Here is a 55,400-nt window from a genome sequence, read left to right on the forward strand (position 1 = left end):
GTAAGGGTCGTTGAGGAACATCGCATGACAACACCAAGCGATCTTCGGCGTATCCCTCCGCCCCGGCCAATTCGGCCGATGCGCCAGACATACCAACGCGCGGCAAACCCGACCCTGCAGGTCATCCCTTTGGTCTTTGTGATCTATTCGTTCCTGCTGTTGCCAATTGAGGTGAAGGTCGTTGTCGCGGGCCTCAATCTTTACGCCTACCGGATTGCGATCATTGCGGCGATTCCTTTGCTTATCTATTTGGCCCCGCGCAGATCGGGCTCCCTTAACAGGGTCGATCTTTTGGTGGCTATTGGCTGTATTTGGATGATGATCTCTTTCGTCCGGCTTTATGGGCCAACGGAAGGGTTGGTGCGTTCGCTTGCCATCGTGCTCGATACATTTGGAGGGTATTTGATCGCCCGTGGCTCTGTCTCCAGCCTTAATGATCTGCGCCGCGTGTTAATTTTGATTATTCCAGGACTCCTTTTCGCAGCAAGCATGTTTGCCCTCGAGAGTTTGTCCGGCCAACTTATCGTCCGTCCATTCTTCAGCTCGATTTTCGGTAGTGCGGTGAGCTATGAAGCAGGTTCTGCGCAAGGGAACCTCAACCTTCTCTATGAGACCCGAATTGGCCTCCTGCGCGCTTACAGCGTGTTTTCCTTCCCCATTCTTGGCGGTGTTGTGCTGGCAAGTTTGCTTCCTCTCTATCTAATGAGCGGGATCCGTTCGCGTGCAATGTATGCTGGAATTGTGGCGTCAGCTGCCGCGTTTTTCTCCCTGTCATCTGCAACCTTTATTGCATTGGCATTGGGTATCGGAATGGTCCTGTTTGACCGCTTTCTCCCGTTACTTCGTCCTCTGCGCTGGCCTTTTGTTGCGGCCGGTTTAGCCTTTTATGGCATGCTCGCTGAGATCGCTCTTCAAGGCGGTATTGTCGGGGTGGTGGGCCGCTTCACACTCAATCCTGCGACTGCCTACATCCGCCGTATGCAGTGGAAGTATGGCGGAGAGACGGTCATGGACAATCCTCTATTCGGGATCGGCTTTGCCATTCATGATAAGCCAGCTTGGTTGACAGATGCTATCGATGCCCACTTCTTGTTGCTTGCTTTGCGTTTCGGCCTGATCACACCGGTACTCTTCGCGATTGCGGTTGCGATTGTCATGTTCACCTTGGGGCGAAGCGCTGCCTTTTTGCCTCGAGCCGATCGCAATTTTGTTATCAGCTTGAACATGATGATGGCTATTTTGGTGTTCATTTCGATGACGGTGACCTTCTTCTCTGAAGCGAATGTGTACTTCATGATCACGCTTGGAGTGACGACGTCTTGTATGATTGCGGTTACTCAATCCAGAAGGGCGCCGGCTTCGATGCGGCGGCCCATGCCTGTCGAAGCAACCCCGGGCCCACAACAAACAGCGCAAGGTTCATCACCGGCTCAAAACCGGCGATAGGCGAAGAGTTCAGCCACTTACCATGCTCGCTCGAAACAGCCTTTTCTCAATGGCAGGAAGCATCTTTCCTGTCCTTGTGACGATCTTAACCCTGCCGTTCTTGCTCGGTATTATTGGGGCAGAGCGCTATGGGGCATTGGCCCTATGCTGGCTCATTCTGATTTACTCCGCGCATATCCTTGACGGCGTGGGAACCGCTATCACCCACGCTGTAGCCCGCGCCGCGTCTGACCATCAGGCGTCTCGCGACACCATGGTGACGGGTCTCGCTACTGCAGTGGTAGTTAGCCCAGCGACAGCAATCGTCGCTAGCATCATTGCGTTCGTCTTTTTTGGGCAGTTTTTTGAGGTCAGCGAAACTGTTCGCGCTGAACTGATTGCATCAATCTGGCTTATTGGGGCGGCAAGCTTTGTGAGCGGCGTCTCGCGATCCGTCTACGGCGCATTGATTGGCAAAGAGCGCTTCCCCAGCGCATCGCTTGCTTTGATGGTAAGTAATGGCGGGCTACCTCTACTGGCTTTGCTGTTTGCCCATGCCTTCGGGCCAAGCATGGTTGTGCTCCTTTGGGCCAGCTTGACAGCTTACTGCCTTGGGCTCGCTTTGTTGCTCTTGGATTTGTGGCGGTCACAATTGCGCGGGCAAGAAGCCAAGCTGAGCTGGATGCGCTCCAAGTCCCTTTTGCAATTTGGCTTTTGGATCATCGCTACAGCAATCGTAGCCCCCCTACTCCTGACGATGGATCGTATGGTTATCGGCGCTCAGTTGGGCGCAGTCGCAGTGGCGGCGTACACCATACCATTTCAGGTTATCAGCCGTTTGCAGTTGATTCCGCAATCACTAGTGAAGGTCCTGTTCCCGAGACTTTCTGTCGCTCAAGGGGATAGAGCAAGACGAATGGCGTTCTTTTATTCGATTGTAATGTCAGCCTGTTTTGCACCAATGATCGTTGGTCTGATCTTTTTGATGGAGCCCCTGCTACAGCTTTGGTTAGGCAGCAATCTTGACCCTCGTTCCATACGCGTTGGGACTTGGCTTCTTTGCGCCTTCTACGTGACCGCTATTGGGCAAACGATGGCAGTATTCTTGCAATCGCAAGAGCGCGGTGACCTTGTCGCAAAGTTCCAGTTTGCGACTGTTCTCCCGTATCTCGCTCTGCTTCTCTATTGCGCCAACACTTATGGCCTGATGGGAGTAGTTGGTGCATTCCTGTTCAGACGTAGCATTGAAGCATGCTTCCTGGTGCACAAATCCGGCTTCGGGAACCGCAATTTCTGGATCACGCAGGTCCCGGCTGTGTTCGGCCTCGTGGCTGCGATGGCATTGACAGGCCTTGTTCCTGGACTCTTGATAAAGGCTTTGACGGGAACCTCGATTGCCTGTGTTGTTTTGGCCGGAGCAATCTTGATTGCTCCCAAAGATCTCAAGGCCATGGTCCTTGAGCAAGTCCGCAAGCGATTGCGGTTCAAGGACCATGGCACTTAGGATTAAGGTCTAATCGCTACGCTGGTTAGGAACCTGGCCGGAAGAGCAAAAGCGCGCTGACGGTGCGACCGCCTACATTGTTGGTAACGCTTACGGTTCCGACGTCGGCCATTGTTGAGCCAAGCTGAATTCCATCACCATAAGACAGAAGGTTTTCAACCTGGGTGGCACCAGTCATGGTCGCGCTGCTGGTGGCTGTATGCGAGCCAAGTCCTGCTAGCGCGAGGGTCCCATCTTCGATTGCAAAGCCAGATACATTTGCAGAGCGTATCGAAGTGACAGTGGCTGCATTTGGAGCGTTCGCGATTGATCCAGCGACCAGACCGATTTTTGTGGGAGTGTTTGAACCGGTGGCTGTTGCTGTGAGATCATAAGGACCATCGCCGGGTAAAGCAGCTTCTTCGACGATAAAACCGGCGAACGCTTCGAGCGAAGCAGCCGGGTCGTCATTCTGGGTGCCTAGGAAGAACACCCGCGCCATGGGCACCGTTCCACCTGTACCCGTGATCGAGCAGTTGATGTCGTTCACAGATACGCCTGTGCCTGCCCCGACCATCGCAAACACCTGTCGATCTGCGCCAGTGGCAATGAGGCCTGTGGCTGATGCGACATCTGTGCTCGAGCCGCCTTGGACGCTGTCGATCAACTCAAGGTCAGTGCTTGGAGGAGGCGCTTCAGCGATGGGTCCAACCGTGGCGCTCACTGCGAAGTTTACACCTCCCGGACCCGTTGCCTCAACGGCATAGGCGATCAGTGTTCCTTCATCGGTTTCAACCAATGTGTAAGTGTCCTCGAAGGTCCCCGGGATCGCTAACCCGTCGCGAAGCCATACCCTGTCGTTGACCACTCCATCTTCAACAACTCCATCATCACCAAGCAAAGTCTGGCCAACTTGCGGTGTTCCAGAGATTGAGGGTGCAACGCTCCATGTTGGCAGAGGATCGCCCGGATCAGGCGTAGCAAAGGCTGAAATCGCGCCTTTACTTGAGGTTTCGGGAAATTCTACAGCGCGAAGGTCATTGAAAAGTGTCGGCGCCGCACCATTGGTTAGAAGCGCGCCTGTAGGTGAAAAATCACCATTAAGTGCGTCCGCAAAGAGCGTCGTGCTATCACCGCCGCTCGAGGTGCCGTTCAAGCCTGCCGGCAGACCCACATTCTGGATCACGTGGTTATCATTCACCATCAACGTCGCTGGAATGGGATCACCGTTTCGAACTGTCATCCGTCTCACGACATTGTTTGCGATGAGCGAGTAAACATCGCCGCCCTGACCGTCTGCAGGTATCAATGTGCGCTGGGTTGCCATGGTGTTGTGGGCAAACACGCCGTGGCTCACCATACCCCCCAGATCAGACTGTAGCCCTTCATCGGGGGTCCCAAGATTGTTGTAAAGAGCGTTGCCGATAACAACGCTATCGATCACACCCGGGCGATCTTGCACAAAAATATTCTGAGCATCGATTTGCCATAGGCGATTGAAAGCAAATACCATATTCTCACGAAAATCAGGCAGGATTGGCAGCTGATAAATATCAGAGTGAATGTCAAAGTGTGTTGGAAGCGTTGTGGGAACGGCAATGTCTTCTTCTGCCGCACCATTGGTAGTATCTGGCGGCGATAGAGAAATTCCCACGCGCGAGTCGTCAATTAGGCTCGCGGACCAATTTGGCTGCGAATTGACCCAATCGACCGCGCTTTCGATCCGATAATTGGTATCGTCTTGAAAGCCTTGTTCACTCCCATCAAACTCAAAGCTTGCCACATCGCTAATATCGACGCGAAGCACCAGACTGCGCGGTGAATTTCTTATCGATACGGTAGGAGTACCAGCCCCTGAGTAGGCAATGCTCATTGCATCAACGTTGGTATAGTAGAATGCGCTTGAGTGATCGTGAACTTCATTGGCAACGAAGCACACCGCGTCTTGCGCCAGATCAGCCCAAGTCGCCGAAGTTCTGCAACCTCTTACCAATGGCGCTTTATCAAAGACATCATTCACATCAGTAACTACGCAATCGGTGAACCACGCGCCATTTCTGAAAAGGCCCGGAATGATATTGCGCGGAGACAGACGCCACAGGTCCTCACGCCCGCGTCGTTGCACAATATTGATCCCGTCAAGCCAATGCTCTCCATCTTCGAGCTCGGTATAGAACTCGAGGGTTTCAACGAAGTCTATAGTGATCTGAGAGCCCTTGAAGTGAAGGCTGTCCATTCCTGGACGCATGCGAGTGAAATCGCCTTCAACCGCTGGGGGAAGCTGAAGGAATGTGACGGGGGAGCTGGCTTCGATCCGACACCAGCCGGTTGGCGAATGGCGGTTTGCATTACCAAGCTCATATTCGCCCGTCTCCAGGACGCGAACTCGTGGGTGTTGGGCATTTTGAGCCCGCAAGTGTGTGAACGCTTCTTCCATTGAGAGGAAGTCCGCGCCGCCACTCGCGGCAACAGAGACATCATAGTCGAAGTCAATCGATGCCATGACGAATGGATATGGCCCGGTAATGCGAGATTGCATTGTTGGATCGCTGGGGACGGCCTCGACATAAACGTCCGCAACCCCCTCTTTTCCTGATGGTCTGCTCAAAGTAGCCCACCATCCGAGCGTCTCATATGTGGACCCGTCAGGACGTTCGAATGTGCGAAAAGTGGGTTCATCCACACGGATCACATTGCCTTCGCAATGAAAATCAACATGGGACATGCCAAGGTTGGTGATTAGCGACCCGCCGTCATTGGCTGCTGCAAACACTCCTATGACATTGGCAATCCTCACCGTTTGCCGCGGTGGAGTGAGAAGCCGGCACACGGGTTTCGCAGTCGTGCGGGTTGGATCGGTGGGAAGGCTGGCAAACCCGCTTGAAGGTGTGCCATCCCATGTTTCGCTGGGCCTCAAGCTTTGATTAAGCGGCTGCCCAGAACCGAACTGAGCAAATCGCGAAAATTCATTGCCAAAGCCGGTTCCAAAACCGAACCCGACCATCAGATCAAACCCACCATATCCGCTGCAGTGGTGCCTGTTTCACGCACGGCGGCCGGGCGGATGTCCAGAATCGATCCGCTGGGGACGTTCCGGAAAATGACCTCACTGTTCGTGCGGGCGCTGGAAACAACAAGGTCGCCGCCTGTTCCGACGTAGATTGCCTTGGGGATGAATCCCAGGTCTGTGCTGTCGCTAGGAGCGATATCAAACCAATCACGTGAGGGGGAAGTGACGCTGTCAGTGGTTGAAAATGGGTCTTGAGGCATAGATGTTCTCCTTAGAATCGAAATAGAACATAAGTAGAACATGCTATGTAGGAAAGTTCTTGTTTTCAGACTCAATTTTCAGCCCCATAATTTGCGCGGGTCGATTGTTTGCTCGTGACTGACGATCCTTAATTCCGTAAGCAGCGCTGCAACACGTCTTTTACGAACAGGCCAACCTTCCAATTATGTTAGTTTCACCCGAGAACGCTGAAGTCACGGTTATTATGGTTAGCTGGAACACGCGTGAGCTAACACTCAAAGCGATAGAGACGCTACTCGAGAATGCAGGTGATGTTCGGATGCATGTTGTCTTGTGGGACAACGCGTCCGCCGATGGTTCTGCAGAGGCGGTCGCTGAGAGATTTCCGGACATTGAGTTGATCGCTCATGACGACAATATTGGTTTTGCCGAAGCCAACAACAAAGTGGCCGCGTCAGCGAAAAGCGATTGGTTGCTTTTACTCAATCCGGATACAGAGACTCATCCGAACGCGGTCGAAAATTTGCTAAAGTTTGGGAAAGCGAACCCCCAGGCGGGCATTGTGGGAGGGCGCACCGTTTATCCTGACGGCTCGCTAAATCCTGCATCATGCTGGAAAAAGTCCTCGCCTTGGAGCGTGTTCTGTAGCGCCTTTGGATTTAGCCGTTTGTTTCCCAATTCACCATTTTGGAACCCAGAAGCCATCGGTGGATGGAAGCGGGACAGCGTGCGCGAGGTCGATATCGTGGTTGGCTGTTTCTTCCTTCTGAAGCGTTCCTTGTGGAACGAGTTAAATGGTTTCGATTCCAAATATTTCATGTACGGCGAGGAGGCAGACATGTGCCTGCGTGCAGCAAAGCTCGGCTTTCGGCCGATGATCACGCCCGATGCGCAGATCATGCATTTGGTCGGCGCCTCGACAACTTTGCGTAGCCAGAAACAGATAAAACTCATGCGGGCGAAAGTGAGTTTGATCAAAGACCACTGGCCTTCAAGCTCGGTTCCAATCGGGCAAGCCTTGATGTGGTTTTGGATTGCCAACCGCAGGTTCGCATCGGTGATGCAAGCGCTCCTTTCAGGTGATCGAGATGCGTCGGGTGAATGGGCGAAGATTTGGGAAGCCCGCAAAGAATGGCTGAAAGGCTATTGAGCGAGTGTCTGAACTGGCAATGCGCTTTGCAGGGCAGCTTGGTAGTTATTTGCTATAGCATTGCGCGTAAAAAATTTTGCCGCTCCTGACTTTTGCCAGTCCGCCAGCTCGCTCTTCATTTCACTTTCTTGTTCCACAGCTTGAACCATTGCGTCGGCGATTGAGGCAGGGTCGTTTGCCTCGACACCGATTGCAAAAGGCAGATCATCGAAATAACCATCAATAGCTGTGCCCTTGGGGTAGATTATCGGAAGCCCAGCAAAGAGGGCCTCGATAAAGACCAAGCCAAACGACTCAGCGCGCGATGGAACAACCAAGGCGCACGCTTGATTCATGCGTTCCTGCATCGCGCTGCGTTGAACGGGTCCGGCAAACCGGATCTGCTTGGCTTTCGCTGTGAGTTCTTTGCAATGAGCGAGCTCAGCGTCGCTCCCGCCACCCAAAATCGTTATCGGGTGAGCCTTGCTCCGGTCCCCAAGCAAAGAAGCGGCCTGCGCCAATCCGGCGAGGTTCTTCACGCTATGGTTCTTGAGATGAAAAACGGAGATTAGATCGCCGCCCGTCATTCTTGGTTCTTTGATTGTGTCGAGCTCTGTTGGGCATGGGATCAGGTGAATTCCGTCCGATCGTTTGCCGAGCGAGTTTTCGATGGCACCACGCGCGATGGGTGTGAACGTGCAGACCATATTCGCATCGCGATATATCCGCCCAAACACGCTCTTTAAATCCGGGCGTGCCTTTAAGATGCGCCGATCGGTGTTTCCCTGGATCGTTATTGCATAAGGGACCCCGACTAGTCTCGCGGCTTTCGCCACAGCTATGCCTTCGATGGTGAGCTTGTGACCCACTATCAAATGCGCAGGATCGGCACTCGCAGCGATTTGGTTTGCTAAGTGTTCGCCCAGGCGCTCAAGCATGGTCTTGTGAAAAAAGCCGCGGCCCGGAGCCAAGTACTCCAGAGCCTTGCCGAGCCCAAACTGCTGCTCATTGCGAACTATTTCATTTTTGTTGAATAGACTCACTGCGACTTCGCGAAGGCGAGGAGACACGCGATTTAGAGACACAACACGGTGATCGAATGCCTCCGCCGTTAGCTCCAAGAAGCTCTTGATGACGGGCGTTTTAAAAGGCGCGATGGGATCAGGAAAGTCGCCGCTGACGTGGAGTATTCGGCTGGTCATGATGCACTCTTTATGTGCGAACGCAGTCGCAACGAGCCGGGGACACCAACTCCGTTATTCTACTCTTTGGCATCACCGTACTGATAATAGCTGTATTGATAGCTATAATCCTGACCTGCTTCCAAGGCGCGATACTTCGTCAGGATCACACCCAACATTTTAGCTCCACTCGCCTGCAGGCGCCGCTTGGCGGTCTTGGCCTTGCCAAACTGAATCCGGTTGGCTTCCATCACAAAGATAGTGCCGTCAACGACACGCGACAACATTGGCGCGTCTGCGAGGCCCATCACTGGGCTAGAGTCGAAGATGATCAACGAATAGTCGTTGCGGTGCTTGGCGATAAGCTCGCCGACATAGGATTCCGCCAAAAGCTCCGTCGGACTCGCCGGAATTTCAGCAATCGCAAGGATATCGAGGTTCTCATGAACCCCTTTGATCACCGCATTCTCAAGCTCAGTGTGCCCAAGCAATACCTCAACCAGCCCTACCTTAGGCTTCTCGATATCAAGAAGTTTCGCGATTGTTGGACGGCGCAAATCTGCATCGATAAGCAGGGTCTTGCGCCCCATGCGAGCGAACAGTTCAGCAAGGATAACTGCGGTCGTTGATTTACCCTCAGAGGCTTCCGTACTGGTAAACTGCAACACATTACGGTCGCGCGACAATGAAAAGTCGATACTAGATCGGATCGATGCATAAGATTCCATCAACGTGCTGAAATCGTTTCCAAAGACCTCAATGTCGCGTTCGTCCACATAAGGGGTTTGGCCAAACAGCGGCAGTCCCAGCTTGTCTTCAACTTCCTCAAGTGATCGTATGCGGTCGTCAAATGTCTCACGCAGAAGAGCTAGTCCGCCCGCCAGCGCTATACCTGCCACAAGAGCCATTGTGAGATTGACAGACAGGCTTGGTGCGTACGGGCTTGATGGCACAACGGCATTGTCCAGTTTGTTGAACGCGCCGGCGTCCACATTGGCCGCACTGCTTACTTGGTTGTAACGGGTGAGCAGAGACTCAAGCTGCCCGCGCAGTGCCTCAGCCTCGCGTTCGAGCACGCTTAGCTGAACTTGATCATCCTGCTCACTCAGCGTTGCACCAGTCAGGTTGTTAAGCTCCGCTTGAAGAGCTTGCTCTTGGTTGCGAGCAACAATGAAATCGTTGCGGACAGAGGCCTTAATCGCATTGCCGCGTTCATCGATTTGCCGGTCGAGAACGGCAATTTGCTGAAGCAGATTTTGGATTTGCGGGAACTCATCATTGTACCGCTGACGCAGTTCAATGAGTTCGCTTTCTTTTGAAATCTTATCGGCCACCAGGCCCTGCAGGACCGAGTTGGTCTGGACAGCTGGAAGCTGGTCAGCAGGGGCGTTTTGTATGGCGCGCCATTTTTGCTCAGCGGCTATCCGATCAGCACGCGCGGCAGAAAAGCGCGCATTAGCGGAGGTGAGGTTCGTGCTGGTCAAAGTGGTAGGCGCAGCGCCTTCACCTTCGCCCGGTTGAACAATGATCTGTGCGCCGCGAGCATAGTTGTTTACCGCCGTCTCGGCCTCTTCCAAGCGGCTGCGGATCTGTGTGACCTGTTCTAGAAGATACTCTTGCGCGTATTCATTGGTCTCGATCGAGCTGCGCGTATCGGATTCTGCGAATGCATCGGCATATCCATTGGCAAGCTCAGCAGCCAGAACGGGGTCAGACGAACGATAGCTGATCGTGATAATCCAATTGTCGTCAGGGATCGCGGCTGACACTTGGCTCTGGAGCCGACCTGCCGCAGCATCGGTCTTTGTCTGGAGCCACTGTTCGTCGCTCATGTTCGGTGGGCGCGTCGCGTCAAAGTCCGCACCCAGTAACGCCGAACGCTCACCAAGGTTGAGGTTCTGCGCAACGGTGGTTGCTAGATTGCGTGACCGTATGACGGCAAGCTGTGTTTGCAGGAAATCAAACACTTGGTTGCTTGCAATGCCAGCCTCGACGTCCTGACCCTCTACGATGTATTGCCCATAGGGCTCGACCCGAACAGTAGAGCGAGCCTCATACATCGGCGTTGAAAGAAGCGTAACGATAAGCCCAGCGATTAGCGATGCGACAATCACGCCAGCCAGAAGCCAGCGCTGACGATACAGCATGCCGCGGATGGCGGACAGATCGAGAAGAGGGCGCGGAGCCTCGACAGGACCAAGTTGGCCGTCGGGCATGTAGGCATCGACCCAACCTTGGCGCGGGTCTTGGCCCGGGGCCTGCATTAGCGAACGATCGTTCATGACGGTTTAGTTGCTGCTCTGCACCGCAACCGTGGCGAATACGCCCAGAGCGGGAAGGGTTTTCAAAACGTCTTGGTAGAAGACAGACAATCCGTCTGTGCCCATTACCACGCGGTCGCCCGGAGCAAGGACTGGATCCAGCATAGTGCCCTGACGCATTTGGCTATAATCAAACAGCGCGATCATCACACCATCAGTGCTTTCGCGGAAAACGGCAACTTGTTGGGTGTTCGCAGTCCGGGTCGGCCCACCCCCCATCGCAATTGCCGAAGAAAGCCGCGATCCTGGCTGAAACGCATAAACGCCGGGGTCTTCAACTGACCCTTCGACGGTCACAAGGTGTGACGCATAGTTTGCGATATTTACGCTGACCATTGGAGTACGAAGGCCGGCGGCAAGCAGGCGCTTTGCAATGTCTTGTTCAAGCTCACGTGTGGTTAGGCCGGCAGCTGGAATAGTGCCGAGCAGGGGCAAGGAAACCGAGCCATCTACACCAAGCATGACCTCTGCAAGCGAGAGATCGGGCTCTCTGAAAACATTGATCGAAATCTGGTCTGAAGGACGCAGAGCATAAGTTGCCGGTCGCGCTTGTGAATAAAGACCTTGGCCAAGGTCTGCACGGGGTTGTGCTACTGCGGGACCAATAACTGGTGCCGGTGTCGACGCGCATGCCGACAGGCCAAATGCGCTCATTGCGATCACTGCACCCAATTGCTTCGAGATTTTCATACGCTAACCTTTTACCCCAATTCGGACCCTCTCTTAGAGGTGGCATGACTGCAGCGCAACAGATTTGCAGGTACGGTAAGATTGGTTCGATTGTGCTAGTCCTATTTCGGGACGCACTCGGGTAAGGTTGGTGGTTTGCGCGCTTGTCGCTGGCTGGTTGTCAGCCCTTGCGCACTCGGGCGCCGAGCCTTCGATGATTGCGGTGATACCAAACAAAGTTGCATTGCATCCGCTCATGCCGTCCCGCTAAAGTCTAATAAGACAAAAAGCGGAATGTAAATTGTTGCAAGATCAACCTTCATTACTCAGCCTGATGGCTTGCGCGCTTTATGGGCTAATCGTTCTTACCAGCGGCTGGGCAGGGCGCACTGCGATTGGTCAAAGACAGCAGCCATGGCATCATCGAGCCTGGATATTGATGGCGGTCTTCTTTGGCATCCTGATTGTCTCAAGGCTCCTCGGCTTTGAAGAGGTGCTAAGAGCTGGTCTTCGTGATGCTCTTCAAGCGCGAGACTTGAATGAAGGCCGGCGGTCAATTCAGGGGCCAATCATCGCGGTCACGATTATAGCATTCACCTCTGCTGCAATGCTGGCAGCATACTGGGTCTCAAAGCGCGTTGCTGGCAGGCGCAATATTGCACTTGCTGTTGCGATTGGAGCTTGCGGTGCGATGATAGCAACCATCGCCATGCGGACAGTATCGCTACACGCTTTGGATCAGCTCTTAAACGGTCCGCTCAAGCTCAATTGGGTTGGCGATATTGGTTCCAGCCTCACAGTGCTTGTCGCCTCCATCATCTACATCCGCATTGTTAGCGGGAATAAGCCGAAGCACCGATAGGCCGTCCGGCCTAAATCTCGCCGCTCTCGATGAAGCCCGCAATCGCACTCCGAAGCTTGATTGCTGTGGGGGATGTTTGCGTCTTAGTCTCTGAAGCTGCCAACCCTTCGGCGATACGGTCGCGCAGCTCAGTCTCATCCATCGCGATCAGCACACCAGACCGACCTGCCAAATTTTGGACTGTTGCAACTTGGTGATCATTACGATGTTCGCCTTTGTCAAATCGACGCGGCATTAAAATGATAGGCTTTTGAAATCGCTGGGCTGTTAGAACGGTACCAATCCCAGCATGAGCTACAATCAAGCTGCTGCGTTCTACCAAGCTTTCAAATTCTGCAGGTGCGATACTGGTCCGCGCCGTCATATTCTTTGGCTCGTATTCACTCCTGCCAGTTTGCGCGATGACCTCCATGCCAAGACCAGGTGCAAGGCCATCCATTGCCTCAATCAATCGGTCAAAACCAAGTTGCATCCCCACGGTGACGAGTATCATAACACAGCCCCTCGGTATTTGACTGTGTCATTATTGGCGAGGTGCTCCCACTGGGTTAGGCATTCGTGCGCAGTGCGCCTCGAGAGTTTCCCGCACATCGATAGCTCTTCGCCGTTTGCAACGCTGTCAATCCAGAGTGTCTTTGCACCGATCAGCCGACCAGCAAGAAGACAAAAATACCCAGGTGCAGCCCCAGTTGAGATAACAGTATGAGGGCGATGTTTCAGAATGATCTTCACAGCCGCCAACGCACAACGCAGCGCCTTAAACGGTGTGTTCTGATTGCAATCTGGCAGTGTGTCTGCATTTTGAATGCCGCGTTGCTGAGCAATTTTGGCGTCGGTCGTTACAAAGCGCACGTCATAGTTTTCTAGCGTCTCGCGAAGCAGCATCATTTGCTCCCAATGTCCTCCGCCAGAGGCAACCGCTAGCACCTTGCGGCTGGAATTTGTCATGTCTGATTTGCCATTCGTATAGGGTGATATCTTGAGCGTTCTAATCGTCATATGCGCGCTTCACAACGCTGAAGATTCCCCCCGAATCATAGCAACAAGGACCAACCCGACGAGTGTAGGAAGGCTTGCTCTTACACCCACTTCGCTTCACACAGCATCCCAAGCACGAACGCATGAGGGAGAGAAGAGAACATGACCGCCTTAAAAGGGCCGCTGACCGGGCTCAAAGTAATGGAATTTGCAGGAATTGGCCCGGGTCCGCACGTGGGAATGCTGCTGGCTGATCTTGGCGCAGAAGTGGTGCGGATTGACCGCCCCGGCGGCGCTACAATGAACCCGGTTGTGGAACGCGCGCGTCACCGCGTGATGGTTGATCTCAAGAGCGAGGAGGGCCTTGCCTTCTGCCGCAATGCAGCGAGCAAAGCCGATGTATTGATCGAAGGCCTGCGCCCCGGTGTGATGGAGCGGCTGGGCCTTGGACCAGATGAGCTGTTTGAGGCAAACCCGCGCCTTGTTTATGCCCGCATGACCGGGTGGGGGCAGGAAGGGCCTTTGGCTAAAGCGGCTGGACACGACATCAACTACATCGCGATCACGGGCGCATTGGATGCAGTGGGCAAGAAAGGGGATGTGCCAATCCCGCCGCAAAACCTAATCGGTGATTTTGGCGGCGGTTCAATGTACTGCGCCTTTGGCATTATGGCTGCGCTGTATGAGCGGGGACAGTCGGACAAAGGCCAAGTGGTCGACGCGGCGATTGTTGATGGCGTCACCAGCCTGATGAGCTTCTTTTTTGGCCAACAGCACGGTATGATCCGCACAAATGAACGCGGCACCGGAATGCTGGGCGGAGGCGCGCATTTCTATCAGTGCTATGAATGTGCAGATGGCAAGGAAATCTCGCTTGGGTCGATTGAGCCGCAATTCTACGCTGAATTGGTCGAACGGATCGGCGCGGCCGACTTGGCGCAAGGGCAGATGAACCCTGCCAATTGGGTGGATTATGCTGAGAAGCTTACCGCGCTATTCAAAACCAAAACGCAGGCCGAATGGAACGAAATCCTTGAGGGCACAGACGTTTGTTATGGTCCGGTCGTCGGCCTCGATGATGCGCCCAACCATCCGCATATGAAAGAGCGCGGCGTCTATGTGGAGCACGAGGGCAAAACGCATCCTGCGCCCGCTCCCCGTTTCAGCCGTACGCCGGGCGAAGTTCGCTCAAGCGATGATAATGGCGAGGCAGTGGTCAAAAGCTGGCTATCAGAAGGGTAAACCATGGCAGGCAAATTCTTCGATCAGTGGGAAGTGGGCGAGCGTCTTTCCCACGATATTCGCCGAACGGTGACGGAGACGGACAACCTTCTGTTCTCTACCATGACCCACAACCCGCAGCCGCTCCACCTTGACGTTGAGGCGGCAAAGGAAAGCGGGTTTGGCCAGATCCTCGTGAACTCGACTTTCACCTTTTCGCTGCTTGTTGGCCTATCGGTAGGAGACACCACTTTGGGCACTTTGGTCGCGAACTTGGGCTTTGACAAAGTGGTCACGCCCAAGCCCGTGTTCATCGGCGACACTTTGCGGGCGGAAAGCGAAGTCAAAGAGCTTCGCCCCAGCAAATCGCGGCCAGAGGCAGGGGTAGTGACCTTTACCCACGAGCTAATCAACCAGCGCGATGAAGTGGTGTGCCGGTGCGAACGCTCCGCCTTGATCAAGCGAAGCGATGGTTAAGCGGTTTCGTCTTTAGCTTGAGACGCATCGCCGCCTAGTGCCTGCCACAGGACAATCCGCGCTCTTTGAGCCGCACCCAAAGCTGCCGCTGCGCGCTCCCCGCTGCTGTCTGCGGCTCGCCGCGCTTCAAGCACTTCAAGGAAACTCGAAAGCCCTGCACGATACCGGTCATCGGCAAGGTTAGCCGCGCGCTCCAATTCGTCGCGTTCTTGCGCGGCGAGGGCGGCTTGCTCGTCGGCGGCCGCCACAAGGCCATAGGCAGCCTCGGCATCGCCTAAGGCTTGGAACACAGCACCGCGATAGGCTTGAAATGCGGCTTTCTTATTGGCCGCAGCGCCGTCGATTTCAGCCTCAATCCGGCCAAAATCAAGGAGGGGAGCCGCCACACCAGCGGTAAGAGTGCGTATCAGCGAATCATCGTCAAAGAAGTTGCTGGGGCTAAAAGACAAAAGACCAAGTACACCGGAGAGGGTCAGCTTGGGAAAGCGTGAACGTGCGGTTGCCGCAAGCTCTGCATCGCTCGCGGCCAATTCGGAAGCCGCGGCCCGCACGTCGGGTCTGTTGGCGAGAAGTTCGGAAGGGACGCTCGCAGGTGCACCGCTAAGGTCAGGCGCAGCGGCGGCTTTGGCGAGCGCTGCCATGACATCAGCGCCACTGAGGCTAGTTAATGTCACCAATCGACCAATCAGCCGGGCGCGCTCGGTCTTGAGCGCTGCCAAACGCGAGCGCGATGCACTGGCCTGCGATTGGGCGCGCACGCGGTCGAAACCCGGCGCAATGCCAGCGTCTTCGCGCGTTTTGGCAAGCGCAGCTAGGCGGGTTGCCGCCTCAACATCGCTTTCAATCGCTTTGGTGCGGGCATCTAGCGCGCGCCAATCTACGACGCTTGCAGCGATCTCGGAGAGGAGGGCGAGGCGCACGGCTGAAGCGGATGCAGTTGCGGCGTCGATCCTGGCGAGGGAGGCGCGTTCTTGCGCTCGTAGCTGGCCGAAGAGGTCTGCGTCCCAGCGCGCCGTTATGTTCGCGCCGTAAGAGACTTGGGTGGTATCAATCGCCTGCGCAAAAGGATTGTCCGCGCCGAATTGGTTTGGGTTGATGCGGTTTTCTGTGACGTTGGCATCAATGCCAAAGTTAGGAAGGCGCTCTGCTCCAGCACGTCTTGCTCCTGCGCGAGCCGCTTCGACCCGAGCCATCGCTTCAAGAAGAGTGGGCGCGCGGTCCAATGCGGCCTTGGAAAGGGTGACAAAGGCTGCATCTTGATTGGGCATAAGTGCATCAAGCGAGGCGCTGCTCGAGGCGTCAGCTGCGAAAGCGTAGTTTTGTGGAAGGACCGGAGTGGGAGTTGCTATCTCGGGCGGCGGGCCAGCAACGCAGGCGGTCAGGCTAGCTGCAAGGCCGATTACAAGTAGTGGGGTGCGAAAGGCGAGCATCTGTCTACTCCCCCCATTCTCATTGGTGCTGGCAGCTGGGATAAAGGCGTCGATTTGTTGTCCCACACGGAATGCTTCGCCGCCCTTGTCTTGGGGCAATGCGTAGATGACTTGAAGGACGCGAACATCGACCCGTTCAGCCGCGCTGTTGGTAAGCGAGCGTTTTGGAACTACTTGCGGTTCAACGCGCACAAATTGCGCCTCGACCCGAAGGTCGGCGGCACCGCGAGGTGAGACGATGGCAGAGGCTCCAAGCTTCACGCGGGCGGCTTCGTTTTCATCGATATCGACGCGGATGTGCAGCGGGTTTGTTTCACCCATCTGCATGAATGGCGCGCTGTTCCCGCCGCCTTGGGTCGCGACAAATTCGCCGGGGCGCACGTTTACTGCGAGTATTTCGCCAGAAATGGGTGCACGGATTGTCAGGCGTTCGATCTCGGTGCGCACGCTCGCGGCGCGGGCTTGGGCTGCGTTCAAACGGGCGCGGGCGACGGACAGGCGACTTTTAGCAGCTTTCGCTTCACCTTCTGCACGGATGACTTCCGAGCGGCTCACCGCAGCAGGATCTGATAATTCTCCATAAAGCGCCAATTGATCGCTTGCGGTCTTCTGCGCGGTTTGCGCCTCGGCAATGGCCGCGCGTGCCTCTTGGATTGAGGCGTTGGCCTCAGACAATTGCGCGCGTGCTGAGCGGGCATCGACCAGAAACAGCGGCTGGCCTTTCTCCACCCGGTCCCCTGGAGCCACGCGCACATCGGTCACGAGGCCCGAAAGCGCTGAGCCGATATCGATGACCTCGCTCGCAGGCTCGACAATGCCGGACCCTGCCACCCGTGCCCCATCGGCGAGCGCACCGGTCGCCTTGGGCGGTTCTTTATTGGGCGCAGCGATCGAGCGGTCGGGCAAGCCAAAGGCGATGTAAACAATCGCGCAGGCGATCCCGATAACCGCCAGAACCGGCAGAATTTGCCGCGAGAAGCTGATGTTTGAAGGGAGAAGGGCCATGATGTGTCTCTTGTGGAGTGGGAGAGGGTTGGAGGGGGGCTTAATGTCCGTCCGGCATATCGGTCCCGTCGTGCGTAACGAGACCGTCTTCCAGAACGAGGATACGGTCAGCCATGTCGAAAATGCGGTTGTCGTGGGTGACGATGATGCAGGCGCGATCTTCGGCAACGGCGACTTCGCGCAGCAAATCCATCACGCGCCGCCCTGAGCTTGCATCAAGTGCTGCGGTTGGCTCATCGCACACCACAAGGCGCGGTTCATGCACTAGAGCGCGCGCAATCGCGACGCGTTGCTGTTGACCGCCGGAAAGCTGATTGGGCAGTTTCTCAGCCTGATTGCCAATATTGAGCTTTTCAAGAAGCCCCTTGGCTTTTTCTCGCGCTTCTTCGCGAGGTACTCCTTTGGCAATCAAAGGGACCGCTGCGTTCGCCGCTGCATCGATGGAGGGGATGAGGTTGTATTGCTGGAAAATAAAGCCGATGTTCTCAAGACGAAAGTTGACCAATTCGGTGTCAGACAGCTTGTAAATATCGGTGCCGAAGACTTTCACCTCGCCATCGGTTGGCCACAAAATACCGCACATGATTGAGATGAGCGTCGTCTTGCCCGAACCGCTTTCGCCGACAACAAAGGTCATCTCGCCTGAGCGGATTTCTGTATCGATGCCGTGCAGCACCCGGATAGTGGACTGACCCGCCTGAAAGTCGCGCACAATGCCGCGTGCACAAATCGCAGCTTCGGGGCTGCATCCGCCGATTGCAGTGGTATCCATGATTTTAGAGTTCATCTGGTTCATATCGCTCACCGGAACACCGCCGCTGGTTCGGTTTTCATAACGCTACGAAGGGAAATCCAGCCTGTAAGTGAGAGGATGATGACAACCGCAAACAAGCTCACAAATGGGATTTGCCAAGGGATGTAGAAGCCTTTGAAGGTCGGCACTCCGGAAAATCCGTAGATAAAGCACACCGTCCCGATCACGCCCAAGGCGTAGCCAATAGAGCCCACCATGGTCGCTTGGCTCACCACCATTCCGGCGATCTTGCGATTGGTAACGCCGATGGCTTTGAGCGCGCCAAATTGCTTGATGTTGTCGCGGATAAAGAGGCTGAAAGTGAGGCCTACAATTGCGACCCCGACGATAAAGCCAAGGGCGACCGTGATCCCGAAGTTCAGCGGAATGCCGGTGTTCTCAATGATGAAATCGACACCTGCCTGCGCAAATTCTTCGCGCGTCTCTGCCTTGAGGCCGGTCTGGTCTTCAATCGCTTGAGCAACAGCCTCGGCGGTTTGCCCGTCCGCCACGCCAACCAGCACAAAGGTGAGGCGGTTCCGGCTTCCGGGCACATAATTGAGGGCCTGAGAATATTTGGTGTAAAGCGTTACCTGGCTAGTAAAACTCGGGATAGCATCGGCCACGCCGCGAATGATCGCGCGCTGATCGTTGAGTTCAAGGCGCTGTCCGATAGGATCCTCGCCGCTTTCAAAAAGATTGGTGATGCCCACATCGTCGATGAGAACCGTATCGGGCTGCAAGAGGATCGACTTATCCGCCACAAGTAAGCGTTCGGGTAGGCCGATCAGGGTCGCATCATCAACGCCCACTATCTGAACCCCTTCCAGATCACCTGTGCTCGAGCGAACAGAGGCTGGCGCGCGAAGGTGAGGGACGGCCCATTCCACCCCTTCAACCGAACGCACTTCATCAAGCGCGGTCGAGGGCATTGCATAGTTAACCTCTGTGGTGCGGCTGACCGGGTCCATCACCCAGACTTCGGCCTCGGGGGCGCTGTAAACGCCGCTCGCCCCTCGCTCGATCAGGTTCACGAAAATCGTGAGCTGTTGGGTGATGAGCAGGGTCGAAAAGGCGATGCCGAACAAAAGACCGTAGAACTTTTGCGGATCACCTGTGAGCATTCGGATCGCAATCCAGAGCATTTCGTAAATACCACTTTCGTCGAGGTGCAAGCCAGAGGAGACTTGCTAAAGGAGAGGGAATCGACAATAATGAACGACACCGTTTACCTAAAGGCGTAACTGAACGGCAGCGTTCAGTTTGTCAACCAAGCTCTTTCGATTGGGTTCCAGAAAAATTGAATATTCCAATTTCCAAGACTGAAAAACGCCAGAATACCAACAGGCGGGCTGGCAGACCTTTAGACGAAACCAAACGCGCAGCGATCATCGCAGCGGCGTCGGATCGGTTTATGCAAGATGGCTTTGCCGCGACCTCAATTGAGCAAGTCGCCGCCGACGCTGGCGTATCCAAAGTCACGATCTACAACCACTTTGGCGACAAGCGCGGTCTCTTTACCGCTTCGGTTGAACGCGAATGCGAAAAGATGCGCGGGTACTTTTCACTTGATGAGATGCCAAGTGGTACGATCGAAGAGCGATTGACCACGATTGCTGAGGCCATGTTTGCCTTTCTCTCTCGCCCGGAAATGATCCAGTTTGAGCGGCGTATCGCTGCAGAAACCGAGCATGAACCGGCCGTGGGTATGGCATTTCTTGAGACGGGACCATGGCGCATGAAAGCAGGTTTTAGTGCTTGGCTTGCGCATGCGTGCGCTCAAGGCGAGCTGGAAATCGCCGACCCGGATTTGGCGGCCGAACAGTTTGTCTCAATGGCCAAAGGGATGGGCGATTTAGAGCGCCGTTTCGGGTCAACGCCGAGCGATAAAGAGAACGAAGAACGCATTGCCGGCGCAGTCTCAGTCTTTCTGGCCGCATACCAATCGCAATAATCGAAATTCTGCATCTCAGTGTGCGGAATTACCGTAAGCTCTGCATGACTACGCATTAGCTTGCGATTCATGCTGCCAATCCTACATTAAGTGCTCAGATAAGGAATCGATGAGAATGAACGACCAAAACGATCCGAATGAGCAACCTCCAGAAGGTCAAAACCCTTGGGTCAAACAGCTTATGATCTGGGGCGGCATTTTTCTGGCGCTTTTGCTTGTCGTCTCCATGTTCAATGGCGGCGGTCAGCCTGCTGGAACCGCGATGCCCTATTCTGAGTTCCGCGACCAAGTCGCGACAGGAGGGGTGAAAGAGGTGCAGATCGGCGATGATCTGATCACGGGTACTCTTGCTAATGGCGAACCATTCAGCACCGTCCCTTTGAAGAGCGATTTGCAGATCGCGAGCCTGTTGGAGGAAAATGAGGTTGAGTTCACCGTTCAGGCGAGCGAGCAGCAAAGCCTGCTTCTGATCATTCTTATCCAAGCTTTGCCGTTTATCCTTATCCTCGGGATCGCGTTCTTCGCTCTTCGCCAAGTGCAAAAAGGCGGCGGCGGCGGCGCGATGGGTTTTGGTAAGTCCAAAGCGAAAATGCTGACCGAACGCCAAGGCAAAGTCACTTTCGATGATGTAGCTGGCATTGATGAGGCGCGCGAAGAGCTCGAAGAGATCGTCGAATTCCTCAAAGACCCGACACGCTTCTCCAAGCTTGGCGGTCAAATTCCTAAAGGCGCATTGCTTGTAGGCTCGCCGGGTACGGGTAAAACGCTTCTGGCCCGCGCGATTGCAGGCGAAGCGGGTGTACCGTTCTTCACTATTTCAGGCTCTGACTTCGTTGAGATGTTCGTGGGTGTCGGCGCAAGCCGTGTCCGCGACATGTTTGAACAAGCCAAGAAAAGCGCGCCTTGTATCGTCTTTATCGATGAAATCGACGCGGTTGGCCGCTCACGTGGTCACGGCCTTGGCAATTCAAACGATGAGCGCGAGCAGACACTGAACCAGCTTCTGGTTGAGATGGACGGCTTTGAGGCGAATGAAGGCATCATCATCATCGCGGCGACCAACCGTCCTGACGTGCTTGACCCAGCACTGCTTCGCCCGGGCCGCTTTGACCGTCAGGTTGTCGTGCCGATCCCCGATATCGACGGGCGTGAAAAAATCCTTGGCGTGCACATGAAGAAAGTGCCGCTGGCACCAGATGTGAACCCGCGCACTATCGCGCGTGGTACACCGGGCTTCTCGGGCGCGGACCTTGCAAACCTCGTGAACGAGGCGGCACTTTTGGCAGCGCGCCGGAACAAGCGTCTAGTTGCAATGCAAGAGTTTGAGGACGCCAAAGACAAGGTTATGATGGGCGCGGAACGCCGCTCAATGGTCATGACCGAGGATGAGAAGAAGATGACCGCTTATCATGAGGCAGGCCACGCGCTTGTTTCGCTTAATGAGCCGGCATCTGACCCAATCCATAAGGCGACAATCATTCCTCGTGGCCGTGCGCTTGGCATGGTGATGCGCCTGCCAGAGCGGGACAGCTATTCCTATCATCGCGATAAAATGCACGCGAACTTGGCCGTGGCCATGGGCGGCCGCGTTGCTGAAGACATTATTTTTGGTCACGACAAAGTGTCCTCTGGTGCCTCTGGCGATATCCAATATGCGACCGATCTTGCCCGTAATATGGTCACCAAATGGGGCATGAGCGAAAAGCTTGGTCCGCTGCAATATGAGCAAAGCCAGGAAGGCTATCTTGGTATGGGCCAAACCGCGCGCACGATGGGCGGAGCGGAGACCAACAAGCTCATCGATGCAGAGATCAAGGATCTGGTCGAAGGCGGGCTCAAGCGTGCTGAGGACATCCTTAAAGAGCAGGAAGACAAGCTCCATCTGCTTGCTCAAGCACTGCTTGAGTATGAGACGCTGACCGGTGATGAGATTGATGCCCTCATGAAAGACGGCAAGATTGATCGTCCCGATGAGCCCAAAGGTCCATCGATCGTAAAGCCTACTCAAGGCTCTGCAATACCCAAGGCCGGTAAACGCTTTGGTGGTTCAGGCGATGAGGCACCGCAGGGCGCTTAAAGACCCTCATTGTGAGAAAATTCAAACGGGTGTCAGAGTATATCTGGCACCCGTTTTTGTTTCAGAACGCCCCAAGCAGGAGCAACGCTTGCAAGAAGAGCGCGACGACGATCCAGATAAAGATGCTCATCACAAAGAGACGCCAAAGCGCAGAAAACCGGCTTAGCTCATAGGTGTGACGCAGCTGCTTATACATGTGCAGCGGTGGGATGATCAGCAGTGGAAAGACAATGAACTGGGGTGCCGCTCCTGCCGCTCCGAGAAGTGAGGCTGCAATAAACAACAGCGACATGAAGCTGAGCGAATAGGTGACGAAAATCGCGTGGTCATACGCCTTGAACCGGCGTTTCCAGACAAGAAGCAGCCACATAAACGGGACCGAAAGCGGGATTAAGAGCCAGCTGAATTTATAGCCGTTGGCTTGAAGCTTATACAGCATAAGGCTCGGGTTTTCGCGCCACTTTTTAACAAGGCCATCATCAATCGCTGAGATACCTGTGAGGTTCATGTCAGGATTGGCCTCAAAATCGATGATGTTTGCTCGGTCCAAGCCTCTCAGCGCTTCTTGCGCTGCCCTTCGATCCGATAAGGCTTCTGCATATTCAGTGGACCCTTCAGAGGTCTCGTCAAGGCGGGCTTGCGCATCATCAAGATCAGCCTGAGCCGTTTCGCGCACTGAGCTTATCGTAGTGCCAACGCTGTCTCCTTTCAGATCAGCCGGTGCGCTGAGGCCGACCATCTGAAACACGGCAAACATCGCAAAGATGCTGAAAAGGAACATCGCCATCGGGCTGACGAATTTGGCGCGCTCCCCATCGATATATCGCCGCGTGAGTTTGCCTGGTTTGAAGATCAGAAGCGGCAAGGTCTTCCAAAATTTGCCATCAAGGTGAAGGACACCGTGAATAAGGTCATGCCCAATAGCTGTAAGGGTGCGGTGCACAGTGCGTTTCTGACCACATTGGGGACAGAAGCTGGTGGTGACGCTGGCCCTGCAATTTGCGCATTCGACGGCAGGATAGGTCGCGGCATTGCTCGCACCTTCACCCTCAGCCGGTTCGACTGCTCGGCCCGCCAAAGTGCCTTCCATAACCCCGCCAAGACCCTCGGCAATATCGCTCATATGCTGCAAGCCCCTATCAGTGCTGCACTGCACTATAGAGGGCGGGCCTGATTTTCCAATGGAAGAACTTGGGCCTTGGTCTGGGCCTTAGCCCTTAGCCAATTTCCGCTCGATCGCGGTCCAAAGCTGAGCAAAGGCGCGTGCGGCTGGAGAACGCGGAGCAAAAGCGCCGACTGGTTTTCTCTCCACCGCGCATTGTTCAATTGCACTTGCCAGCGGAACAACCGGCCATTTCGGATTGGCCTGTCGCGCTTCTTTATGAAGAGAGCGGCGCATATCAATCATCGACATAACGGGCAGGATTGGCGGGTGCTTTTTGCCGGAGCCTTTCACCTCCTCAACGACCTGTTCAAGAGCGCGCGCAGACAAGGGCGATGGTGGCAGCGGTACGATAACCAGATCGGCTGCGCGCATCACTTGCCCGCTAACCTCGTTTAGAACGGGTGGGCAATCAAAGATCACCCGTTCATAATCTTTGCGCATTGCATGGACGATTTTGGCAAGACGCCTCTTTTTACCAATCCGATCGAATTGGCGATCGAGCGTCCTGATGCTTTCATCGGCGGGAAGTAGATGAAGATTGGCATAGTCCGTTTTGCGGATAAGCTTGGTCGGTGCGCGGTCGAGGTTAAAAACGCTTTCAGCTGCGCGTTTCTTCTTAGGGTCAACGTCAAGCAAGAACCCTGAACCGTTAGAAGCATCCAAGTCCCACAGCAGGGTTTCCCGGCGCGAAATACTCGCCGCACACCAAGCAAGGTTTACAGCAAAGGTCGTCTTACCGACCCCGCCTTTGACACTGTAAACCGCTATTGAGGCCATGGATTTTGCGCCTGCACCATATGTTACATTTGAATGACAGAACCTAGGTAGGTTCCCTTGGTGTAAAGGCAAGCATACAGGAGCATTGTCAGACCCGTGTCATGTGTCTTGGGCGCGTGTGTCTCTTGATGACACAAAAAAGGCCGCTGTGATGGCGGCCTTTTGAGTTTCGATCGATTGCGCGCGATTTAACCGTCGTAATCCGCACCAATCGAGGTCGAACGGGTCGGCGCTGATGCGGTGATACGCAGAGCTTCTGCAGATTGGCTCAGTGAACCGATTTCATCCGCGTCGTCCTCATCATCCGGAAGGATTTTTTGAAGGCCGGTCACAAGAGCTTCGCCCAGCTCTTTTGGTTTGATTGTTTGTTCAGCGATTTCGCGAAGAGCCACGACAGGGTTCTTATCCCTGTCACGATCAAGGGTGAGTTCGCTACCACCAGAGATTTCGCGGGCGCGCTGTGCGGCAAGCAGGACAAGGTCAAAACGGTTTGGAACCTTATCGACGCAATCTTCAACGGTAACGCGTGCCATCTATGGGCCCTTTATCTAAATCTGTGGGATAAGAGCGCGGCAAATAGTGTTGCAGGAGGCGAGAGTCAAGAATTTGCAACTTATGTGACCTTCACGCATTGGCCTTTCGTGACCAGCAAAAATGCCCCTGATCCTTCGTTGACCGGCCCAAGCGATTATATCGACAGCGCAAGCTTTCGCATTGATGCAGCAGGCCATGCTTTTACTTTTTATCCGTCGGGGTCAGATCGGCTGGCGGCGTTGATCGATCATATCGAATGCGCAAAGGCCAGCCTTCATCTTTTTTATTACGAGTTTCAGGATGATAGCGCAGGTAGCAAAGTGCTTGATGCCTTGGTTGAGGCTGCCGAGCGGGGTGTTGAGGTTTCGCTTATCATTGATGCTTTTGGCAGCGATGCGTCGATTGAGTTCTTCTTACCGCTAGAAAGAGCAGGTGGGCGATTTGCAGTCTTTGCAGCTGGTTGGAACCGCCGATATCTGGTGCGCAACCACCAGAAGTTTGCAATTGCAGATAATGCGCGGGTCATGACGGGCGGCGCAAACATATCGGACGAATATTACAACAGCCCCAAGGACAATGGCTGGTGTGACCTGGGTGTGGCTATAGAGGGTGACATTGCCAATCGTTTTTCTGATTGGTTTGCGTGCCTTGACGAACTTGCCCAGACCAACAGCCCAAGCTTTAGGCGCACGCGGCAGCTCATTCGTCGATGGAAATCGAGCGAAAGCGACATTCAGCTGCTTGTAGGCGGACCGCTGATCCGCCGATCGCATTGGTCTTATCGCTTCAAGAAGGATCTGGCGAAAGCCAAACGCCTCGACATGGTGACAGCATATTTTGGACCGCCGGGAAGTTTCAGGCGCGCGATGGCCAAAGTCGCGCGCAAGGGACAGGCGCGGCTGGTTGCAGCCGGTAAATCAGACCTCGATGGGACCATCGACGTTGCCCGGCTTTACTACAAAGGCTTGCTAAGCAGTGGCGCCACAGTTTTAGAGTTTCAGCCAACAAAGCTGCATATGAAGCTCATTGTGGTTGATGATTGCGCTTACTTTGGCAGCGCAAACCTCGACCGGCGTTCGATCCGCGTGAACATCGAATTGATGGTGCGGGTCAAAGACAAGGCACTCGCCGACCGCCTGCGTGAGATGGTCGATCATATGGAGGTCGCAAGTCTTCCTATCGACCGCGCATGGTATCGCCAAAACGCGGGGTTCTGGACACGGGCACGCTGGCGGTTTTTCCATTGGCTCAGCCTTGCTGATTATCGCCTGACCCGGACTGTTTCGCGCAAGAAATGACGGCTACTCCTCCATCCCCCAGCTCGAATAATCGCGGGTGTTGGGCGAGGTAAACTTGGTGATCTCGCTCTGGAAGTGGAGCGGTACGTTGCCGGTTGAACCGTGACGCTGCTTTGCCACGATGAGCGACGCCTTATTTTTGATCTCAAGATATTCCGCTTCCCATTGAGCGTATTTCTCCTGCACTTCCATGGAGCTGGAGCCATCTGGGTTCGGCATATCGGGGCGCACGGCTTCTTTGTAATAATCCGCGCGGTAGATGAACCAGACCATGTCAGCGTCTTGCTCAATCGAACCTGATTCTCTGAGGTCTGAAAGCATGGGACGTTTATCATCGCGCTGTTCCACCGCGCGGCTGAGCTGCGACAGCGCAATGACAGGCACGCTCAGCTCTTTTGCCAGCGTTTTGAGACCCCGGCTGATTTCCGAGATTTCATTGACGCGGTTGTCGTTGGCACGGCCTGAACCTTGCAGAAGTTGGAGATAATCAATGACGATCAATCCAATATCATGCCGGCGCTTCAGCCTGCGTGCGCGGGTGCGCAAAGCGCCAATGGTAAGACCCGGCGTGTCATCGATGAAAAGCGGAAGCTCTGCCAGACGTTGGCTTGCAAAGCTGAGTTTCTGGAAATCATCGCGGCCAAGGTCACCAGAACGCAGAGCCTCAGACGAAACCTCGGATTGCTCGGCAAGAATACGCGTCGCCAGCTGATCCGCGCTCATCTCAAGACTGAAGAAGGCTGTGGGTGCACCGTAATTGTGCTCACCCCCTCGCTCATCCATTTCAGGTGCTCTTCGGCGCAATTGAATGCGATGTTGGTTGCAAGCGAAGTCTTTCCCATGCCGGGTCGTCCAGCAAGAATGATGAGATCGGAATCGTGTAGCCCAGCGGTCTTCTGGTCAAGCGTTGAAAGACCGGATGTTTTACCAGACAACCCGCCGCCAGAATTCATTGCCGCTTCGACCATCTTGATTGCCGTGAGCGCCGCATCGCGGAAGGATTCGGCCTCTTTCCCGGTCGCCGCGCCCTCTGCCACCCGGTACAAATCCGCCTCAGCCTGTGCGATCCGGTCCACCGGGCTTGTGTCTTCTGATGTGTCCAGAGCGCCTTCCACAAGGCCCCGTCCAACGCTCACCAACTCGCGCAAGAGAGCAAGATCATATATCTGCTGGGCCAATTCACGCGGGGCCAAGAGGCCCGCTCCATTGGCCGTGAGTTGCGCCAAATATTTGGGGCCGCCAAGCTCTTTGAGTGCTTCGTCAGCTTCGAAGTGAGGGCGCAAAGTTACAGGCGAAGCCGTCGCATTGCGTTCAATCAGTGCAAGGATACGCTCATAGATGCGCTCGTGCAGCGGTTCGAAAAAATGGTCAGGGCGAATCGGGGTTTGCAACTCCTCAATCACGCGGTTGTCGATCAGAACAGCACCCAAAAACGCCGCCTCTGCCTCAAGGTTTGACGGCAGTTTGCGAGCGGTATCGGTGTCATTGTCGACTAACGAAAGAGGAGTGGGTTCGGCCATAGTCAACCTCAATGCTTATGCGACAAGATTCTGGCAAGGTGTTCGACTGACCAAAATTTTTTCTTTCTCCCGGCCCTGTGGATTGCGGGGATTGGGTATGGTTATGCTTGAAGTGTGACCTTTGCATCTGCGAAAGCCCAACTCACCATGTCAGGCATGCCATCCGATTCCGCGAATTACGCGCCCGGTACACATCGTATCGCTCACATCGTTCTTGATGAAGAGACGATCCTTTGGCGTAATGCTGATGTTGAACAGGAACGCCGCGTTGCGATTTATGACCTTATTGAGGAAAACACGTTCAAGCCCGTCCGCAGCGCAGAGCGCGGTGCGAAAGGCCCTTATCGCCTCAAGCTAGCGGTGGTTGATGGACGCCTCGCGATGGAAATCGCTGATAAGGATGAACAGGTGCTGGAAACCTTGCTTATCGGCCTTGCCCGTTTTCGTCGTCCAATCCGTGAATATTTCGCGATCTGTGACAGCTATTATCAGGCCATCCGAAAAGCCACCCCCGCTGAGATTGAAACCATCGATATGGCGCGCCGCGGGCTCCACAATAACGCTGCTGAATTGTTGGTTGAGAGACTGGAAGGGAAGATTGAAACCGACTTTGCCACCGCACGCCGCTTGTTCACGCTGATTTGCGTGCTTCACATCAAAGGCTGACGCGGATGGTCAAAGGGCGCAAGAAGAAGGCAGGCCTCGGCCTTTGGGTGTTTCGCGGAGCAGCGCTTCTTGTGCTGATCGCGGTCAGTTTTGCGGCATGGTTTTGGTGGGACATGCGCGGGTGGCGACCTGATGCGCAGCTTTATCCTGAACAAGGCGCTCTTATTGCAAGCAGGGCGGCCGAAACTCGGTTTGAGACGCTGGCTGCGACCGGCGCGGACTTTGTGTATCTTGAACTGGGTGAAGCAAGTTCGCCGCCAGACCAAGGTTTTGCGCAGCGCCTTCAGAATGCGCGTGAGGCGCAGCTTAAGACCGGCGTGTCGATACCTTTTGATCCTTGCCTTCGCGCTGATGAACAAAGCTCGCGCTTCACTCGCATGGTTCCGCGCGATAGCTCCCTTTTGCCGCCTGCCATTGCCCTGAAACGCATTGGTACTGCCTGCAAACCAAGCGTGAGCAACGCGGCGGTTGAAAGCGAATTGATGACGCTCATCAACCAGATTGAGCTGCATTCAGGAAAGCCCGTGATCTTGCGGCTAGGGCGTGATTTTGAATTGCGGCACAATGTTGCTCGAATGATTGAACGCGATTTGTGGCTGGAACGGGATCGCGCCCGGCCTGATTACGCCGCGCGGCCGTGGCTCTTGTGGAGCGCCAACAGCCAATATGTTAGCGAGGCATCGGACGCGCCGATCGAATGGGTCGTAGTGCAGCGCTAAGCGATGCTAAAATGAGTGATGCCAAGATGACTGATAAGAGCAAAGCCCGTTTGATTGATGCGGCGCATGGGGCCGCTAAGCACGCCTATGCAGGGTATTCCAACTATCATGTGGGTGCAGCGCTCCTTTTCGATGATGGCGCGATTATAACAGGTAGCAATGTCGAGAACGCCAGCTATGGCCTGACGCTGTGTGCTGAAACGGTGGCTGTCGCGCGCGCTTTTGGCGAAGGGCGGCGCGGGGGGCTGAGCGCCGTGGCAGTGGTTGGTCCGTCCGACAAAGGCGATGGCTCCCCCATCACACCGTGCGGGCGATGTCGGCAAATGCTCTACGAAATCTCGGCCTTGGGTAATACCGATCCAGTCATTCACTGCGTCGGGACCAAAGAGAGCCGTGATGTGAAGCTCTCGCAGCTTTTGCCATACGCATTTGGTCCCGATCACCTTGAAACAAGCGAGACCTGAGCGGCCTGCAAAAATTACTCAGCGGTTTCTGACGGGGAGGAACGTGTCTAGCTCCCCAACAGACTGCCCAAGGGATTTTTGCGGAAGCCCTTTTCCTCTGTGCCGATGTAGGCGAAAATTCCATCAAGCCCCTGGTCCGTCACGGAGCGGTTGATCTTTGCTCTGTCCAGACCAGCTTGGCGTATGAATGAGTGCTTATCGGCAAGACCATCGAACGTTTTGTACACCCCTGCGCGGTCCAGCGCGCTGTCTACCAAGGGTTCGAGGCGCGAATGCAACCTGTCGTTGGCTGAGCTGCGCAGGTATTGAGTCCCGCCATCATCTTCACGGATAATGCCGGGCGCGTCGTTAAACGACAACTCGTCAATCGCATCGCGGAAGATGGGCTTGGCCTCTCCAGCGGCAACACCGGCCGCGTCGTTTATGTTGCGTGTGATGCCGTCAAGCACGCCCAAGCGGCTGGCACCGCCAAGGATTGAACCGAGAAGGCCACCCCCGCTTCCGCCAAGATTGCCGACTAGAGGAAGGCCAATGCGCACCTCCTCGTCACCATAAAACGCGCCGGGCTCGGCGAGTTTGTCGAGTGCATTGTCGGTAGCCTTTCCAAGGATCGAGGACAGGTTGAAGCCTCCGCCACCTCCTCTGCGCCCCAAAAGGTCGCCAAGGCTTTGCGCTTGCAGTGGTGATGCGATCATTGTGGCAGCGCCAAGGGCGCTTGCACCAAGGATAAATCCGCGGCGATTGGCAGAAACTGTCATGACTTTCCCTCCCGAAAACTTTCGTGTCTTAGAGGGAGCTTATCACAAAATTGCCCTGAACGAGCGCTTTCATAGATGTAAAATGATGTCGTGCGCCTGTCGTTAGGTGGTCTCAAGCCATTCGAGCAGAGCAGCAAGACATTCACGCCCAAGCATTTTGCAGCGTTCCGGTGACCAGCCTTGCTCGGGTTCGGGGAAGTCTTGAAGATCCTTATAGGGCATCTCTAGCGTCATCGCACAGGCACCAAAACGCTCTGCCACCTGATTGGTGGAGATCGTCAGGTTTGCTTTGCCTGCCCATGCTTTGGGATAGCCAAGTTCTGTTTGGAAATCAGGCGTGCGACGGTCAAGGATGCGCTCGTAGCGATAGAATTGCTCGCCCAGTTCATCCGTCCACGAAGGAATTCCTTCAAAGCCTGCAAGGAAGACGGCCGGGATAGCTTCATCACCGTGCGCATCGATGGCGAAATCCACACCGGTTTCGTCCATCTTGTTCCGGATGGCTAGCACCTCGGGCGATTTGTCTTCGCTGGGTGTTTCCCATTCGCGGTTAAGGTTGGTGCCCACAGCATTGGTGCGCAAGTGCCCCCGTTTGGAGCCATCCGGGTTGCAATTGGGCACAATGTGAAAGCGGCACCTTCTCAGCAGGCCGCGCGCCACTGGATCAGCGGGATCAGTGAGGCATTCCACCACCCCTTCCATCCACCATTCGGCCTGCGTTTCGCCGGGGTGCTGACGGGCATACAGCCATACTTGTTTCTCACCATTGCCCGTTTGCAGCATGTCCAAAGGCTGGCCATCAAGCGTGGTTCCGATCCGCAGAAAGTCTACGCCCTCACATGCTGCCGCCTCTGCGATAAGGTCATGGTGGCGCTCTATCGAATAAGGCGCAAAATAGGCGAAGTAAGCAATGTTTGAGGCAGGGGTGTAGGTTATCGTTAGCGTACCGCCGCTCTCATCCTTGTCAAAGCTGCTTGATGCACGGGCCCAATATTCGCGGTCTTCTGAAACGCAGGCGTCATATCCGGGCCAACCGCCCGGATAGGCGCTTTCATTGAGGCCCGTGATTTTCAGAGTGAGTTCCTCACCTGCAGCTGCGCTCACCCTGAAGTGAAACCACTGCTTGAAGTCTGACATGCGGTCTTTGGCAATAGCGAGCGTCGCGCTCGCGCCATTGATTGAAAGCACCTCAATATTGCCGCTATCAAAGGCGGCATCCACTGCGATTTGGGTCATTGATTGTCCTGTAGCTCGTCCACATCGATGGACACGGTTTCGCCATTGCCGCCCGGGAAGTCCTTAAACAAGGCGCTTGCCAATGCGCGCGCGCTGGCGTTGACATCGGCGTATGGCGAATTGATTGAGACGGCCTGCTGCGCGCGGCCCTCCCAAAGGCTATTTCCAGATGCATCGGAAATGCGCACGGAAAGTTCGCTTAAGGCATTTGGCCTGCTGGTGTTGCCGCCAAGGTCAATGCCGATGCCAACGCCAAGCCCACTGCCAAAACCGCCTGTTCGCCCGCCAACACCAACGCTTACTGGGCCACGCGAACTCGCAGGCGCGAGGGGGCTGCGACTGGTCGCAACGCGCGCTGTTGTCATGCCGGGTTGAGGTTCCAGGGCGATGGCATATCCAAGCCTTACAAGCTGGGCTGCAACAGCGTCATAAAAGGCGTCCTTTGCTCGAAGGTTGCTTACTTCTTCCTCGAAAGTAATGGCGATGGGGCCTTCTCCAAGACGCACGTTCTGTTCACTGATGAAACGAGTGACTTCGACAGGCCCGGAATAGGCTGTGCCTACGCAGGCGCTCAGCGAAAGGCCCAGAGCAAGCGGTGCAGCAAGCGGTGCGAAAACCCTTCCCTTGCAAAATAAAGTACCAATCATCTCTCGTCCCTCATATTTTCGTTCACGACTTGAAAGCCTCTTAGTGCTAACGGCGCGACCATGAATGACACCTCAATAGCGAAACCAACCGTTCTCGTCACTGGCGGAGCAGGTTATATCGGTAGCCATGCTGTCTTGGCCCTATTGGACGATGGCTGGCCGGTGGCGGTGATCGACAATCTGACGACGGGCTTTCGGTTTGCGATCCCGGACAAGGTCGCCTTTTATGAGGGCGATATCGAGGATGCAGAGCTTTTGGCGCGCATTTTCGATGAACAAGGCGTGGCGGCTATCATGCACTTTGCAGGTTCTATTGTCGTACCGGAAAGCGTTGAGGATCCACTCAAATATTATCACAATAACACGGCCAAAAGCCGTATTTTGATCGAGGCGGCGGTCAACGGCGGCGTTTCGCACTTTATTTTCTCATCGACCGCGGCGACTTACGGAGTTCCTGAGGTCGAGGCTGTGAGTGAGGATACGCCGCAAAAGCCGATCAATCCCTATGGCTGGTCAAAGCTTATGACAGAGCAAATGCTGGGCGATATCGCCGCAGCGCATGATCTGAACTTTTGCGCTTTGCGCTACTTTAATGTGGCGGGCGCTGATCCCAAGGCGCGCACGGGGCAATCGACCGCGGGCGCGACCCATTTGATCAAGGTTGCTCTTGAAGCAGCCCTTGGCAAGCGCGAGGCTGTTGGCGTCTTTGGCACCGATTTTGACACTCCCGATGGGACAGGTGTGCGCGATTACATACATGTTAGCGACTTGGCCTCGGCTCACGTCCACGCTCTTGAAGCGCTTATGTCTGAGCCAGAGCGTTCGCTGACGATGAACTGCGGTTATGGTCGCGGGTTCTCCGTGCTTGAGGTGCTTGATGCGGTGGACAGAGTGACCAACACGCCAATCAAGCGGCGCTTGGAAGGACGGCGAGCGGGCGATCCGGCGCAGCTTATCTCGGATCCATCGCTCATTCGAGAAACCTTGCCGTGGGAGCCGCAGCACGATGATCTTGACACTATTATCTCACACGCATTGGCTTGGGAGCGAAAATTGAGCGACTTGCGGGATTATGACGAGAGGTAACGGTTGACGAATCTCGCACGCACCCATATGTGCCCATCAGATTTTTCCGCGCGCCGGTCCGTGCCTGGCGCGCTTTTCATTTGAAAGAAGACCGATGAAAATCCGCAACAGCCTTAAGTCGCTGAAAAACCGTCACCGCGATTGCCGCGTTATTCGCCGCCGTGGTCGCACATATGTGATCAACAAAACAAACCGCCGCTTTAAAGCACGCCAAGGCTAATTGGTTGTGCGCCAGGTGTACGCCTGGCTTGTTAAAGTGAGTTAGCAAGAGCGGCCCGCCTCCAATCAGGAGAGCGGGCCGCGTCTGTTTGAGGATTGCAACGTATGGCTAAAGCGGTCGTCTTCGATGTGGGCCGGGTCCTTTTTGGATGGGAGCTTAGGGCGCTTTTCGAAAAGCTCTTCGATGATCCCACGCAACTGGAGTGGTTTCTTGCCAATGTCGTAACCGAAGAATGGCATTTCCAGCACGATCGAGGTCGCAATCTCGAGGATATGGTGCCAGAGCGAATGGCTCAATTCCCGCAGTATAAGGCGCAGATCACAGCCTATCATGAGCGCTTTGAGGAGACCATCACCGGCCCGGTTGATGGTACGCATGAGCTTGTCGACCGGCTCCATAAAGCAGGGGTTCCGCTCTATTGTCTTACAAACTTTGGTCATGAGCTCTGGGAGCGGTTTCGTCCTACTCAGCCCATTTTCGAGCTTTTCGAAGACGTAATCGTGTCCGGCACTGAGAAAGTCGCAAAGCCCGACTCGCGCATTTACGAAATCCTCGAGAGCCGCACGGGCCGCAGTGGTGCAGAGCTGTTCTTCACAGATGACAATCCTGCCAATATTGAGGCGGCTTTGACGCACGGGTGGGACGCGCATCTGTTCACTGATGCGCGGGCTTTGGAAGAACAGCTAAAGTCTGCCGATATCCTTTAGGCTCTGCCAAAAGAAAGCCCCGGGGCGCAGTTGGGGACATGCGCATCCGGGGCCGGAGTCTTGCCCGAATGGAGAAGCGGGCAAATGGGTATGCAGAACCGCCCTATAGTGTTGAGGGGAAGAGCGCGGCCCCGCTTATGGAGAGAGTATCTCGCTTGCGCTTACTCGCCGTTGCAACGTGCGAGCTTTTCTTCGGCCAATTCTTCGCCATTCGCGCTGAAGCTCTTGATCTCACCAAACTCGCGAGCGACGCCGCGACATACGCGTGATGCACGTGATGAACCTTTGTTGGCAACGCAAGTCGTGCCTTTGCAGGCCCATGCAACGCCGCCGGCAACCACGCGGTTGTCTTCAGCAGGCTGAGCCAATTTTGCGGTGTAGTAAGGACCATTGTCCGCCATCGCTGGTGCGGGCGCAGTTGCGACGCCGAAGGTCACGCCAGTGTAAAGTACTGCAGATGCAAGAACTGCCAGGCGGCCGGACAGTGGGAGAGTGCGGGGAAGAGAGAGGGTCATCTTGTATTCCTTTTGATGGTGCTTAATTCATCATTTGTTGCATTGCACAGTTTCGAATCGAAACCAGTTGCGAATCACTACCTATGTGATTAGGTTTCAGGTTGCAACTAAAAACTTAAATTTAATTCTGCACGCTTATGACGCCCGGTTCTCGAAGGGATCGGAGCCGATTTTCTCGGTGATTTGGTGATTTCGCCGAGCTCGGTTAGAAAGGTTGCAGGAAGAGGACTGAATATGGGCGAGATTAGAGAACCCTTACGCGAGTTGATCGATTGTGGCCTTCCACAAGCGCTGGAAGTCATGGGTGAACGCTGGGCGTTCATGATTTTGCGCGCGAGCTTTAATGGATTGCATCACTTCGAAGAGTTTTTGAGCGAGCTTGGCATCGCCCGGAACATTCTCTCCAATCGTCTTGCAAAACTGGTTGATCACGGAATCCTTAAACGCGAGCCGTGTGCCGATGACCGGCGCAAGATTGAGTATCGCCTGACGGAGAAGGGCTTTGACCTTTTGCCTGCCATGATTGCTCTTCGCCAATGGGGCCAGAAATATTCCGACGAATCGGTGGTGGAAGACCCAGTCCTCGTGGATGAAGCGGATCGCTTGCCAATCGGGCCTGTGTCTATTCTCTCGCATGATGGCCGTGTTCTGGACCATTTGGGTCTTAACATGATCCGCCGCGAAGACATTGGGAAGCGCACCGATGGGACTATTGCTACGCCAGCAGATGAAATCGGCGAAGGCAGCGTTATTAATCTTGCATCGGTGAAGAAGGCAGCTGGCTGACTAGAAGCTTTACACGGCATGCGGTAGCGACAGGGTTCTTCCCCTTGTTACTGGACCTGCCCTCAGTTGACCGCCGCCACATCCTCTCTGCCTTCTGAAATTTTCGAGACTTTGCGCCGAACCTTCGGGTTTGAGCGTTTTCGCGGTATGCAGGAAGCCGTCATCGGCCGCGTGCTGGACGGTGAACATACGCTTGCGCTCATGCCAACGGGTGCAGGTAAGTCGCTTTGCTATCAGATCCCAGCGCTTGCGCTGGACGGCACGGCGATTGTTATCTCGCCGCTTATTGCCCTCATGCATGATCAAATCCGCGCCGCGCGTTCGGTTGGTATACGCGCCGCCTCCCTCACATCGGTCGATGCAGACCAGATGCAAACGGTAGAGGCGCTTCGGGCAGGGGAACTTGACCTTCTTTATGTGGCGCCAGAGCGGGCTAACACGGCCGGATTTCAATCGCTCTTGCGAGAAGCTCGGATCAGTCTTTTCGCCATTGATGAGGCGCATTGCGTCTCCGAGTGGGGGCACGATTTCCGCCCAGACTATCGGGGCCTTCGCGAAATGCTCGATCAGTTTCAGGGTGTGCCGCGCCTCGCTCTTACAGCGACCGCCGATGAGGTCACGCGCGAGGACATCCTTAAGCAATTGGGCGTGGCTCCCGACGGGTTGATTAAGGCCGGGTTCGACCGACCCAACATCCGCTATATTATCCGCCCGCGCGCCAATATCACCAAGCAGGTAAGCGATGTGATTGCGAGCACCCCGGGTGCAGGGATCATCTACACCGGCAGCCGCAAAGGCGCCGAAGATCTTGCAGAGCAGCTCGCATCGACGGGCCGCGATGTAAGGGCCTATCACGCCGGCCTCCCGCCAGAACAACGCGCTGCTACCCAAGCCGCCTTTGTCCAATCAGAGGACATGGTCATGGTCGCGACTATCGCCTTTGGCATGGGGATCGACAAACCCGATGTGCGCTTTGTGATCCATGCAGGGCTGCCAAAATCGGTTGAGGCTTACTATCAGGAGACCGGCCGCGCCGGGCGCGATGGCGACCCGGCGATCGCGCATATGTTCTGGGGGCAAGGCGATTTTGCCAAAGCGCGCCAATGGCTCGCCGATGTGAGCGAAGACCGCCTGCCATCTGAACGCGCGCGGCTGAGTGCGCTTGCGGGCCTTGTTGAAAGTGCACAATGCCGCCGCAAACTGCTGCTCAAACACTTTGGCGATGATTTGCCCGAGCCATGTGGCAATTGCGACCGCTGTTTGGAGCCGCCGGAAGTCCTGGATGTGACAGAGATTGCGCAAAAGCTGCTCTCTGCCGTCTATCGCACAGGCCAGAGCTTTGGCATGGGACACGTGGAGAAGGTGCTCCTTGGCCGAGACGATGACCGTGTGATCCAGCGAGGACACGATAAGCTTTCGGTCTTCGGCATCGTGGGTTCGACCGATGCCCCGCTATTGAAGCCTGTCATGCGTTTCTGCACCGCGCATGAAATGCTGGTCACGACTGAGCATGGAGGACTTGCGCTTGGTCCAGAGGCCCGAGATGTCCTAAAGGGTGAGCGCGCCGTTGCCATAGCGCAGCCGCCCAAATCCAAGCGCCGCCGAGCAGGTGGCAGCAGCGGTGCTATTCCCAATCCCGTGGGCGATCCTTTGTTCGATGCCTTGCGTGCTAAGCGCAGCGCTTTGGCGAAGGAGCATGGCGTCCCTGCCTACATCATCTTCCACGACAGCGTTTTGCGCGCGATGGCAGCGTTTCAGCCCCAGACCTTGCGCGAGATTGGCGAGCTTCAGGGTGTGGGCGAGAAGAAGCTGGATACTTGGGGGCCTGATTTCTTGGAGGTTCTTCGTGAGCATTGCGGCTGATTGGCTCACACTGAAATCGAGTGTTCGAACAAGCGATAAGATCGGAACCAACGTCCTATCTCGGCTGTAGCAGGTGCATAACCTCGAGTAATTGCGCCTTCGCGGTTTCACTTTGCTGGAACAGATAAACTGACGCGAAGTCCACGCAGCACTACAATAGGAAGGAATTCCCCATCGCTCACACTCTCACCCTCAAAGCCATTCGACCTGTCACTCACGATACACAGGAATTGACCTTCAACCGCCCGGACGATTTTACCTTCACACCGGGTCAAGCAACCGATTTCGCGCTCGATAAGGACGACTGGCGCGATGAAAAACGGCCCTTCACCATGGCCTCTTTGCCTGATGCTGAAAGCCTACAGTTTGTCATCAAATCCTATCCCGACCACGATGGTGTTACCGAGCAGATCGGGCAGATGCAGACAGGCGATCGAGTGGTAATCGAGGAGCCCTGGGGAGCGATCGAAGACCGCGGACCGGGCACCATCCTTGCCGCTGGTGCTGGCATTACGCCGTTCATCGCGATCCTTCGTGCCCGCTTGAAGGAGGAAGGGTCGTTAAGTGGCTATCGCCTCGTTTTCTCCAATTCGCTAGAAAAAGACATTATCCTTCGCGATGCGCTTTCGTCGATGGAAGGCTTGGAAACCCGCTTCATTCTCTCGGACGAGGAGGTGGATGGGCTGCATCATGGGAAGATCGACGGTGCATTGCTCGATGCAATCGGAATTGATGCAAGCGACACATTCTACCTGTGCGGCCCGCCGCAATTCGAAGACGATGTGGCAGCCGCGCTAAAAGAGCGGGGCGTCGATGAGAGCAACATCGTGCGCGAAGAGGATTGATTTGGTGACAAGCGGGTCACGCGCGCCATGCAACCTTTAATTCTGCGCCTCTTCCAACAGTTCGATACTCGCCTGTGTCGCTGGCAGGGCGTCATCAGGCTGATAACTGCGGCCCAGTTTCTTTGCCAAATCGCGGGTCAAAAGCGCGTTCAGGGATATGCGCAAGGGTTCGTACTTGCGGCCCAATCCTCGCAGGACCTCGCTGTCCCATTCGACATAGCGCACACCTTCGGGTGCGACCGTTGTTGCGGTGGTCTTGCGGTTCAACACAAAGGCGACCTCGCCTACGAAATTGCCTTCTGGCAGGCGAAATTGGCGCCCATATTTTTCAACCGAGATAGTGCCTTCAAAGATATAGAACAGCGCATCGGACGGCTCATCCTCTTGCGTTAGGATCGTGCCTGAGGGGTCATCGGCGCGCCGCCATTTGGCGATGGTCGCTATCCGGCGGAACTGTCCCGGTGTAAGGGTGTCGAATGCCTCAAAGAGCAGTTTTTCATCCTCCGTCATGCGCAGGGTCGTGCGCTCGAGGATAATCTGGCCAAGCACCCAGAAATTGATGGCGAGCATCATCGCGCTTGTGACAATCGCTCCCCACAAGGGCCCTGCAGGGATCGCAAAGTAATAGGCGATGTAAACAAAGGTGGAGATCACGATCAGCAAGCGCAAACGCAGCTCATCGCGGATCGCATATCCGATCAAAAGCAGGGCTGCGGCCGGATAAATCAGCCATTCGGGATCAAAAGCGCTCATCAGCCAAGCGTTTAGGCGAGATTTTCGCGTCTTTTCAAGGGGCCCGCATCTTTTGGCGGTAGGATAACGCCTCAGCGATATGCGGGCGGCCCACCCGTTGAGCTGCGCCCAAATCCGCGACGGTGCGCGCAACCCTTAGCACCCGCGTATAACTGCGCGCTGACAATCGCAGTTTCTCTGCCGCTCGCATAAGGAGCGCGCGGCCTTCTTCATCGGGTGCAGCGTGGGCTTCGAGTGCGTCGCCTTCCAACTCGGCATTGGATCTGACGCCGCGCTCATCGGCGTGGGCTCTTGCTAAAGCCACTCGCTTGGCGACCTCGGCGCTTCCCTCGGCTGGCGGGGGTAGGGTCAGGTCAATCGCGCTGACCGCCGCAACGTCAACATGCAAGTCAATCCGGTCGAGCAAGGGCCCGGAAAGCCGTGCCTGATAATCACCGACGCAGCGCGGATAACGATTGCAGTTTTGCATAGGGTCCCCGGCATAGCCGCAGCGGCATGGGTTCATGGCAGCAATAAGCTGGACGCGGGCGGGAAAAGTGACATGTGCGTTCGCGCGGGCCACGTCGACTTGCCCTGTCTCCAAGGGCTGTCTTAAAGAATCGAGCACGGGGCGCTGAAACTCGGGCAGTTCATCGAGAAAGAGAACACCCAAATGTGCAAGGCTGATTTCGCCTGGGCGCACTTTTAGACCGCCCCCGGTGAGCGCCGCCATGCTCGCTGAATGGTGGGGCGCACGAAAAGGTCGCGCGCGGCTGATCCGGCCAGCTTCCAGGGTCCCGGCAACTGATTGCACCATGGAAACTTCCAAAGCCTCGGTTGGGGTAAGCTCTGGCAAAATCCCCGGCAGGCACGAGGCAAGCATGCTTTTGCCTGACCCCGGAGGCCCTGCCATCAGCAGATTGTGCCCGCCTGCTGCAGCTATCTCCAAAGCGCGCTTTGCGGTTTCCTGCCCCTTCACTTGTTTAAGATCGGTGGCATGGGGCTTGTCCTCGACCTCTCCGCGCACTGGCTCATCAAGAACCGCATCGCCTTTCAGGTGATCGAGCAGGCTCCCCAAGTCGCGCGGGGCAAGCACTGGAACCCCGCTTGCCCATTTGGCCTCTGATCCTTGGCTTGCAGGGCAAATCAGCCCTGTCTCTTCTCCGCTCGCATAAAGCGCTGCGATTAGAACACCGGGTGATGCAACGATCCGCCCGTCAAGCGACAGTTCCCCCACTGCGATCCAATCGTTCAACTGCTCGGCATCGGTCACGCCCATCGCGGCGAGCAAGGCAAGCGCGATAGGCAAATCATAATGCGAGCCATCCTTGGGAAGGTCAGCGGGCGAGAGGTTGATCGTGATCCGTTTGGGCGGAAGCGCGAGGCCCATTGCACTAAGTGCTGCTTGCACCCGCTCACGGCTTTCGCTCACCGCTTTATCGGGGAGACCCACTATAGAGAAACGCGGTAGTCCCGGTGCAACCTGGCATTGAACCTCTACCCCCCGCGCCTCAAGGCCCAGATACGCGGTTGTACGAATGAGTGCGACCATGCCGCAGTCCCCTTACGTATTTTGCACCCGGCATTCCCTCCGTTAGGGCGACCTTAACCGTTAAAGCATTGTTGTCGAGGCACTTCGCGCGACTACGCAAGAAGTTCGTAAGCATAAAGCTTTGTAAAATTTGAATGTGTCCCGGCATAAAACTGCCGACATGAAAAAGATTGCCGCTCTCTTCGCACTCGCTTCTTTTGCGCTTGGTTCAAGCCCTGCATGGGCCCAAGACTATTATTCCAGTAACGGCGGGCACCGTTCTGTTACCACGCAAAGCTGGGTAGAAGAATGGGATCCTGCGCAAGGCCGCTGGGTCAAAGTTGCTGATGACGGTGCGAGCGTTCAGGATGAGACGCTCCCCACTGTGGTCACCACTATCATGAACGGTACAAGCGTGACCGAGACCCGCAGTGCTGCGCGCTATGCTCAGCCAGTGCCGCCAAGCGCGCCTTCGATTGCGCTTGGCCAATTTGGTCCATTTGTGGTTGCGACGCCAAATGTGGCGTTGATGGTGGGTCCGACCAATGCGCGCACTCCCCAAGACTTCGACGCCATGCTCGGCAGTTTTCCTGGTATCGATACGCTTAAGATGATCGAAGCGCCCGGGACCAGCAATGATATCGCCAATCTCGCGGTGGGCCGCAAAATCCGTGAGGCGGGCATTGCGACCCATGTGCCTCATGATGGTTCAGTGCGTTCAGGCGCGGTTGAGCTGTTTCTTGCAGGTGAGACCCGCTCAATTGAGGACGGGGCTGAATTTGCTGTTCACTCATGGCTCGACAACCACGGGCGCGAGGCCGATGATTTTGCAAGCGATCACCCAGCGCACCGTCTATACCTCGACTATTATGTCGAAATGGGCATGAGCGAGGCTCAAGCGCGCGCATTTTATGCCATGACCAACTCTGTTCCCCATGCGAGCGCTTTGTGGCTTGAAGCGGATGACATGCGTCAGTGGACTGCTCCCAAGGACCTAGCGCCTCAGCGGATCGCCGCGCGTCAAGTCGATGCCATTTGTGATTTCTGCGATCGTGTGGAAGACAATATCAAGGCGGCAAGCGATGGAATTGCGGGCATGTCATGGGCACCTTTGGCGCTCAACACGGTTCAGCCTGCGATCGATTATGGCGACCTGACCCAAGTGAAAGTCGCTTGGGGTGACACGTCTGTGCTTGACTCATGAAGCGCTTTTCCATAACTGCGCGCGCTTGACTGAGCCGCTTGAAATCAAGCGATCGCAATAGCCCTTCGCGAGGGTTCTCCAGATGGAGAGCACGGCAAACGGGCGATGATAGTATTCGAGGATAAAATGAAGCGGACCTTCCAGCCTTCCAATCTTGTGCGTGCCCGTCGGCACGGGTTCTTCGCGCGTAAAGCAACTCCGGGCGGCCGTAAGGTCATCCGTTCGCGTCGTCGTCGCGGTCGCAAGTCGCTCTCTGCCTAAGCATCTAGGCTGCCTAAATTTTTGGGCTGCTTCAGCTTTTAGGTTATGCGCCTGCGGGCGTGCCTCCCTCAAGCTAATAGCCTCATTGGTTAAGCGGGCTCCCATTGGGGGCCCGTATGCGTTATTGCGTGTACCGCTATGACCCCTACGCCAGCCTCCCCGATGGTACTCACTAAACGAAGCGATTTCGTCGCTGCCAATAAGGGCCTTCGCAATGCGCGACCGGGCTTTGTTTTGCTGACCCGCCCGAATCACGGTGAAGGCATTCGCTATGGCATCACCGTCACCAAGAAGATCGGCAATGCAGTGGTGCGCAACCGGATGAAGCGGCGTTTTCGTGAGCTTTTGAGAGACGCGCTGTCATCACGCGGGATCGCGGATCACGATCACGTGCTGATTGGCAGGGCAGGTGGTGTAGAGCGCGACTTTTCTTCTATGGCTGACGAGCTCGAAAAAGCTCTCGACCGCGCACAGTCGGGTAAGGGCGACGGCCCGCGCAAACACTCAAAGAATCGGCGCACCCAAACGCAGAATCGGTCGGGCAAAAAGGCGCGCAAATGAAGTATGTCCTCATCGGCTTGGCACGCGCCTGGCAGCTTGGTCCTTCGCTTCTGATCCCGCCCACGTGCCGCTATTCCCCCTCATGCAGCCAGTACATGATTGAGGCTGTCCAGAAACACGGTGCGATCAAGGGTGGATGGCTGGGCCTAAAGCGTATAGGGCGCTGCCATCCCTGGGGAGGGCATGGTCACGATCCGGTGCCGTAAGGCGCTTGGATTGCTACGTGTCATACCTACATAACACACTTATGGTCGGACTTTAGTTAAGGTTTCATCTTGGACAATCAGCGCAATCTTCTGCTCGCCGTAGTCTTATCGGGCTTGCTCATTCTGGGCTGGGATGTCGGTATGCGGTATTTCTATCCCGCACCGCCTGAGCCTGTACCCGCCGAAGCGGGCGCCGCGCCTGCTGCCGCTTCGGGCGCTTCGGGCGCAACGACCGCTGCGACAGGTGGCGGGACTACCGATGTGGCTGAGCCTGCTGAGATGCAAACGGGCCCGGTTGATCTTGATACAGCGCTCGCTCAGCCAAACCGAGTGGAGATTGATGCACCGCGTGTTGCAGGTTCTATCAATCTTGTCGGCGCGCGCGTCGATGATCTTGTGCTCAAGGATTACAGCGCCACCATTGAAGAAGGCAGCGGTTCTGTGCGTTTCCTCGCGCCAGAGCGCACCGATGTTCAGCACTTTGCAGAATTCGGCTTTGTGGTTGCGGGTAAACGCATGCCCAGCACAGCCGTGTGGGAGGCCGATGGCGCAAAGCTGACGCCAGAAACGCCGGTCACACTCTCACGCACAGATGACGCTGGCATCACATACAAGATCAACTTTTCCATCGATGACAACTACATGATTGCCGTCGACCAAGCGGTCGAGAACGGTTCGGAAGCGGCGGCAATTGTGCAGCCCTTTGCTTTCGTTAAACGCACGAGCATCAATGCCTCGCCCGATGAATTCATCAGGCACGCCGGGCCAACGGGCGTCTTTGCAGGATCGCTATACGATCCCAATTCTTATGAGGAGCTGGCTGAGCTTGGCCGGGACAATCCTGCTGGCGCTGCTTCTTGGTTAGGCTTTACCGACAATTACTGGGCCAGCGCTCTTATCCCTGGTGTTAGCGAGACGGATACCGCGGGTTGGCGCTCACTAGGTGACAATCTGTTCCGCGCAGATGTGATCTACAATGCTGAAACGGTTCCGGCTGGCGGCACAGTATCTGCACAAACGCAATTTTTCGCAGGTGCCAAAGAGAGCTCAGTCCTCGATGCTTACGAGGAAACGGGCATCACCTATTTCGGCAAGGCAATCAGTTGGGGTTGGTTTGAGTGGTTTGAAAAGCCGCTTTTGTGGCTGCTCACGACGCTCAACGGCTTCACTGGCAATTTTGGTATCGCGATCATTCTGCTCACTTGCTTGATCCGCGGGCTGCTGTTCCCGATTGCGCAAAAGCAATTCGGTTCGATGGCCGCGATGAAGGCGATCCAGCCTAAGATGAAGGCGCTGCAGGAGCGGTACAAAGACGACAAGCAAACGCAGCAGGCAAAAATTGCCGAGCTCTTTAAAGAAGAGAAGGTCAATCCGCTTGCCGGGTGCCTGCCACTTATTATCCAGATCCCGATCTTCTTTGCCCTTTATAAGGTGCTCTATCTCGCAATTGAGATGCGGCATCAGCCGTTTCTTTATATCAGCGATCTGTCCGCGCCCGATCCGGCAAAAATCCTGAACCTGTTTGGCCTTCTGCCGTACGATGTGCCCGGCTTCCTAGGGATTGGTATCCTGGCTGTCCTGATGGGTTTCACCATGTGGCTCACATTCAAGCTCAACCCATCAGCGATGGATCCGATGCAGCAGCAGATATTTAATCTGATGCCGTGGGTGCTGATGTTTGTCATGGCACCGTTTGCAGCGGGTCTCTTGCTGTACTGGGTAACGTCGAACATCCTCACGGTCGCACAGCAAAGCTATCTCTATTCCAAGCACCCGCAGTTGAAAGCGGCGGCGGCGAAGGAAAAGGCAGAGAAAGCCCAAGCCAAAGAACGCGAAAAAGCTGAGAAGAGCGGGGCCTAAGGATTTGGCTGAGCTGACCGAAGCTGAACTGGAAGCCCGCGCCAAGAAGCGGCGCGAGACGAAAGCCTCGCGCCTGTTTTCGGGCCGCGTGGACTTTCTCCTGTCTGCGCCCCAGCTCAAATTTCTGCCTGAGCCTACTGTTCCAGAAATTGCATTTTGCGGACGAAGCAATGTGGGCAAAAGCTCGCTTCTCAACGCTTTGACAGGCCGCAAGAAGATTGCGCGTGCTTCGGTAACGCCGGGCCGCACGCAGGAATTGAACTTCTTTGAAGTGGGTGTGGCCGATCCCAATAGGCCCGATGGCCCGCCCTTGTTCCGACTTGTCGATATGCCGGGCTATGGCTTTGCCAAAGCGCCGGTAAAGGTGGTCGAACGCTGGAAGAACCTTGTGAAGACCTATCTTCGCGGGCGTCAAGTATTGGCGCGCAATCTCGTGCTGGTCGATAGCCGCCATGGGCTCAAAGACGTTGACCGCGAGATGATGAAAATGCTCGACGAGGCGGCCGTTGGCTACCGCGTTGTCCTCACCAAAACCGATAAGGTAAAGGCGAGCGAATTGGAGCGTGTGGCAAGCCAGGTCGCTGACGAATCGCGCAAACACCCGGCCGCTTTTCCCACGCTGCACCTCACCAGCAGCGAAAAAGGCATGGGTATCGAAGAACTTCGTGCCGCAATCGTTTCCGATGCTTTGGGTGAGAGTTACTTCGAGCTTTAGTTAACGCGCAAACCCGAGTTTACCCGCCGTCCCGCAGGAATGCGAGGGACGGGGTGTTAACACGCCTGCAAGCTGCTGCGTCTTTGCTAAAATTCTGATTTACCATGCAAAAACCTACGTGGTTTTGCGCGGGCGCTCATTTGGATCTTGTTAACTTCGCTGAAACCCTTGGGCGCAACTAAGGGGGAGAGACAAGTGCGCAGCCCGCGCCACAAGCGGGTAACAGGAGGGCTGCTTCTTTGTCATCAAAGAGACCAGAGACTTTGAAGACTTGAAGGACCAGACACATGAAGAAGATCATTCTGACAGGCGCATCGATTGCCGCTCTTGCCGTATCGGCGCCAGCGTTCGCGCAAAGCTCATCGAGCGTGAACCAAACGGGTAACGGCAACAGCGCCGAAGTGACGCAGGAGAATTCAAACGCCTCCACAATCACGCAGACGGGCGACAATAACGATGCCGATGTCGATCAAACAATTGGCACAGGCAACACATCAACGATCACACAAACCGCGAGCGGCGCAAACGAGGCGGGCGTGTTCCAGAACGGCCTTGGCGGCACATCGACGATTGAGCAGAGCGGCGATGCGACAGATGATGTTGCGATTGTTGTGCAAGATGTTCTGTCCGAAGATGCGACCGCAACGATCACCCAAACCGGTAATGGCGGCGGTGCGAGCGGCAACACCGCATTGATCGACCAGGATGCGGGCCTAGACAGCTCTGCAAGCATTACGCAAAGCGGCCTCACCAACAACGCTGAGAGCATTCAGGAAGGGTCCAATAACCTGTCCGACGTGAGCCAAACGGGTATTTCGGGTACGGTGTTTGTTGATCAGATTGGTGACGGCAACACAGACCTCACCATTCAAGCTGGCGACAGCAACTCAGCGGACGTGAACCAAGGTGCAACCGGTGAACCCGTTACCGGCACGACCTCAACGGTCTTCCAAGACGGCACTTCAAACAGCGCGACAGTGAACCAGCTGGCTGACAACAACGAAAGCTTCGTTGATCAAGGCTTTAACCTTGGCACGCTGAACACGGCGAGCGTGACCCAATCGGGCACAGGCAACTTCAGCGGTATCGAGCAGGGTGCAAACTCGATCAGCAACAGCAACGTGGCCGACGTGCTTCAGTCGGGTAATGACAACAACAGCCTGATTTCGCAGGATGGCGACACCAACAGCGCTGATGTCAACCAACTGACCAACGGCAACCTCTCTGACATCGTGCAAGCGGGCAACGGCAACTCTGTGACCGTCAACCAGTAAGGCACGGAACTAAGGACGTGTGAACCGGTCAGTCTGTCCATTGACCGGGGCTCAAGAATCGCCGGGTTCTCCATCGTGGGAGAGCCCGGCGATTTCTTTTGCCTAAGTCGCGAAAAGTGCGTCGGGGTCGGCAAAAGCCTTAAACTCCAGAGCATTGCCTGCCGGATCGCGCAGAAACATGGTGGCTTGCTCACCCGGTTTGCCTTTGAAGCGCACAGTGGGTTCCATCACGAATTCGGTGCCAGCTTCGCGCAAGGTGTTGGCTAGCGCCTCCCATTTTTCCATGCTGAGCACCAATCCGAAGTGCGGGACGGGGACACCGTGTCCGTCAACATGATTGGTAGCGGCATCTGTGCTGGTGCCACGCGAAAGGTGGGCCACGATTTGATGACCATGGAAGTTAAAGTCGATCCAATCATCACAGGAACGCCCCTCCTCGCAACCTATAAGCTCGCCGTAAAACGCGCGCGCTTTGGCAAGGTCATCGACGGGAAATGCGAGGTGAAACGGGGGTAGGGCCATAATGTTTTTCCCAATGGATTGAATACCCCATGTAACCCGTTCAGGCTCGACAGCGAAAGCCTGAATACCTACGCTAGTGTAAACTCAGGCCCGTAAGGTGGAACAGGCAGACGTATGAAACTGATCATCGGCAATAAGAATTACTCCAGCTGGTCCTTGCGCGGCTGGCTTGCGGCCAAACAGTCGGGTCTGCATTTTGAAGAGATCACGGTGCCCTTGATGGGTGAGCATTGGGAGGCGCAAAAACAGGGCGAGGAGTTTCAGCCTTCCTCAGGCAAGGTTCCGATCCTTTGGGATGGTGATACCGTCATCTGGGACAGTCTTGCGATCATGGAATATCTCGCCGACAAAGTGGGCCGCGACCGGTTTTGGCCCAAGGATGAAACCGCGCGCGGTATGGCTCGGGCAATGGTGGCGGAAATGCACTCGTCCTATGGCTCACTCAGAACCGAAATGCCGATGAATGTGCGCAGCCGCGTGCCGCTTCAAAACGTGTCCGAACAGACCAAATCAGAGATCGTGCGCATATTGCAGCTATGGGCAGAAGCGCGCGCGCGTCACGGGTCATCGGGGCCGTTCTTGTTTGGCACTTTTGGTGCAGCTGACATCTTCTACGCGCCCATCGTTTCGCGCTTCACCACTTACGGCATCGGCGTCCCCGGCTTTGCGCAAAGCTATATGGAAGCGGTGCTGGAACACGATTGGATGACCCAATGGACAGCCGCCTCCGAAGATGAGGAATGGGTGATCGAGCAGTTCGAGACGGCTTAGGATTTAGGGGATACGGTCGGTTTCATACCGCGTCCCGTCGCGGCGGTAATATCCGTCAGGTTCGAACACCATGTCGATATCCGGATATTCGCCGCCGTCTGTCTCGTAGTCACCCGCAGTGGCGACGACGAAGACGCAAGCGCGCTCCCCTCTGTTCTGTAAATGGTGACCATTCTTTGCACCCGCTGGCCATGCGATGATGTCGCCTGGCCGGACCACGCTCTCGCCCTGATCCTCCACCAGCACCGCCTCGCCCGAGAGCATCACCAAAAGCTCATCAAGACATGTGTGCCAATGCCGCTGAGACGACCATGCGCCCGGTTCAAGAACCACGTGGCTTGCCCGCAGTTTTTGTAAGCCCGCAGCAGGCGCAAGGCGGCGGTACTTGCGCCCTTTCACCGGCTCATCGAACGGGGCAGGGTATCCGGTCGCATTGGTTTGCGCGATTGCGCTCAAATCAAGCTTGGGCATTGGGCTCATCTCCTGCTAGCTAACGCCTCATGAGTATTGCCCTAGATTATGCCAAGCGCCTAATTTCGCACCCCTCGGTGACCCCTGCCACAGGCGGCGTGTTCGATGAGATGGAAGCGATGCTGAAGCCTTTGGGCTTTGCCTGCCACCGCTTCACGCGCGGCGATGGCGAAGAAGGCTCAGATGAGGCCCCGGTGGAGAACCTTTTTGCCATCCGCAAAGGGCCGGAAGGATCAAAACACTTCGCCTTCGCAGGGCACCTTGATGTCGTCCCCCCCGGCGATGGCTGGGAAAGCGATCCTTTTGTGCCCACGCAAGAGGGCGAGCTACTCTACGGGCGCGGCGCAGTGGATATGAAAAGCGCGATCGCCTGTTTCGCAGCTGCCGTTCACGATATCCCAGCGGAGGCTGGCACGCTCAGCATGATCATCACCGGCGATGAAGAAGGCCCAGCGCTGCACGGAACGCGCGCCCTGATCGACTATATGAACGCTGAAGGGACACAGCCCGACCTGTGCCTTGTGGGCGAGCCCACAAGCGTCAATCGCCTTGGTGATATGATGAAAATCGGACGCAGGGGCTCGGTGAACATCTTTCTCACGGTTGAAGGGACGCAGGGCCACGTCGCCTACCCGCATCTTGCCGATAACCCGCTCCCGAAGCTGGTGGCGATGCTCAAAGAGTTGGACGAACTGGTGCTCGACACGGGCACCGATTGGTTCCAGCCTTCGAACCTAGAGATCACCGAAATCGAGGTCGGCAATAAAGCGCACAATGTGATTCCGGCTGAGGCGCGTGCGCGGATCTCGATCCGGTTTAACGATCTTCATTCGGGCGCCTCGCTTTCTGAGCGGGTCTCAGCGATTGCGGAGAAACACGGCGGGCGCGCGTTGCCGATCATCTCGGGCGAGCCGTTTCTGACCGCGCCCGGCGAGTTTTCCGATATGCTGGCAAAGGCAATTGAGGAGGAAACCGGCGTTAAGCCAGAGGCCTCAACCACTGGCGGCACGTCCGATGCGCGGTTCCTTCGCGCCGTTTGTCCGGTCATCGAATTTGGCCTGTGCAATGCAACCATGCATAAGCGCAATGAAGCGGTGGCTATTCCTGATTTGGATGCACTAGCTAGAATTTACACACGCGCGGCGCTGGGGGCGCTTGCTCTCAAAACCACACAAGAAGAGGCGTAAACGCTCATGAAGACCTGGTTCGCAATTCCGCTCTGGCAGCGGGTGATCGGTGCGCTTATTCTCGGCATTATCGTGGGCTATATTTGGGGACCGGGGGCGGCGTCCATCAAGATCGTGGGCGATATCTTCATCGCTTTCATCAAGATGCTCGTGGTGCCTCTGATCTTCTTCAGCCTTGTGGCTGGCGTTGCGAGTATTGGAGATTTGCGCAAGCTTGGAAGCGTTGGCTGGCGCGCGCTTTTGCTGTTTGTGGTGACGGGACAAATGGCGGTATGGCTTGGCCTTGGGATTGGAACTTTGGTCCAACCGGGGGCTGGCCTTGATGCAAGCGCAATGAACCTCGACGCCGCCGCCCTTGAACGCGCGCAGGCCCGCCAAGAAGACGGCGTTACAGTCCAGCAAATGATCCTCGAAATGGTGCCCTCAAGCCCGGTTCAGGTCATGGCTGACGTCAACGTCCTCCCACTGATTATCTTCTCGCTCCTGATCGGCATCGGCATTTTGATGGCGAAAGACGAGGGCGAGCCTGTCCTTAAAATCTTCGAATCTGGCAGCGTTGTGATGCAGAAAGTCACGATGATCGTGATGGAGCTCACCCCGTTCGGTGTCTTTGCGCTGATGGCATGGGTTGCGGGCACTTTGGGCGTCGATGCGCTTCAAGCTCTCGGCATTGTGGTTGTTCTCAATTACCTTGGCTGCTTCCTCATTATCGGCCTGATTTATGGCGGCATGATCAAATTCATCGCCAAACTGCCGGTGATCGACTTCTTCCGCGGGATTATTGATGCAATCGCGGTGAGCTATTCCACGGCGAGCTCCAATGCGACTTTGCCCGTCACCTTGCGCTGTGCCCGCCGGAACCTTGGTGTTTCCAATTCGGTTGCAAGCTTCGTCATCAGCCTTGGCGCAACGATCAATATGAACGGCACAGCGATGTATCTGGGCCTTGCGACATTGTTCGGGGCGCAGGTGTTTGGGGTTCCGCTCGACATGAGCGACTATGTGCTGATTTCGATCCTGGGAACGCTGGGCGCGATTGGCGCGGCGGGCATTCCGGGCGCTGGTCTTATCATGATGGTTCTTGTGTTTGGCGCGGTTGGTGTGCCGCTTGAGACCATTGCTCTGGTCGCTGGCATCGACCGGATCATGGACATGATGCGCACCACCACCAATGTTTCGGGTGATGCAGCGGTGGCGACCACGGTTGCGGCGCTGACGGGTGAGATCGACAAGGCTGAGATGATCAGCGCAGATGATGTCTAATGCCAATCTCGGTTGAGCGTGAGCCGGACCAAGAAGACGCAGCAGCGCTCAGCCAAGGCATTGTGGTCTTTAACAAAGAAAATGTGCCGGACCTTGAGGAGGTTGCTGACGAGGTGAAATTCTTCGTCCTCGCCAAAGACGATAGTGGGCGCTTGCAAGGCGGAATTCGCGCGGTGTGTTATTGGAACACTCTCCACATCGAGCTCGTTTGGCTTGACGAAACTGCGCGCGGTTCAGGGCTGGGGACCAAACTTATGACCAAGGCTGAAGACTACGCCCGCCAGCACAATTGCGAAAAGGCTTTCGTTGAGACCACCAGCTGGCAGGCAAAGCCGTTCTATGAAAGGCAAGGCTACACGCTGATGGCGACGCTGCCGGACCGGCCCAAGGGCCACGCCTCGCATTACCTCGCCAAATCACTCATCTGAGCTGACATACTCGACTGGTATAAACTCGCCCAATCCGCATCCTGTGCCCACATCGATTTGCCCTGCGACAGGAGTAATTACGCGGATGATCGTCTGCGTACACAATTGGTTGATTGAGGTCGAATAGGTGAAGGCCTCCTCAAACCCAAGCCCGGGACAACGCCGCGGCAAGGTAGAGCGATAGACTTTGCCGCTCCTCATCTCAAAATCGATTACCTGATCACTGCGCACCCGCGATTGGCGGATGGCTTGCGTGCGGATGCAGTTCTTCCCCTCTCCCACCACTTTCGCTTGAGGCCCTGCCAAAGCGGGATCGGGGCGGTTGGAATTGCTCTCAACCGGCGCGCAGGATGCAAGGCCGATAGAAACAGTGATAGCGAGGGCAGAAGCGACGCGAAAGGATGCGGCAAAAGAGGATGCGGCAAACTCAAACGGTGATCGGTTCATGCGAAATCTCCTGTTTAGCCCTTGTGATAAGCGGTGAACCGGGGAAGCTGAACACTTTATGATCCGTTTCGGCCCGGTCCATCTGCTTTTCGGCCCAGTTACCCTTCGGCGCGCACCAGCCTTATTTCGGTCCCATCCATCGGGTTTCTGAGCGTCAATCGCTCACCGTTCACCCGGTAGTTGAACACCAGCTTCGTACCCACAATGCGCATCTTGCGTTCGTTCAATTCAAAGTCCTGCCAAATACGGTCGCCTTTGTCCGGGCCGCGCGTCCGGTTGGTTATAAACTCACCGTTGTCGGTGATTGCGACCGTGTCTCCGCGCGAGATATCCGTCACCCCCTTGTGGCGTACGACGCGCCAATCACCAAGGATCTCAAACGGCTGTGTTGGCCCTTTATTGGTTAGGCCAGCAAGCCGGGCCGCCCGCAATTGGAGCGTATCGATGAGTTTGACCTCTTCTTTGAGCCCTTGCGCTTTGGACGCTGAAAGCCGCTCAGACAGTTCGGAGAGCATCATCGCCGCTTGCGCTGGATCATCGCCTTCGTGGTACGCTGCCAGAGCCTTAGTCGTGGTGACATATTGGTCGACAAGCATTTCTGCTTTGGCAAGGTTTGCAGGCGGCGTTCCATCGCTCACACTGACGCTTTGCGCATCGCTTTCGCGGCGCTGGGTTACAGCATCGGTGTAGGTTACCGAAATGTCGGCAAGCTTGGCGCCCGGCGTATCCTCGCCTCCCTCAAGGTCAGCGAAGATCCCGCCGGCATTGCTCGCGAGGAAGGCGCTTGCGATATTGACGGTGACAGTGCCTTCGCCTGCGTCCTCGATGATCTCATTAGGCACGCCGTAAATTGCGCCCACTTTGACACCGGGTACCGGATCAATCGCGATAACCAGATCATAGGCGACCGCGCTTACCATATTGCCAAATTCTCTGGTGAAAAGCGATGCGCCCGATCCTTCCTCAGGCAAAAAGAAGAGGTTGCCTCCACGAACGCTGGAGATTTGCGTCGCAAGCTCGCCCCGGAAATGAGTGCCAACGCCAATGGTGGTCATGTCCACACCGTTGCGCGAGCCGTTGATCGCTTGAGCCATAAAGCCTTCCGCGCTGGTATCGCCTACATTGGGGTTCTCATCTGTGAAAAGCATCAGCCGCGTTTTGCGTGAGCCATCCGCCCCGCTCATCGCTTCGCGCTCTGCAAAAGCGGTGGCAAAGCCCAGCTTCATTCCGGCTTCCATATAGGTGGAGCCATTGATCTCAATCGCCTCAATCGCGCGGCGTAATTTGGCCCGGTTGCCGCCGACATCGATGACCTTCTGGTGGACCACCGTTTCACTGCCATAAATGACAATGCCCATCCGGTCGCCATCACGAAGCTGACCCACTACTGCGCGCAGGCCCTCTTTGACCCGCGCGATCGGTTCATCAGACATAGAGCCTGAGCGGTCCACCACGGCGATAAGGCTAAGCGGTTCAGCCTTGTAGGTTTCGGCATCCAGTGCGCTTTCAAAACCAATGCCAAGGAACTGCGTCCCCTTTTGCAATGAAGACGGTTTGACATGCGATGTGATGCAAAAGAGTTGATCACAATTGCCGGTGGGGGGAAGGGCAAGGTCGTGCTCTCCCATCAATCCTTCCACCGTTAGGCTCTTGCCAAGCGGCAATTTGTTTTCAAGCGTATCAAGCGAGATTGAGCGGAAGTGCTGTGCATCTTGCGCCCCGCCTTGCCGAACGGAAGCTGTGACGATGATGGTGTTGTACACCTCATCGTCCTCAGCGGCCGCGTCGTCTTGCGCAAAGGCCGGGGCAGCGAATGGCAGGCCTGCAAGCGAGAAACATGCGCCCAGTGTAAGAGCGCGGCGGGAATTACGTGTAAGCGTCATGGCTTCTCTCCCAATGTTGCGAGTCGCGAGCCTACGACGTTTGCAAGAATTCTCCTAATAGTCTGTTTTTGCAACGTTTATCGGTTGCAAGGAGATACTGAATAGGGGCTGGCCTCAGAGTTCTTGATACATAATAAGGGCATCGACAAAGCCTTGTTTAGGATGCGCAAAAGCCTTGTTAAGCCGTCCAACAACCTCAAACCCCATCCGCTCCCACAGCGCTATCGCGCGGGTATTGGTGGCGACAACGAAGTTGAATTGCATTGCGCGAAAGCCTTGGGAGCGCGCCACCTTCAAAGCATGTTCGCACATCGTCTTCGCAACGCCTTTGCCAGTGGCTTTGGCACTGACCATAAAACCGCAATTCGCGACATGCGCCCCGCCGCCAGATTGGTTGGGCGTGAGGTAATATGTGCCAACCAATTGGTCTTCGAGCAGCGCGACATAAGCGTGCTTAGGAGATAGGGTCCAATAGTCGAGCGCCTCCTTAGCGGTAAGCTGCGGGTCAAGAGCATAGGTTTCGCCAGCGCGTATCACCGGTAGGATAATATCTAGTACGGCGTCTGCATCCCGAGCCCTTATATTGCGGATCTCAATCGCCATGAATGGGAGCCGGTGGGCCTTCTTCTAACGGCGGGTTTGTTCGAGGCGCCCGCTCTATAGCCGCCCTTTCTCTGGCCGCCCTTTCTCTGGCCGCCCTTTCTCTGGCCGCCTCGTAGACACTTTCATTTACCTTCATGCCTACACTGTTCTCCTGCGCCCAATAGTTCCAAGTTTGGAGACACGACCAAGCCGCGTCAGTTGTTCCGGGCGCAACCAATGTCAGCACCTCATACCCGCCATCAGACAGAGAGCGAACGTAGTGCTCTGGCTTGGCGCCGCAATATGACATCGCCTCACTCAATGATCTTGCACCACACTCAGCCTGAGCTTGTTTGTCGCTTTCGCTTATCCAATTGTGCCCTGTGTAAAGACCAATCGGTAGAAGGATTGCGAGTGAGAGGCCCAGAAAAGGCGACGCAGGGCCATGTGTGGAAATAAGAAACGATCCAACCATCGCAGCAACAGCGATCCCCGTTCGATACCAAAGAACATGCGCGTTGCCCTCGCATGGGGGCAGACCATAACTGAGCAGGGTTCCTGCCCAGAACATGATGAGGTAGAGAAACCCCGCCAGAAACACTGCAGCAGCCATCAAATTTCGAACAGCGCGCAAATCAGGTCCCCTCGAAGCGCACTATTTGCGACCCTTGGGTTTCTCGGTCACCTTTTTGCGGAAAGAACACAGATCAACAAGTCCGCACCGCCAGCATTCCGGTGTCCTTGCTTTGCAAACATAGCGGCCATGCAAAATCAGCCAATGGTGTGCGTGCAAACGAAAGGGTTGGGGCACTCGCTTTTCAAGCTTTGCCTCTACGCTCTCAGGCGTTTTCCCTTTTGCAAGTCCCGTTCGATTGCCGACACGCAAGATATGGGTGTCCACGGCGAAGGTCTCTTGTTTGAACCAGCAATTGAGTACGACATTGGCAGTCTTCCGGCCCACTCCCGGCAAGCGAACCAGATCATCGCGAGTGTCGGGCACCTGTGCATCGTATTCGTCGATCAAAAGCTTCGATAATGCGATGACATTCTTGGCTTTTGAATTGAACAGGCCGATGGTTTTGATGTGGCTGATTAAGCCTTCAAGCCCCAGATCGAGCATTTGCTGAGGCGTCTTTACCTCAGCAAAAAGCGCCCGTGTTGCCTTGTTCACGCCCACGTCGGTGGCTTGCGCAGACAGCGCCACGGCCACCACCAGCTGATAGGCATTGCCATATTCCAGCTCGGTCTCTGGCTCAGGATTGTCTTCAGCCAAGCGCCGGAAGAATTCGAAGATCTGGTCTTTGGTCATAGCGTTAGATTATCGGCCCGCTGCCACTCAGCTGCAATCCCACGAATAGGCAACTTTGGAAAAGTCCCCGCTTTCCAAGTCCTCGGGCCGCATGAGAAAGACACACTCGCCGCAATCACCCCACATCAGATG

Annotated in this window: 57 protein-coding genes and 1 pseudogene (2 of these 58 only partly in view); 30 read left to right on the plus strand and 28 right to left on the minus strand. The window is 55.6% G+C overall.

Annotated features, from left to right (window positions below; translation table 11 throughout):
- The 3 genes from AC0V61_RS08625 to AC0V61_RS08635 form a co-directional block, all read left to right on the plus strand.
- Positions 1 to 14, plus strand: partial view of a polysaccharide pyruvyl transferase family protein gene (locus tag AC0V61_RS08625; protein WP_486159507.1) — the end only. 1,324 nt of this gene lie to the left of the window's left edge; the window shows 14 of its 1,338 coding nt (coding positions 1,325-1,338); the start codon falls outside the window, past its left edge; it ends in the stop codon at positions 12 to 14.
- Positions 15 to 360: 346 nt separating this feature from the next.
- Positions 361 to 1,446 (plus strand): O-antigen ligase family protein, encoded by a 1,086-nt coding sequence (locus AC0V61_RS08630; protein WP_486156841.1) that lies wholly within the window; start codon positions 361 to 363, stop codon positions 1,444 to 1,446.
- Positions 1,447 to 1,468: 22 nt separating this feature from the next.
- A complete protein-coding gene (locus AC0V61_RS08635; RefSeq protein ID WP_486156842.1) occupies positions 1,469 to 2,929 on the plus strand; it encodes an oligosaccharide flippase family protein in 1,461 nt (486 codons plus the stop codon).
- A 25-nt stretch (positions 2,930 to 2,954) separates the two neighbouring features.
- Here AC0V61_RS08635 and AC0V61_RS08640 read toward each other — a convergent pair whose 3' ends face one another.
- A complete protein-coding gene (locus AC0V61_RS08640; protein ID WP_486156843.1) occupies positions 2,955 to 5,912 on the minus strand; it encodes a hypothetical protein in 2,958 nt (985 codons plus the stop codon).
- A complete protein-coding gene (locus tag AC0V61_RS08645; RefSeq protein ID WP_486156844.1) occupies positions 5,912 to 6,178 on the minus strand; it encodes a spike base protein, RCAP_Rcc01079 family in 267 nt (88 codons plus the stop codon). The genes AC0V61_RS08640 and AC0V61_RS08645 overlap by 1 nt, the downstream gene beginning before the upstream one ends.
- Positions 6,179 to 6,363: 185 nt before the next feature.
- Between AC0V61_RS08645 and AC0V61_RS08650 the strand changes: the two genes are divergently transcribed.
- Entirely contained in the window at positions 6,364 to 7,308 is a 945-nt protein-coding gene (locus tag AC0V61_RS08650; RefSeq protein ID WP_486156845.1) for a glycosyltransferase family 2 protein, read from the plus strand.
- Here the strand turns inward: AC0V61_RS08650 and AC0V61_RS08655 are convergent.
- The 3 genes from AC0V61_RS08655 to AC0V61_RS08665 form a co-directional block, all read right to left on the minus strand.
- The gene (locus tag AC0V61_RS08655) at positions 7,302 to 8,123 is read right to left on the minus strand and encodes a glycosyltransferase family 4 protein (protein WP_486156846.1); all 822 of its coding nucleotides are present in this window, start codon (positions 8,121 to 8,123) and stop codon (positions 7,302 to 7,304) included. The genes AC0V61_RS08650 and AC0V61_RS08655 overlap by 7 nt on opposite strands.
- Positions 8,124 to 8,548: 425 nt before the next feature.
- Entirely contained in the window at positions 8,549 to 10,750 is a 2,202-nt protein-coding gene (locus AC0V61_RS08660) for a GumC family protein (RefSeq protein WP_486156847.1), read from the minus strand.
- Positions 10,751 to 10,756: 6 nt separating this feature from the next.
- A complete protein-coding gene (locus tag AC0V61_RS08665; protein ID WP_486156848.1) occupies positions 10,757 to 11,479 on the minus strand; it encodes a polysaccharide biosynthesis/export family protein in 723 nt (240 codons plus the stop codon).
- Positions 11,480 to 11,762: 283 nt separating this feature from the next.
- Here AC0V61_RS08665 and AC0V61_RS08670 point away from each other — a divergent pair, with 283 nt between their 5' ends.
- The gene (locus tag AC0V61_RS08670) at positions 11,763 to 12,320 is read left to right on the plus strand and encodes a hypothetical protein (RefSeq protein WP_486156849.1); all 558 of its coding nucleotides are present in this window, start codon (positions 11,763 to 11,765) and stop codon (positions 12,318 to 12,320) included.
- A gap of 10 nt (positions 12,321 to 12,330) precedes the next feature.
- Here the strand turns inward: AC0V61_RS08670 and AC0V61_RS08675 are convergent, their stop codons facing one another.
- Positions 12,331 to 12,813: a glycosyltransferase gene (locus tag AC0V61_RS08675; protein ID WP_486156850.1), complete on the minus strand. Its 483-nt coding sequence runs from the start codon at positions 12,811 to 12,813 to the stop codon at positions 12,331 to 12,333.
- Positions 12,810 to 13,268, minus strand: a complete 459-nt coding sequence (locus AC0V61_RS08680; protein ID WP_486156851.1) for a glucuronosyltransferase — start codon at positions 13,266 to 13,268, stop codon at positions 12,810 to 12,812. The genes AC0V61_RS08675 and AC0V61_RS08680 overlap by 4 nt, the downstream gene beginning before the upstream one ends.
- 192 nt (positions 13,269 to 13,460) lie before the next feature.
- Here AC0V61_RS08680 and AC0V61_RS08685 point away from each other — a divergent pair, with 192 nt between their 5' ends.
- On the plus strand, positions 13,461 to 14,540 hold the full coding sequence (locus AC0V61_RS08685; protein ID WP_486156852.1) for a CaiB/BaiF CoA transferase family protein: 1,080 nt from the start codon (positions 13,461 to 13,463) through the stop codon (positions 14,538 to 14,540).
- A gap of 3 nt (positions 14,541 to 14,543) precedes the next feature.
- Positions 14,544 to 14,996 carry a MaoC family dehydratase gene (locus tag AC0V61_RS08690; protein ID WP_486156853.1) on the plus strand — a complete coding sequence of 151 codons (453 nt, stop codon included), beginning with the start codon at positions 14,544 to 14,546 and terminating at the stop codon, positions 14,994 to 14,996.
- Here the strand turns inward: AC0V61_RS08690 and AC0V61_RS08695 are convergent.
- Genes AC0V61_RS08695 through AC0V61_RS08705 form a run of 3 tightly spaced genes read right to left on the minus strand, consistent with a single transcriptional unit; the run spans position 14,993 to position 19,369 of the window.
- Positions 14,993 to 17,431, minus strand: coding sequence for an efflux transporter outer membrane subunit (locus AC0V61_RS08695; protein ID WP_486156854.1), 2,439 nt, complete (start codon positions 17,429 to 17,431; stop codon positions 14,993 to 14,995). The two genes, AC0V61_RS08690 and AC0V61_RS08695, sit on opposite strands and share 4 nt — an antisense overlap.
- 40 nt (positions 17,432 to 17,471) lie before the next feature.
- The gene (locus tag AC0V61_RS08700; RefSeq protein ID WP_486156855.1) at positions 17,472 to 18,203 is read right to left on the minus strand and encodes an ABC transporter ATP-binding protein; all 732 of its coding nucleotides are present in this window, start codon (positions 18,201 to 18,203) and stop codon (positions 17,472 to 17,474) included.
- A 29-nt stretch (positions 18,204 to 18,232) separates the two neighbouring features.
- Entirely contained in the window at positions 18,233 to 19,369 is a 1,137-nt protein-coding gene (locus AC0V61_RS08705; RefSeq protein ID WP_486156856.1) for an ABC transporter permease, read from the minus strand.
- A 155-nt stretch (positions 19,370 to 19,524) separates the two neighbouring features.
- Between AC0V61_RS08705 and AC0V61_RS08710 the strand changes: the two genes are divergently transcribed.
- Positions 19,525 to 20,178: a TetR/AcrR family transcriptional regulator gene (locus AC0V61_RS08710; RefSeq protein ID WP_486156857.1), complete on the plus strand. Its 654-nt coding sequence runs from the start codon at positions 19,525 to 19,527 to the stop codon at positions 20,176 to 20,178.
- Between the two features lie 115 nt (positions 20,179 to 20,293).
- Positions 20,294 to 22,255 carry an ATP-dependent zinc metalloprotease FtsH gene (ftsH, locus tag AC0V61_RS08715; protein ID WP_486156858.1) on the plus strand — a complete coding sequence of 654 codons (1,962 nt, stop codon included), beginning with the start codon at positions 20,294 to 20,296 and terminating at the stop codon, positions 22,253 to 22,255.
- A 61-nt stretch (positions 22,256 to 22,316) separates the two neighbouring features.
- Here the strand turns inward: ftsH and AC0V61_RS08720 are convergent, their stop codons facing one another.
- From AC0V61_RS08720 to rpoZ, 3 genes are all read right to left on the minus strand, one after another.
- Positions 22,317 to 23,378 (minus strand): DUF3667 domain-containing protein, encoded by a 1,062-nt coding sequence (locus AC0V61_RS08720; RefSeq protein WP_486156859.1) that lies wholly within the window; start codon positions 23,376 to 23,378, stop codon positions 22,317 to 22,319.
- A gap of 87 nt (positions 23,379 to 23,465) precedes the next feature.
- The gene (locus tag AC0V61_RS08725) at positions 23,466 to 24,197 is read right to left on the minus strand and encodes a ParA family protein (RefSeq protein ID WP_486156860.1); all 732 of its coding nucleotides are present in this window, start codon (positions 24,195 to 24,197) and stop codon (positions 23,466 to 23,468) included.
- 188 nt (positions 24,198 to 24,385) lie between these two features.
- Positions 24,386 to 24,730, minus strand: coding sequence for a DNA-directed RNA polymerase subunit omega (gene rpoZ, locus AC0V61_RS08730; protein ID WP_486156861.1), 345 nt, complete (start codon positions 24,728 to 24,730; stop codon positions 24,386 to 24,388).
- A 108-nt stretch (positions 24,731 to 24,838) separates the two neighbouring features.
- On the opposite strand from rpoZ, the gene AC0V61_RS08735 reads away from it, so the two are divergent.
- On the plus strand, positions 24,839 to 26,029 hold the full coding sequence (locus AC0V61_RS08735; RefSeq protein WP_486156862.1) for a phospholipase D-like domain-containing protein: 1,191 nt from the start codon (positions 24,839 to 24,841) through the stop codon (positions 26,027 to 26,029).
- 3 nt (positions 26,030 to 26,032) lie between these two features.
- Here the strand turns inward: AC0V61_RS08735 and AC0V61_RS08740 are convergent.
- A pseudogene (locus AC0V61_RS08740) lies at positions 26,033 to 27,549 on the minus strand (replicative DNA helicase).
- A gap of 147 nt (positions 27,550 to 27,696) precedes the next feature.
- On the opposite strand from AC0V61_RS08740, the gene AC0V61_RS08745 reads away from it, so the two are divergent.
- From AC0V61_RS08745 to AC0V61_RS08755, 3 genes are read left to right on the plus strand one after another with little or no spacing between them, the layout of a single operon-like run.
- Entirely contained in the window at positions 27,697 to 28,215 is a 519-nt protein-coding gene (locus AC0V61_RS08745) for a UPF0262 family protein (protein ID WP_486156863.1), read from the plus strand.
- A 5-nt stretch (positions 28,216 to 28,220) separates the two neighbouring features.
- Positions 28,221 to 28,934, plus strand: coding sequence for a glycoside hydrolase family 25 protein (locus AC0V61_RS08750; RefSeq protein ID WP_486156864.1), 714 nt, complete (start codon positions 28,221 to 28,223; stop codon positions 28,932 to 28,934).
- Between the two features lie 11 nt (positions 28,935 to 28,945).
- Positions 28,946 to 29,398: a cytidine deaminase gene (locus AC0V61_RS08755; RefSeq protein WP_486156865.1), complete on the plus strand. Its 453-nt coding sequence runs from the start codon at positions 28,946 to 28,948 to the stop codon at positions 29,396 to 29,398.
- Positions 29,399 to 29,445: 47 nt separating this feature from the next.
- On the opposite strand, the gene AC0V61_RS08760 is transcribed toward AC0V61_RS08755, so the two are convergent.
- The 3 genes from AC0V61_RS08760 to AC0V61_RS08770 form a co-directional block, all read right to left on the minus strand.
- Entirely contained in the window at positions 29,446 to 30,156 is a 711-nt protein-coding gene (locus AC0V61_RS08760) for a DUF4197 domain-containing protein (protein ID WP_486156866.1), read from the minus strand.
- Positions 30,157 to 30,258: 102 nt separating this feature from the next.
- Entirely contained in the window at positions 30,259 to 31,392 is a 1,134-nt protein-coding gene (locus AC0V61_RS08765) for a M14 family metallopeptidase (RefSeq protein WP_486156867.1), read from the minus strand.
- Positions 31,389 to 32,039 (minus strand): hypothetical protein, encoded by a 651-nt coding sequence (locus AC0V61_RS08770; protein ID WP_486156868.1) that lies wholly within the window; start codon positions 32,037 to 32,039, stop codon positions 31,389 to 31,391. The genes AC0V61_RS08765 and AC0V61_RS08770 overlap by 4 nt, the downstream gene beginning before the upstream one ends.
- Before the next feature lie 60 nt (positions 32,040 to 32,099).
- Between AC0V61_RS08770 and galE the strand changes: the two genes are divergently transcribed.
- From galE to AC0V61_RS08785, 3 genes are all read left to right on the plus strand, one after another.
- Positions 32,100 to 33,125 (plus strand): UDP-glucose 4-epimerase GalE, encoded by a 1,026-nt coding sequence (gene galE, locus AC0V61_RS08775; RefSeq protein WP_486156869.1) that lies wholly within the window; start codon positions 32,100 to 32,102, stop codon positions 33,123 to 33,125.
- A gap of 94 nt (positions 33,126 to 33,219) precedes the next feature.
- On the plus strand, positions 33,220 to 33,345 hold the full coding sequence (gene ykgO, locus AC0V61_RS08780) for a type B 50S ribosomal protein L36 (RefSeq protein ID WP_007165381.1): 126 nt from the start codon (positions 33,220 to 33,222) through the stop codon (positions 33,343 to 33,345).
- A 104-nt stretch (positions 33,346 to 33,449) separates the two neighbouring features.
- Positions 33,450 to 34,052, plus strand: a complete 603-nt coding sequence (locus AC0V61_RS08785) for an HAD family hydrolase (protein WP_486156870.1) — start codon at positions 33,450 to 33,452, stop codon at positions 34,050 to 34,052.
- A gap of 161 nt (positions 34,053 to 34,213) precedes the next feature.
- Here the strand turns inward: AC0V61_RS08785 and AC0V61_RS08790 are convergent, their stop codons facing one another.
- Positions 34,214 to 34,567 carry a DUF8200 family protein gene (locus tag AC0V61_RS08790; protein WP_486156871.1) on the minus strand — a complete coding sequence of 118 codons (354 nt, stop codon included), beginning with the start codon at positions 34,565 to 34,567 and terminating at the stop codon, positions 34,214 to 34,216.
- Positions 34,568 to 34,801: 234 nt separating this feature from the next.
- Between AC0V61_RS08790 and AC0V61_RS08795 the strand changes: the two genes are divergently transcribed.
- The 3 genes from AC0V61_RS08795 to AC0V61_RS08805 all read left to right on the plus strand — a co-directional run bounded on the left by AC0V61_RS08795 (position 34,802) and on the right by AC0V61_RS08805 (position 38,061).
- Positions 34,802 to 35,353, plus strand: a complete 552-nt coding sequence (locus tag AC0V61_RS08795; protein WP_486156872.1) for a winged helix-turn-helix transcriptional regulator — start codon at positions 34,802 to 34,804, stop codon at positions 35,351 to 35,353.
- Positions 35,354 to 35,440: 87 nt separating this feature from the next.
- Positions 35,441 to 37,216 (plus strand): DNA helicase RecQ, encoded by a 1,776-nt coding sequence (recQ, locus tag AC0V61_RS08800; RefSeq protein WP_486159509.1) that lies wholly within the window; start codon positions 35,441 to 35,443, stop codon positions 37,214 to 37,216.
- A 173-nt stretch (positions 37,217 to 37,389) separates the two neighbouring features.
- Positions 37,390 to 38,061, plus strand: a complete 672-nt coding sequence (locus AC0V61_RS08805) for an FAD-binding oxidoreductase (protein WP_486159511.1) — start codon at positions 37,390 to 37,392, stop codon at positions 38,059 to 38,061.
- Positions 38,062 to 38,097: 36 nt separating this feature from the next.
- Here AC0V61_RS08805 and AC0V61_RS08810 read toward each other — a convergent pair whose 3' ends face one another.
- Positions 38,098 to 38,814: a Crp/Fnr family transcriptional regulator gene (locus tag AC0V61_RS08810; protein WP_486156873.1), complete on the minus strand. Its 717-nt coding sequence runs from the start codon at positions 38,812 to 38,814 to the stop codon at positions 38,098 to 38,100.
- A gap of 34 nt (positions 38,815 to 38,848) precedes the next feature.
- The gene (locus AC0V61_RS08815) at positions 38,849 to 40,345 is read right to left on the minus strand and encodes a YifB family Mg chelatase-like AAA ATPase (RefSeq protein WP_486156874.1); all 1,497 of its coding nucleotides are present in this window, start codon (positions 40,343 to 40,345) and stop codon (positions 38,849 to 38,851) included.
- A 160-nt stretch (positions 40,346 to 40,505) separates the two neighbouring features.
- Here AC0V61_RS08815 and AC0V61_RS08820 point away from each other — a divergent pair, with 160 nt between their 5' ends.
- From AC0V61_RS08820 to AC0V61_RS08850, 7 genes are all read left to right on the plus strand, one after another.
- Entirely contained in the window at positions 40,506 to 41,528 is a 1,023-nt protein-coding gene (locus AC0V61_RS08820; RefSeq protein WP_486156875.1) for an alpha/beta hydrolase, read from the plus strand.
- A 126-nt stretch (positions 41,529 to 41,654) separates the two neighbouring features.
- Complete coding sequence (gene rpmH / locus AC0V61_RS08825; RefSeq protein WP_486156876.1) at positions 41,655 to 41,789, plus strand: 50S ribosomal protein L34; 135 nt, start codon at positions 41,655 to 41,657, stop codon at positions 41,787 to 41,789.
- Between the two features lie 162 nt (positions 41,790 to 41,951).
- Positions 41,952 to 42,350, plus strand: a complete 399-nt coding sequence (gene rnpA, locus AC0V61_RS08830) for a ribonuclease P protein component (RefSeq protein WP_486156877.1) — start codon at positions 41,952 to 41,954, stop codon at positions 42,348 to 42,350.
- Positions 42,347 to 42,556 (plus strand): membrane protein insertion efficiency factor YidD, encoded by a 210-nt coding sequence (gene yidD, locus AC0V61_RS08835; RefSeq protein ID WP_486156878.1) that lies wholly within the window; start codon positions 42,347 to 42,349, stop codon positions 42,554 to 42,556. The genes rnpA and yidD overlap by 4 nt, the downstream gene beginning before the upstream one ends.
- Positions 42,557 to 42,625: 69 nt before the next feature.
- Positions 42,626 to 44,416 carry a membrane protein insertase YidC gene (gene yidC, locus AC0V61_RS08840; RefSeq protein WP_486156879.1) on the plus strand — a complete coding sequence of 597 codons (1,791 nt, stop codon included), beginning with the start codon at positions 42,626 to 42,628 and terminating at the stop codon, positions 44,414 to 44,416.
- Positions 44,417 to 44,420: 4 nt separating this feature from the next.
- Complete coding sequence (gene yihA, locus AC0V61_RS08845; protein ID WP_486156880.1) at positions 44,421 to 45,131, plus strand: ribosome biogenesis GTP-binding protein YihA/YsxC; 711 nt, start codon at positions 44,421 to 44,423, stop codon at positions 45,129 to 45,131.
- Positions 45,132 to 45,418: 287 nt separating this feature from the next.
- Positions 45,419 to 46,405: a hypothetical protein gene (locus tag AC0V61_RS08850; protein WP_486156881.1), complete on the plus strand. Its 987-nt coding sequence runs from the start codon at positions 45,419 to 45,421 to the stop codon at positions 46,403 to 46,405.
- Between the two features lie 102 nt (positions 46,406 to 46,507).
- On the opposite strand, the gene AC0V61_RS08855 is transcribed toward AC0V61_RS08850, so the two are convergent.
- Positions 46,508 to 46,927, minus strand: coding sequence for a VOC family protein (locus tag AC0V61_RS08855; RefSeq protein WP_486156882.1), 420 nt, complete (start codon positions 46,925 to 46,927; stop codon positions 46,508 to 46,510).
- Between the two features lie 114 nt (positions 46,928 to 47,041).
- Between AC0V61_RS08855 and AC0V61_RS08860 the strand changes: the two genes are divergently transcribed.
- Positions 47,042 to 47,698: a glutathione S-transferase family protein gene (locus AC0V61_RS08860; RefSeq protein WP_486156883.1), complete on the plus strand. Its 657-nt coding sequence runs from the start codon at positions 47,042 to 47,044 to the stop codon at positions 47,696 to 47,698.
- A gap of 3 nt (positions 47,699 to 47,701) precedes the next feature.
- Here the strand turns inward: AC0V61_RS08860 and AC0V61_RS08865 are convergent, their stop codons facing one another.
- Entirely contained in the window at positions 47,702 to 48,169 is a 468-nt protein-coding gene (locus tag AC0V61_RS08865; RefSeq protein ID WP_486156884.1) for a cupin domain-containing protein, read from the minus strand.
- Between the two features lie 29 nt (positions 48,170 to 48,198).
- Between AC0V61_RS08865 and dapE the strand changes: the two genes are divergently transcribed.
- Genes dapE through AC0V61_RS08880 form a run of 3 tightly spaced genes read left to right on the plus strand, consistent with a single transcriptional unit; the run spans position 48,199 to position 51,047 of the window.
- Positions 48,199 to 49,356, plus strand: coding sequence for a succinyl-diaminopimelate desuccinylase (gene dapE, locus AC0V61_RS08870; RefSeq protein ID WP_486156885.1), 1,158 nt, complete (start codon positions 48,199 to 48,201; stop codon positions 49,354 to 49,356).
- Positions 49,357 to 49,362: 6 nt separating this feature from the next.
- The gene (locus AC0V61_RS08875) at positions 49,363 to 50,619 is read left to right on the plus strand and encodes a dicarboxylate/amino acid:cation symporter (protein ID WP_486156886.1); all 1,257 of its coding nucleotides are present in this window, start codon (positions 49,363 to 49,365) and stop codon (positions 50,617 to 50,619) included.
- Positions 50,619 to 51,047, plus strand: a complete 429-nt coding sequence (locus AC0V61_RS08880; RefSeq protein WP_486156887.1) for a GNAT family N-acetyltransferase — start codon at positions 50,619 to 50,621, stop codon at positions 51,045 to 51,047. Before AC0V61_RS08875 ends, AC0V61_RS08880 begins: the two co-directional genes overlap by 1 nt.
- Here the strand turns inward: AC0V61_RS08880 and AC0V61_RS08885 are convergent.
- From AC0V61_RS08885 to AC0V61_RS08910, 6 genes are all read right to left on the minus strand, one after another.
- Positions 51,036 to 51,494: a hypothetical protein gene (locus AC0V61_RS08885; protein ID WP_486156888.1), complete on the minus strand. Its 459-nt coding sequence runs from the start codon at positions 51,492 to 51,494 to the stop codon at positions 51,036 to 51,038. The genes AC0V61_RS08880 and AC0V61_RS08885 overlap by 12 nt on opposite strands.
- A 98-nt stretch (positions 51,495 to 51,592) precedes the next feature.
- Positions 51,593 to 53,377 carry a vWA domain-containing protein gene (locus AC0V61_RS08890; RefSeq protein WP_486156889.1) on the minus strand — a complete coding sequence of 595 codons (1,785 nt, stop codon included), beginning with the start codon at positions 53,375 to 53,377 and terminating at the stop codon, positions 51,593 to 51,595.
- Between the two features lie 114 nt (positions 53,378 to 53,491).
- A complete protein-coding gene (locus tag AC0V61_RS08895) occupies positions 53,492 to 53,980 on the minus strand; it encodes a GNAT family N-acetyltransferase (protein ID WP_486156890.1) in 489 nt (162 codons plus the stop codon).
- The gene (locus AC0V61_RS08900; protein ID WP_486156891.1) at positions 53,970 to 54,572 is read right to left on the minus strand and encodes a hypothetical protein; all 603 of its coding nucleotides are present in this window, start codon (positions 54,570 to 54,572) and stop codon (positions 53,970 to 53,972) included. Before AC0V61_RS08900 ends, AC0V61_RS08895 begins: the two co-directional genes overlap by 11 nt.
- A 42-nt stretch (positions 54,573 to 54,614) precedes the next feature.
- Positions 54,615 to 55,268 carry an endonuclease III gene (nth, locus tag AC0V61_RS08905; RefSeq protein ID WP_486156892.1) on the minus strand — a complete coding sequence of 218 codons (654 nt, stop codon included), beginning with the start codon at positions 55,266 to 55,268 and terminating at the stop codon, positions 54,615 to 54,617.
- A 27-nt stretch (positions 55,269 to 55,295) separates the two neighbouring features.
- On the minus strand, positions 55,296 to 55,400 hold the final stretch of the coding sequence (locus tag AC0V61_RS08910; RefSeq protein ID WP_486156893.1) for a YwqG family protein. 786 nt of this gene lie beyond the right edge of the window; 105 of the gene's 891 nt are visible here — the last part of the coding sequence; its start codon lies off the right edge, out of view; it ends in the stop codon at positions 55,296 to 55,298.

Source organism: Erythrobacter sp. JB1-4 (assembly GCF_057365025.1).

Bases quoted from the DNA above. Each gene is read 5' to 3' on its own strand.
- galE (WP_486156869.1), top strand. From the start codon at position 32,100: ATGAATGACACCTCAATAGCGAAACCAACCGTTCTCGTCACTGGCGGA.
- AC0V61_RS08890 (WP_486156889.1), bottom strand. From the start codon at position 53,377: ATGACGCTTACACGTAATTCCCGCCGCGCTCTTACACTGGGCGCATGT.
- AC0V61_RS08725 (WP_486156860.1), bottom strand. From the start codon at position 24,197: ATGGCCTCAATAGCGGTTTACAGTGTCAAAGGCGGGGTCGGTAAGACG.
- nth (WP_486156892.1), bottom strand. From the start codon at position 55,268: ATGACCAAAGACCAGATCTTCGAATTCTTCCGGCGCTTGGCTGAAGAC.
- AC0V61_RS08675 (WP_486156850.1), bottom strand. From the start codon at position 12,813: ATGATACTCGTCACCGTGGGGATGCAACTTGGTTTTGACCGATTGATT.
- AC0V61_RS08640 (WP_486156843.1), bottom strand. From the start codon at position 5,912: ATGGTCGGGTTCGGTTTTGGAACCGGCTTTGGCAATGAATTTTCGCGA.
- AC0V61_RS08665 (WP_486156848.1), bottom strand. From the start codon at position 11,479: ATGAAAATCTCGAAGCAATTGGGTGCAGTGATCGCAATGAGCGCATTT.
- ykgO (WP_007165381.1), top strand. From the start codon at position 33,220: ATGAAAATCCGCAACAGCCTTAAGTCGCTGAAAAACCGTCACCGCGAT.
- AC0V61_RS08705 (WP_486156856.1), bottom strand. From the start codon at position 19,369: ATGCTCTGGATTGCGATCCGAATGCTCACAGGTGATCCGCAAAAGTTC.
- yidD (WP_486156878.1), top strand. From the start codon at position 42,347: ATGAAGTATGTCCTCATCGGCTTGGCACGCGCCTGGCAGCTTGGTCCT.
- AC0V61_RS08765 (WP_486156867.1), bottom strand. From the start codon at position 31,392: ATGACCCAAATCGCAGTGGATGCCGCCTTTGATAGCGGCAATATTGAG.
- AC0V61_RS08860 (WP_486156883.1), top strand. From the start codon at position 47,042: ATGAAACTGATCATCGGCAATAAGAATTACTCCAGCTGGTCCTTGCGC.
- AC0V61_RS08790 (WP_486156871.1), bottom strand. From the start codon at position 34,567: ATGACCCTCTCTCTTCCCCGCACTCTCCCACTGTCCGGCCGCCTGGCA.
- rpmH (WP_486156876.1), top strand. From the start codon at position 41,655: ATGAAGCGGACCTTCCAGCCTTCCAATCTTGTGCGTGCCCGTCGGCAC.
- AC0V61_RS08810 (WP_486156873.1), bottom strand. From the start codon at position 38,814: ATGAGCGCTTTTGATCCCGAATGGCTGATTTATCCGGCCGCAGCCCTG.
- AC0V61_RS08660 (WP_486156847.1), bottom strand. From the start codon at position 10,750: ATGAACGATCGTTCGCTAATGCAGGCCCCGGGCCAAGACCCGCGCCAA.
- AC0V61_RS08770 (WP_486156868.1), bottom strand. From the start codon at position 32,039: ATGATTGGTACTTTATTTTGCAAGGGAAGGGTTTTCGCACCGCTTGCT.
- AC0V61_RS08750 (WP_486156864.1), top strand. From the start codon at position 28,221: ATGGTCAAAGGGCGCAAGAAGAAGGCAGGCCTCGGCCTTTGGGTGTTT.
- AC0V61_RS08865 (WP_486156884.1), bottom strand. From the start codon at position 48,169: ATGCCCAAGCTTGATTTGAGCGCAATCGCGCAAACCAATGCGACCGGA.
- rnpA (WP_486156877.1), top strand. From the start codon at position 41,952: ATGGTACTCACTAAACGAAGCGATTTCGTCGCTGCCAATAAGGGCCTT.
- AC0V61_RS08690 (WP_486156853.1), top strand. From the start codon at position 14,544: ATGGCAGGCAAATTCTTCGATCAGTGGGAAGTGGGCGAGCGTCTTTCC.
- AC0V61_RS08685 (WP_486156852.1), top strand. From the start codon at position 13,461: ATGACCGCCTTAAAAGGGCCGCTGACCGGGCTCAAAGTAATGGAATTT.
- AC0V61_RS08650 (WP_486156845.1), top strand. From the start codon at position 6,364: ATGTTAGTTTCACCCGAGAACGCTGAAGTCACGGTTATTATGGTTAGC.
- AC0V61_RS08900 (WP_486156891.1), bottom strand. From the start codon at position 54,572: ATGGCTGCTGCAGTGTTTCTGGCGGGGTTTCTCTACCTCATCATGTTC.
- AC0V61_RS08875 (WP_486156886.1), top strand. From the start codon at position 49,363: ATGAAGACCTGGTTCGCAATTCCGCTCTGGCAGCGGGTGATCGGTGCG.
- AC0V61_RS08885 (WP_486156888.1), bottom strand. From the start codon at position 51,494: ATGAACCGATCACCGTTTGAGTTTGCCGCATCCTCTTTTGCCGCATCC.
- AC0V61_RS08635 (WP_486156842.1), top strand. From the start codon at position 1,469: ATGCTCGCTCGAAACAGCCTTTTCTCAATGGCAGGAAGCATCTTTCCT.
- AC0V61_RS08795 (WP_486156872.1), top strand. From the start codon at position 34,802: ATGGGCGAGATTAGAGAACCCTTACGCGAGTTGATCGATTGTGGCCTT.
- ftsH (WP_486156858.1), top strand. From the start codon at position 20,294: ATGAACGACCAAAACGATCCGAATGAGCAACCTCCAGAAGGTCAAAAC.
- AC0V61_RS08785 (WP_486156870.1), top strand. From the start codon at position 33,450: ATGGCTAAAGCGGTCGTCTTCGATGTGGGCCGGGTCCTTTTTGGATGG.
- AC0V61_RS08745 (WP_486156863.1), top strand. From the start codon at position 27,697: ATGTCAGGCATGCCATCCGATTCCGCGAATTACGCGCCCGGTACACAT.
- AC0V61_RS08700 (WP_486156855.1), bottom strand. From the start codon at position 18,203: ATGGATACCACTGCAATCGGCGGATGCAGCCCCGAAGCTGCGATTTGT.
- AC0V61_RS08680 (WP_486156851.1), bottom strand. From the start codon at position 13,268: ATGACAAATTCCAGCCGCAAGGTGCTAGCGGTTGCCTCTGGCGGAGGA.
- AC0V61_RS08645 (WP_486156844.1), bottom strand. From the start codon at position 6,178: ATGCCTCAAGACCCATTTTCAACCACTGACAGCGTCACTTCCCCCTCA.
- AC0V61_RS08720 (WP_486156859.1), bottom strand. From the start codon at position 23,378: ATGAGCGATATTGCCGAGGGTCTTGGCGGGGTTATGGAAGGCACTTTG.
- AC0V61_RS08695 (WP_486156854.1), bottom strand. From the start codon at position 17,431: ATGGCCCTTCTCCCTTCAAACATCAGCTTCTCGCGGCAAATTCTGCCG.
- AC0V61_RS08755 (WP_486156865.1), top strand. From the start codon at position 28,946: ATGAGTGATGCCAAGATGACTGATAAGAGCAAAGCCCGTTTGATTGAT.
- AC0V61_RS08895 (WP_486156890.1), bottom strand. From the start codon at position 53,980: ATGGCGATTGAGATCCGCAATATAAGGGCTCGGGATGCAGACGCCGTA.
- AC0V61_RS08850 (WP_486156881.1), top strand. From the start codon at position 45,419: ATGAAGAAGATCATTCTGACAGGCGCATCGATTGCCGCTCTTGCCGTA.
- AC0V61_RS08820 (WP_486156875.1), top strand. From the start codon at position 40,506: ATGAAAAAGATTGCCGCTCTCTTCGCACTCGCTTCTTTTGCGCTTGGT.
- AC0V61_RS08815 (WP_486156874.1), bottom strand. From the start codon at position 40,345: ATGGTCGCACTCATTCGTACAACCGCGTATCTGGGCCTTGAGGCGCGG.
- dapE (WP_486156885.1), top strand. From the start codon at position 48,199: ATGAGTATTGCCCTAGATTATGCCAAGCGCCTAATTTCGCACCCCTCG.
- AC0V61_RS08855 (WP_486156882.1), bottom strand. From the start codon at position 46,927: ATGGCCCTACCCCCGTTTCACCTCGCATTTCCCGTCGATGACCTTGCC.
- AC0V61_RS08760 (WP_486156866.1), bottom strand. From the start codon at position 30,156: ATGACAGTTTCTGCCAATCGCCGCGGATTTATCCTTGGTGCAAGCGCC.
- rpoZ (WP_486156861.1), bottom strand. From the start codon at position 24,730: ATGGCACGCGTTACCGTTGAAGATTGCGTCGATAAGGTTCCAAACCGT.
- AC0V61_RS08880 (WP_486156887.1), top strand. From the start codon at position 50,619: ATGCCAATCTCGGTTGAGCGTGAGCCGGACCAAGAAGACGCAGCAGCG.